Consider the following 57,081-nt stretch of genomic DNA (forward strand, 5'->3'; position numbering starts at 1 on the left):
TGGTCACCGCCGACGCGCTGCATTGCCGCGCCGACACGGCCAAAGCGATCCTGGCGACCGGCGCCGATTATGCGCTGGCGCTGAAGAGCAACCAGCCGGGACTGCTCAAGCAGGCCGGACATCTCATGGAGGCGGCTGACGATCCCGACCGTGCCGAAACCACGGATCCCAGGCTGCATGACCGGACCGAAACCCGCCGTGCAAGCATCGTCGAGGCGGACGGCATGGACTTCCCCGGCATCAAGGCGGTGGCCCGGCTGGAAAGCATCAGGATCGAGCCGGATGGCCGGCAAACCAGTCATATCCGGCACTTCCTGCTCTCCAGGCAGGTCTCCGCCACAGCCTTCCTGAAGATCGCCAGGGCGCACTGGACGATCGAGAACCAACTGCATTGGGTCCTCGATGTGGCCTTCTGCGAGGATGCGGCGCGAAACCGCAAGGACCATGGGCCGCAAAACCTCTCCACACTCAGAAAACTCGCCCTCAACCTGATCCGCCAACATCCCGACAAGGCATCCATAAGGCGCAAGATCAAGAAGGCCGGATGGGACGATGACTTCCTCATCTCCATGATCGCTCATATGCGATAGCCCTGCATCTTGCGGGGTGTCTAAGATGTTCCATGCCGGGGAAGGGTGAATGGGTGCACGCTGCCGAACTGCTCGACCGGAAACCACGCAACACGCCGCCAACGCCATCATCCCGGTGGTCAGCCTGGCAGCAGTGCAGCTCGGCTTCATGTTCGGCGGTTCTGTCGTGGTGGACACCATTTTTGCGCTGCATGGAGCCGGCTACCTCGCCTGGGAATCGATTGCCCGCAACGATCTGCTGACAATGCAGGCACTCATCCCTGATCTTCGCGATGTTTTATATCACCTTCACCCTCCTGGCCGATGTCTTGAACGCATGACTCGATCCCCGCTTGAGGACTGCCTGACATGACCAACACGTTCCTAACTGTCAGCCCGGGACTTCCCGCGGCCTTGCCCTCTCCATCCCGTCTGCTGGCTCGCAGGGCTCTGAAACATCGCGGCTTCATGATCAGCTTCCTGATGCTGCTGATTGTCGGCCTTGTCGCGTTGTTCGCGCCGCTGCTCGCTCCTTACGACCCGAACAAGCAGGATTTGCTATCGCGGCTTTCACCTCCTGTCGTTCTGGGCGGCGACTGGAAACATCTGCTCGGTACCGATGCCCTGGGACGGGACTACCTGTCGCGACTGATCTATGGGGCTCGTGTCTCCTTGCTGATTGGCTTTACCGCGGCTGTCATCTCCGCCGTGATTGGCACGGTGCTCGGTGTTCTCGGCGGCTATTTCGGTGGCAAAGTCGATACGGTGGTGATGTTCATCGTTTCAGTACGGCTGGCCTTGCCGGCAACGCTGGTGGCGCTGGCTGTGGTGGCGCTGTTCGGAGGATCGTTGACTGTGGTCGTGGCTGTGCTCGGCCTGCTGCTATGGGATCGCTTCGCCATTGTGCTGCGCAGCGCCACCATGCAGGTGCGGCAGATGGACTATATCGCCGCCGCCGAAGTCCTGGATGCCGGTCTGCCGCGCATTCTCGTCAAGGATGTTCTGCCGAATGTGATGAACCAGCTGATCGTCATCATCACGCTCGAAATGGCTCATGCCATCATTCTAAATGTTTAGTCCCGGCATTTGATGGATTGGATTGATCGTGAATCTTTCCGGCTCTGTTGTCCAGATTTTGCATATGAATTCGTATGGTGTGAGACCCCGAAGCGTCTTCAGTCTACGACCGAAATTGTAGGCATCGATAAAGTCGGTCAAATGCCAGGTCGTCGTAATGGAAGCGTTTGACGGTCGCCTCTTTGATGATGCGGTTCATCCGCTCGACCTGACCGTTGATCCAGGGATCACGGGGTTTGGTCAAACGATGGTCGATATCTAGATCAGCGCAAGCTATCTCGAAAGAATGGCAACGAAAGGGGACGTTGTCCTTGCGCATGGCTTTGATGTCATCAGGCGTCCAGCCATCGCCAGTTGGATCGGTGAAATGAGTGCCGTTGTCGGTCAGCACGGTGTGGATTTTGAACGGCACAGCTATAGCCAGCGCACGAAGGAAGTTCCCGGCGAGCCGTCGGGTTGCTTTCTCAACCAATTGGGCGAAGGTGAATTTGGACGTCCGATCAATGGCCACGAAGAGATAAAGCCTGCCTTCCGCCGTATGCACCTCCGCAATGTCAACATGGAAGTAGCCGATCGGATAGCTCTTGAACTTCTTCTTCGGCTCCTTATCGCCTTGGACATCCGGCAGCCGTGAAATGCCAAAATCTCTCGCGTGTTCCATAACACTGATTATCATGCATTTGGGTGTAGTGGCTATTTAGTAGTGCGACAGTTGGGCCAGTTAGAGATGCGACAGCCTCGCCTCTTGATGCACTGGTCAATGTCAACGTCGGGAGCAAGGATGACGACTTCGAGCTTGGTCGAGACCATGAGCGGTCGGAGTCGTCATGTCCTTGTTGATCACCATGTCGCAGAAAGAATTGCATCGCCTCGAAGTCATTCAAAAGATCCGTGACAAGAGGCTTGGCGTTGTCCAGGCAGCCGAGTTGCTCGACCTCAGTCGAAGTCAGGTGCATCGGCTGCTGCGGTCTTACGACCTTGATGGTCCAGCCGGCCTTGTGTCGAAGAAGCGATCTCGACCAAGTAATCGCCGCCACAGTGAGGAATTTCGCAATGCGGCGCTAGACCTGATCCGCGCACGCTATCTGGATTTTGGTCCGACGCTTGCACGCGAGAAGCTGATTGAGCTGCATCGGATCTCGGTATCCAAGGAGACGCTGCGGCAATGGATGACCGAGGCCGACATCTGGGTCTCTCGCCGGGAACGCAAGAAGCGTGTTTTTCAGCCTCGTGGCCGGCGCGACTGCTTTGGTGAGCTGGTTCAGATCGATGGATCGCATCACTGGTGGTTCGAGAACCGCGGCCCCAAATGCGCCCTCCTCGTCTATATCGATGACGCTACAGGAAAGCTTCTACATCTAAGATTTGCTGGGTCGGAGAACACGTTTGACTACCTGCATGCGACGAAGGCTTATCTGCAGCAATGGGGTAAGCCGCTTGCATTCTACAGCGACAAGCATGGTGTTTTCCGGTCGACCAATGCTTCGAAGACGGACAGGACGACCGGTCTGACACAATTCGGTCGCGCGCTTTATGAACTGAACATCGACATCATCTGCGCCAACACGCCTCAGGCTAAAGGCCGGGTCGAGCGAGCCAATCAGACGCTGCAGGACCGCCTGGTGAAAGAGATGCGGCTTCGGGGCATCAGCACAATCGATGTGGCCAATGCCTATGCACCTGAGTTCATTGAAGGCTTCAATAAACGTTTTGGCAAGTTGCCGCGCAATCCGAAGGACATGCATCGGCCTCTCGCTGATCATGAGAACCTGGACGGTGCTATGTGCCGCAAGGAAGTCCGCACCCTGTCGCAGGCTTTGACGCTACGTTACGACAAAGTGCTGTTCATTCTCGATCCGACCGAGATCTCGCGGCCATTGGCCGGGCAGAAGGTCGTCGACTGTGATTACCCGGATGGCAGGCTGGAGATCATGCATCAGAGCTATTCCCTGCCCTACAGAACTTTCGACAAATTACGGTCTGTGCATCGAGCGGAGGTCGTCGACAACAAGCGGCTGGATGGCATGCTGTCGATCGTTGCTGAGATGCAGGCCGGACGCGAACTTGAGCGCAACAAGAGCGGCCCATCCCGGACGGGTCAGAAAGATCATATGTTTGGCATTCGCGACGGTAGCATTGGAAACGCTTATCAGAAGCGCGGCCGCAAGCCCGACCGTCGGACGGATTTCACGAATGATCCGGAAGTTATCGCCAAAAGGCAGAAGGCTATGGCGCGCATGGAGGCCGCAGAATGACGTTAGCCAGCCTCAAAGCTAAAGCCGAAACGGTGCGTCCCACCCGCCCCGATCTGATCTTGCAAGCGGGTCTGCCGCTCAGATCGGGCTGATCGGCAGCGCCAGTGTCGCGTTTCTAACTGGCTGGTGAGCATGTAGGGGCCATTTAGTAATGCGACGTTTGGGCCAGTTAGAGATGCGGCGGCCCCCGCCGCCGGCTCTGATGCTCGACCTGGGTCTAAATATTTTATTCTAAAATTTTCCAATGTTAGGAATTGAAAATTCCTTAATCCTTTGCCACAGTGATCTCTGAGGGTCAGGTGCAGCGCGTTGATCGTTGCGGAGCGGGTTTGATCCTGCGGAGGGCATGGATGGTTCAGCGGCAGCGGAAGTGCAGCGACAGACTGATGGTCTTCGATGTCGGTGGCGTCTTCATCGCGCTTGATGCCGAGAAGCGGCGTGTGGCGCTGGAAGCCGGTGGCCGCTGGCGTGCCGATGCCGCCCCGTGTCAGGACCTTTTGGAGATCAACCGGAAATTCCGTCTCGGTCAAATTGCCGAAGACCCGTATCTGAACGCCGTCTGTGCAATCTATGGCCTGCCGGTCGAGCCTGTGCTGGCGGCGGAAACAGCGCTTCTTGCGGGTGTCCTGGACGAGATGGTGGCCTATGTCCGGGAGCTCCGGTCCCGGTATCGGGTCGTTTGCCTGTCGAACACCCAGGCCCTGCACTGGCGCCATGTCATCGATGAGATGCTGGGGCAGGATCTCTTCGATGCGACCTATCTCTCGCACGAAATGGGCATGGAGAAGCCATCCGATGACATCTACCTGGCCCTGCAACGCCGGGAGGACGTCAGGCCGGAGCAGATCCTCTTCGTCGATGACACGCTGGAGAATGTGAACACCGCCCGTCGTCTCGGTTGGCATGCTATCCACCATGACGACGCAAGGCGAACGATTGCGACCATCGAACACTGGCTGGCGGGGGATGTGCCGCGCCGCGGTTTATCCTGATTGAAAAACGGAGTCTGACGCACTTGGCTCGACTGTCCCTGCGCGGAATCAAGAAACGCTTTAAAACCGTGGATGTGCTGCATGGCATAGACCTGGACGTGAACGACCGCGAACTCATCGTGTTCGTCGGGCCGTCCGGTTGCGGCAAGTCCACCCTGCTCCGCCTGATCGCCGGGCTCGACCCGATCACCGAGGGTGAGTTTCTCTTAAACGATGCGCGGATGAACGACGTGGCTCCCTCGCGGCGCGGCATTGCCATGGTCTTTCAGTCCTACGCGCTTTATCCGCACATGAATGTCTATGAGAACATGGCATTCGGCGCGCGGCTGATGGGCTTGAGCAAGCCGGAAGTCGAGGCGCGCATTGCCGAGGCGACACGCATGCTGCGGTTGGAGGCTCTCCTGGAGCGGAAGCCGCGCGAACTGTCCGGCGGCCAGAGGCAGCGTGTAGCGATCGGCCGGGCTCTGGTCCGGAAACCGCAACTTTTGTTGCTGGACGAACCGCTGTCCAATCTCGACGCAGCACTTCGTTCCGACGTGCGGCTGGAGATCGCTCGCCTGCACCGCGAAATCGGCGGCACGACGATCTACGTGACGCATGACCAGGTCGAAGCGATGACGCTGGCAGACCGCATCGTCGTGATGAATGGCGGGCGGATCGAACAGTTCGGCTCGCCGCGCGAACTCTACGAGACCCCGGCCAATGTCTTCGTCGCCAACTTCATCGGCTCGCCGCGCATGGCGATGCTGAGCGTCGAGCGCGAGGGAAATCGGTTAATGGCGCCGGGCATTGGCGAGGTGTCGCTCACCCGCCTGCCCTCCTCGCCGGAACGCGCGCTGTTGATCGGCGTCAGACCGGATGCCATGGTCATCTCGCCGGATATGGCAGGCGAAGGTTTTGCCGCCGAGGTGGTCTACACCGAGTATCTGGGCGACAGCGCCTATGTCTATGTTCGCCTCGGCGATGGCGCGCCCGTCTCCGTGCGGTGTTCGCCCGATACGCAGTTTGCGCCGGATACGCCGGTGAAGATCGGCATCCATCCGGACAAGATACACTATTTCAGCCCTCAGACATCACAACGGCTTGCCGTGTGATGGGAAATGCCCGTGCATGAAAAACCAAAGAGAGAGGAACACATGAAACGATTTCTATTGGGAGCGGCGTTCGCCTGCGGAGCCCTGATGTCCGCTACTGCCACCTATGCAGCCGAGCTGACCTTCTGGACCTGGCGTCAGGAAGACAAGGCTGAATACGAAAAATTCTTTGCCGATTTTGCCAAGGCGAACCCGGGGATTACCGTCAAGTTCGAAGCCTTCGAGGCGACGAGCTACAACACGGTTCTCTCCACCGCACTGGCCGGCGGCAAGGGGCCTGACCTCATGATGACCCGCACCTATGGCGGCATCGAAAGCCTGGCCGGCGCCGGTTACCTGATGCCGCTCGATGACAAGAAGATCCCGGCGCTCAAAGGTTTTTCCGAAGCAGCCTTGGCCTCCGAGACGATGCGCTCGGACAAGACGCTGTATGCGGTTCCGGCCGCCAGCCAGACCATGCTGGTGATCTACAACACGGAAATCTTCGAGAAGAACGGCATTTCCGAGCCAAAAAGCTGGGACGAGTTCATCGCCGCCTGCGAAAAACTGAAGGCTGCCGGCGTCATGCCGTTTGCCAACGGAACCGCAACGGGCTGGCAGAACGAGACCATCGTGTCGGCGCTGACCTCCTCCATCATGGGCAAGGGTTTCTACGCCGATCTGATGGCCGGCAAGACCGACTTCAACGACAAGCGTTATGTCGAGGCGCTGACACGGCTGAAGGAAATCTCCAAATACTTCCCTGATGGTTTTGTCGGTCTCGATTACGCCTCTGCGCAGCAGCTGTTCACCTCCGGCATGGCTGGAATGTTTGCCGGCGGATCGTTCGAACTTGCCAATTTCGCCAAGCAGAACCCGGCGTTGAAGCTCGGTGTCTTCGCCGCCCCCGGCCTGAAGGCCGAGGATGAGAAGCTGGTCGGCCTGTTCTTCGATTCCGGGTTTGGCGCCAATGCCAAGCCGAAGGATCCGGAGGCAGTGGTCAAATTCCTCAACTACGTGGCCAGCAAGGATTTTGCCCAGGCGTTTGCCAACAAGCTGAACAACGTCTCTGCCGTTCCCGGCGTGACGTTTGAGAGCCCGCTCTTGGCCAAGGTGGCCGAACTCAACAAGAACTCGATCGCCTACATGACGCTCGTGAACTTCCGTTACGGCGAGCCGACCGGCTCCAACCTGATCCAGGCAGGCGTTTCCAAGATGCTGAACGGCCAGGCGACCCCTGCCGAGGTCGGCAAGTCGATGACCGATGGTCTGGCCGCCTGGTACGCGCCGTTCAAGAAGTGATATCGACGGGCCGCTCAAAAAGTTGAGCGGCCCTCCCCCACCGATCGATTGCCGCCAGGGTCGCCTCGATGATAACTGCCAAGCTGACAGGTCGAAGACTGTGGATCGCCGCCCTCGTGGTGCCGCCGCTTGCCTTCATGTGCCTGTTTCTCGTTTATCCGATCCTGTCGGCCTTCGCCTACGCCTTCTATGAATGGCGCGGGCTGGCGCGCGGCGAATTCGTCTGGTTCGCAAATTTCCACCGCGTGCTGTTCGAGTTTCCCTTCTCGGAGCGGACCGTCAACGCGTTCAAGCACAATATCTTCGTGTTCTTCGCCCTGATGGTGCTGCAGAACGGCCTCGGTTTCATCCTCGCCTATTGCCTGTGGCGCGAACTCTGGGGTGCGCGCTTTCACCGAATTGCCGTCTTCCTGCCGGTCGTATTGTCGACCGTCATCGTCGGCCTGCTCTGGAAGCTGTTTTACCATCCGCTGTTCGGCGCGGTAAACGCCACGCTGCGCGGGCTTGGTCTCGGCAGCCTGGCCCAGCCCTGGCTCGGTCAGGATTCCACGGCGCTGACCGCCATCGTCGTCGCCAATGCCTGGCACATGGTCGGCTTTCCGACGCTGGTGTTCCTCGCCGGCATGCAGCGAATCCCGTCCGAGATCCTCGACGCCGTGCGCATGGAAACCGAAAGCGAGTGGGTGAAGATGACCAAGATCGTCTGGCCGCTGGTCGCCCCCTCCGCAACGGTCGTCTTCACGCTTCTGTTCGTCGGTGCCTTCAACTGGTTCGAATTGCCCTTCATCATGGCCGGCGTCGATGGCGCGCCGCATGGCGCAACCGATGTGCTCGGCCTCTATTTCTACCGCACAGCCTTTGGCAGCATGTCGGCATCCGCGGAGAATTTTGGCCCGGGAAGCGCGCTTGCCGTGCTGATCTTCCTGTTCATCGCGGTCGTTTCCAGCGTCATCACCGTCAGGCTGCGCAAGCGGGAGATCCAGCTGTGAGGAAAACAAGCGATACCGGCGGCCTGCGCACGCTGGGCTGGGACGGCCTGATCCAGATCCTTCTGATCGGCAACAGCGTCGTCATGCTGGCGCCCATCGTCATCATGGTCTTCTCCGCCTTTAAGACGAATGCGCAGATCTTTCAGTCGCCGTTTTCGATACCCGATTTCACCCATGTGGCGAGCATTCTGCGGGTCTGGAACGAAACAGATTTCCTGCTCTACATGGGCAATTCGCTGATCGTCACCGCGACGTCCATCGCGCTGATCCTGATCCTCGGCACCATGGCCGCCTATGCCATCGCGCGTTACGAGTTCCGCGGCTCCGGCTTCATTCTTCTCTTCTTCCTGGCAGGGCTCACCCTGCCGCTGAAACTCGCCATCATTCCGCTCTTCATCCAGATGCGGGATTTCGGGCTGATCGACTCGCGCCTGTCGCTGATCTTCATCTACGTGGCAACCGGTCTCCCGACCGCCGTCTTCATCATGACGGGTTTCATCCGCAGCCTGCCGAACGAGCTGGAGGATGCCGCGCGCATGGACGGCGCCAGCGAAGCGCGGATCATGTGGTCGATCATGCTGCCGCTGGTGCGCCCCGCTATGGTGATCGCAGCCATCCAGAACGTCGTCCCCATCTGGAACGACTTCTTTTTCCCGCTGATCTTCATCCAGAACAATGACCTGAAAACCCTGCCACAGGGGCTCACCACCTTCATGGGCGAGTTCGGTACGGATTGGGGCGTGCTGTTTTCCGGGCTGACGCTGTCGGCACTGCCGATCATCATTCTCTATATCGCGCTGTCGCGACAGTTCATCAACGGCATGACGGCCGGTGCGATCAAGTAAGCCGCATCCGGCTCACGACTTGAGGATGGCGACCGCTGCCTCGCTGGCGTGAATGGCATCGTTGGCGCCAGGAAGTTTTGCGATCAAGAGCAGAAAGACCAGATCGCAGATCGCGAGCTGCGCATCGCGCGAGGTGATCGCGGAGGAGCGCACCCGCTCCTCGTCGGCCACCGTATGCAGCTGGATATCGGCGAGCAGGCTGAGGCGGCTGCCATGCAGGCCGGTGAGCGTGATGACCGTCGCGCCGCAGCTGCGGGCCAGTTCCGCAAGCCGGATCGTCTCGTTGTTGCCGCCGGATTGCGAGATCGCGAACAGGACATCACGGCTCTCCAGCGACGCGGCATTGGCCATTTGGACATGCGGGTCACGGTCCATCAGCACCATCAGGCCAAGCTTCAGCAGCTTGTAGGAGAAATCCCGCGCAACGAGAGAGGAGGCGCCGATGCCGGCGAGGTGAATCCGCCGTGCCGAGGCCAATGCCGTCACGGCCTGCATCACCGCCTCTTCCGCGTTCACCTGCATGGTCTGCTGCATGGCAGAGACCTTGCTCGCAACGAGCTTCTGCTGGATGGTGACGAAATTGTCGCCAGCCTCGATCGTGCCGTGGATCATGCCCGAAGGCACGCGCCATTCCTGCGCCTTGGCCTTGGTAACGGCCAGTTTCAGCTGCTGGTATCCGTCATAGCCGATCTTCTGGGAAAACTTGACGACGCTGGACTGGCTGCGGCCGGTCGCCGCCGCAAGTTCGGCAGACGACAGTTCCACCATGCGGTCCGGGTCATCGATGATGAACTGACCGATCTGGCGTTCGGCATCCGTCATGGAATCCAGCTTCGCCTGGATGACCTTCAGAACGGACATGATCCCTCCATGGCTGGAATAAGATATTCGAAATCTAAAAATTATCTGGAATATTATAGCGCCCATTCTATCATTGGTCACCCCCGATTCCTGCTCCGGCAGGCGAGACCCGGAAGGCTTTCCATGGATGAACTGCATATCACCGGCGGCAACAGACTGGATGGCGCAGTCCCGATTGCCGGCGCCAAGAATGCCGCCCTGCCGCAGATCGCCGCCGCTTTGTTGTCACCTCATCCGCTGGAACTGACGAACCTGCCGAAGGTCTCGGATGTCGACAACATGCTGCGGATCATCTCGCTTTACGGTGCGACGGTCGAGAGCCACGCCGGCGGCACGACGATCAATGCCGCGCACGTGGCCCCGGGAGAGGTCGATTACGAAACCGTGCGGAAGATGCGCGCCTCGATCCTGGTGCTCGGGCCTCTGCTCGCACGGTTCGGCTCGGCGCGCGTCTCGCTCCCAGGCGGCTGTGCGATCGGCGCGCGGCCTGTCGACATGCACCTGAAGGTCCTGAGCGCGCTCGGTGCGACCGTCGATGTCGAACGCGGTTATATCGTCGCCTCCACCAATGGTGGTCTGCGCGGCACGCGGATCGTCTTGTCCGGACCGTCCGTCGGTGCCAGCGAGACGGCGCTGATGGCAGCCTGTTACGCCAAGGGAGAAACCGAGATCCTGAACGCTGCCCGCGAGCCGGAGGTGGTCGATCTCGCCGCCTGCCTGACGGCCATGGGCGCAGAGATCGAAGGCGCCGGCACCCACCGACTGCTCGTCAAGGGTAACACCACCTGGCGCGCCGCCAGCCATCACGCCATTCCGGATCGTGTGGAGGCGGGCACCTATGCCGCCGCCGCGATGATCACCGGCGGGCGCATCGAACTCGTCAATGCGCGCATGGAGCATCTCTCTTCGGTGCTGCAGGTCCTGGAAACCATGGGCGCGACGGTCTGGCCCGGCGACCGCGGCGTGGTGATCAATGGCCGCGAGCGGATCAGGCCCGCCGATATCACCACCGAACCCTATCCGGGTTTCCCGACTGACCTGCAGGCGCAGTTCATGGCCATGGCCTGCCTTGCCGATGGCGCCAGCGTGATCCGCGAAACCATCTTCGAAAACCGTTTCATGCATGTTCCGGAACTGTCGCGTCTGGGGGCGGATATCGCGCTGAACGGCGCCGTCGCCCTCGTGCGTGGCAAGCCGGAACTCCGCGGCGCACCGGTGATGGCAACCGATCTGCGGGCCTCCGTCTGCCTGGTGCTGGCCGCGCTTGCCGCCGAAGGCGAAAGCGTCATCAAACGCGTCTATCATCTTGATCGCGGTTATGAGCAGCTGGACCGCAAGCTCGCCCAATGCGGCGCCGACATCCGGCGGGTCTCTGTATGACAATGCCCTCACCTGATAACACGCTCTATCTCGGCATCGATGGCGGCGGAACCGGCTGCCGCGCCCGCATCGTCGATGACGCGGGCAACATTCTCGGACAGGGCTTGTCCGGCCCCGCAACGACCCGGCTGGGCGTCCCCGGTGCCTGGGCCTCCGTTCTGCGCGCCTGGACCGGTGCGGCCGAAGAGGCGGGGCTCGACCCGCTGAACGCGCCGAACGTGATGGCCGGCATCGGCATTGCCGGGCTGACCCGCGCCGGCTCGCGCGAGGAACTGGAAGCCCTGCCCCACCCGTTCGGGCAGATCTGCTTCACCTCGGATGGTGCGGCGGCCTGCCTCGGCGCCCATTCCGGACACGATGGCGGTATCGTCATTGCCGGCACGGGGTCGATCGGCCTTGCGATCGTCGCCGGCCAGGAACTGCGGGCCGGCGGCTACGGTTTCCCGATCTCCGATGAAGGCAGCGGTGCCGATCTGGGCCTCAAGGCCATCCAGGCATCGCTCCGGGCTTTCGACGGGCGGCGGGAGAAGACCGCCCTGCTCAACGAAGTCCTCACGCGTTTCGACCACACGCCGGCGAACATGGTCGGCTGGATGGATCGGGCGACGGCAACGGATTATGCGACCTTCGCACCGCTCGTCCTGCGCCACGCCGACCAGGGAGACTCCGCGGCACGGCAGATCGTCCAATCGGGCGCCGAGCAGATCGATGGGCTCGTGCGCCGCCTGATCGAATACGGTGCCCCGCTGGTCACCCTGCTGGGGGGGCTTTCAGGACCGTTGGAGCCCTGGCTCTCGCCGGACGTCCGTCGGCGACTGAAGCCTGCGGATGGTGATGCAGTCTCCGGCGCGATCATTCTCGCCAGGCGTCTTTCGGCGAGGAGCTGAGTTTGCCATGCCTGCCTCATGTGCTTGCCTTGATTGGAATAATAAATTCCTAATATCGTTGACATCCGGAATATACGATCATAACCTGCCACCACAACCAAGCGAGGATCCATGTCGCACCAGCACCTGATGGCGGAACTTGAGCAGCTGGTTTCGGAGGCCCGCAATCCGAATTCCATGTCGATCGACCTGCTTCCGACGGAAGAAATCCTGAGGGTGATGAACCGCGAGGACGCGCTTGTCCCGGATGCGGTCGCACGGGTCATTCCGCAGATCGCCAAGGCGGTGGACGAGATCGTTCGTGCCTTCCGCAAGGGGGGACGGCTGATCTATATCGGCGCCGGCACCAGCGCGCGGCTCGGCGTTCTCGACGCGTCTGAATGCCCGCCGACCTTTTCCGTGCCGGAAGGCATGGTGGTCGGCCTCATTGCCGGCGGGCCGCGAGCGATCCTGCACGCCGTCGAAGGCGCGGAAGACGATGTCGAGGAAGGCAAACGCAATCTCGAGGAGATCGGGTTGACCGCCAGCGATGTGGTGGTCGGCATCGCGGTCAGCGGCAGGACGCCTTACGTCGTCGGTGCCTTGACCTATGCCCATGCGATCGGCGCGAAGACGGTCTCCCTCACCTGCAACCCGTCCTCGACTTTGGCGGAGATCGCCGACATCGCGATTTCGCCCGTCGTCGGTCCCGAAGTCGTCACAGGCTCGACGCGGCTCAAATCCGGCACGGCGCAGAAGCTGGTGCTGAACATGCTGACGACGGCGAGCATGATCCGCATCGGCAAGACCTACGAGAACCTGATGGTGGATCTGACCATCAGCAACCAGAAACTTCAGGCGCGCGCCGTGCGCATCATCGCCGAGGCCACGGGATGCTCCGCAGACATCGCGGAAAGGCACCTGTCGCTGAGCGGGAACAATGTCAAACTGGCCATCCTGATGATCCTGACCGGTCTCGGCGCCGAGGATGCGGAAGCAGCCCTCGTGCGCCACGACGGGTTCCTCAGAAAGGCGCTCGCCGAGAAAACGCATGTGACGCAAGATAGCTGAGTGCCCGGCCTGCAGAAGCCAAAGGGACCAGCCAACCAGAGGGAGAATGCGCATGAAACCGAAATTTGCCTACAGATGGCTCGCCTGCGCCGCCATTGCCGGAAGTCTGCTGACCGCAACAGCGGCTCCCGGTCTTGCCGCGACCTTGAAGATGGCCTGGGCCCAGGATGCGACGGGCCTTGATCCGCACAAGCAGACCGCCTTCTCGTCCATCCGTCTGCTCGAACTGATCTACGAGCCGCTGGTTCGTCTGGACGGCGACCTGAAGATCGTTCCGGCGCTCGCCAAGGAATGGACCTTCTCCGCGGATGCCAAGACGCTGACCTTCAAGCTGGACCCGGCGGCCAAGTTCCACAATGGCGCCGCCGTCACCTCTGCCGATGTGAAGGCCTCGTTCACACGTATTCTCGACCAGGCCACCGGTGCCGCCGCACGCGCCAACTACGTCTCTATCGCCAGCGTCGACACCCCCGATGACAAGACGGTCGTCTTCAACCTGTCGCAGCCGGATGTGCCGCTCCTGACGGCGATGGGCAGCATCAATGCCGCCATCGTTCCGGCCTCCGAAATTGCCGCCGGCAAGATCGGCACGGCCGCGGTCGGAACGGGTCCGTTCAAGCTGGAATCCTGGGAGCCGAACCAGAAAGAAGTGCTGAAAGCGAATGCCGAGTGGGCAGGCGGCAAGGTGGGTGTCGATGGCATCAACATCAGCGTTCTGCCGGATGAGAACGCGATCCTCGCGGCATTGCGGGCGAAGCAGGTGGATTTCGCCCTGCTGAACGATCCACTCGTCGCAACGCTGGTGCCCAAAGTGGCGGGCCTCACGCTGAACCGCAAGCCGGTTCTTTCCTACCATGTGCTGCAGCTCAATCCGTCGCGCAAGCCGATGACGGAACTCGCTGTGCGCCAGGCGATCTCCTGCGCGATCGACCGGCAGGATATTCTCGATACCGCGCTCCTCGGCGAAGGCCAGATCACCGGCCCGCTGACGATGCCGCTCTACCGCTCGGATCCGAATTCGCTGTTCTGCTACAAGCAGGATCTCGACAAAGCGAAGAAGCTGATGGCCGATGCCGGCTACAAGGACGGGTTTTCCGCGACCGTGATCGCCGCAACCGGCGAGCCGCCAACCGCGGCCTCCGAGGCGCAGGTCATCCAGTCGCAGCTGAAGGAAATCGGCATCAAGCTCGACATCAAGCTGATGGAACTCAACGTCTATGTCGATACCTGGCTGAAGGGTGACTTCGACATGGCCGTTGCGCTGAACGGCGGCCGCGCCGATCCCTACACCATGTACAACCGCTACTGGACCAAGGCCGGCAATCTGCAGAAGGTGTCCAACTTCGCCGACGACACGCTGGACGAACTGATGCAGAAGGGCCGCGTCGAGACCGATGTCGCCAAGCGCAAGGAGATCTTTGCGGCCTTCGACAAGCGTCTCACCGAAATGTCGCCATGGATCTGGCTCTACACCGGCTATTCCTACACGGCACAGCAGCAGAACGTGCAGAACTTCGTGGCGACACCGGATGGCTCCCTCTTTGGCCTCTCGAAAGTCACCCTGAAGTAATGAAGGCGTAAGGCGGATGATCCGATGAATTACCTGCTCCGGCGTCTCATCACATTTCCTCTTGTGATGCTCGGCGTCTCCATCCTGGTGTTCGTCGCCATCCGCCTGGTGCCCGGCGATTCCATCACCGCCATGCTGGGCACCGAAGCCGGTCTGCTGACACCGGACCAGCGGCAGGCCCTGGCGGCCTATTTCGGCCTCGACCAGAGCTGGCTCGTCCAGTACGGTCGCTGGCTGACCGGCGTCGTTTCAGGCGATCTCGGACTGTCCGTTACCTACGGCAAGCCGGTGCTCGAGGTCATCCTGCAGCGGTTTCCCCTGACGCTCGAGCTCGCCTGCCTGTCGGTGGCGATCGCCATTGGATTCGGGCTGCCGCTCGGTGTCTTCGCAGCGACCCGCAACGGCCGCGGTTCCGATCTCGGCGTGCGCATCTTCGCGATGATGGGACAATCCACGCCGAGCTTCGTGGTCGGCCTCGGCATGATCTACATCCTGTCGGCGGGGTTCGGCATCCTTCCCGCCATGGGACAATACGTCTCCTTCAGCCAGGACCCGATCGGCAATATCGGCCAGCTTCTCCTGCCGGCGCTGACACTCGGCCTTTCCTTCACCGCCTCGGTCACCCGGATCGCCCGCTCGGCCATGCTGGATGTGTTGAGCGACGATTATGTGCGCACCGCGCGCAGCAAGGGCGTGCCCGCACGCAAGGTCATCTGGCGCCACGCGCTGCCGAATGCACTCATTCCGGTCGTCACGCTCTGCGGCGTGGAATTCGGCTATCTGCTGGGCGGCGCGGTCCTGGTCGAGCAGATCTTCGCCCTGCCCGGCGTCGGTCGCATGACGCTGGAGGCCATCCAGCAGCGCGATTATGCGCTTGTGCAGGGTGCCGTTCTGTTCGTCGCGCTGAACTTCATGATCGTCAATCTTGTCGTGGATCTCGCCTACGTGTTGCTGGACCCGCGCATCCGCCTGGGAAGTCGATCATGAATTCGGTGTTTCGAGGGCTCCTGCGCCATCTGAGCGGCAGGATCGGTGCCTTTATCGTGCTCGCTTATATTCTCATTGCCATTGCCGCCTGGCTGGGGCTCACGCCTTACGACCCGCTTCAGCAGTTTCGGATCGAACGACTTCAGGGACCGAGCGCCACCCACTGGATGGGGACCGACATGTTCGGTCGCGACGTGTTGAGCCGGTTGATGATCGGGATCGGCCAGTCCTTCTTCGTTGCGTTTCTGTCCGTCGGCATCGCTACCGTCGCCGGCACGATCCTTGGTCTCACGGCGGCCTGGGTGGGCCGCCTGTGGGACGGGTTCGTGATGCGGCTGATGGATGTGCTGCTGGCCTTTCCGGCGATCCTGCTCGCGCTTCTGTTCATCACGGTCGTCGGCCCCGGCACCTCAACCAGCATCCTCGCGATCGCCTTCGTCTACACGCCCATCTTCACGCGTGTCGTGCGCGGACCGGCGCTGTCGATCAAGGCCCGGGATTTCGTCGATGCGGCCCGCACCTTCGGCAGCTCGACATCCTACATCCTGTCGCGCCACCTTATGCTCAATCTCGTGGCACCGCTGACGGTACAGATCACGCTGGCGCTGGCCTGGTCGCTGCTGACGGAATCCGGCCTCAGTTTCTTGGGCCTTGGCACCCAGCCGCCCGATTCCTCGCTCGGCCTGATGCTCTCCGACAGCATCAACCTGATGGAGATGGCGCCCTGGCTGCTGATCTTCCCGGGCCTGACCGTCATGCTCGGTATCCTCGGCTTCAACCTCTTGGGAGACGCCATGCGCGATCTGCTCGATCCCCGCATGCAGAGGACGGTTGCATGACACGGCTGCTCTCCGTTCAAAACCTCAGCGTCGGCTTCGGACGTGGACAGGCGATCAAGCCAGTCGTGCACGGTGTCAGCTTCGAGCTCGCCGCCGGCGAAACCCTGGCGATTGTCGGCGAAAGCGGTTCTGGCAAATCCGTCACCGCTCTATCGATCAACCGGCTGATCGATTACGGTGGCGGTCGGATCACCGGTGGCCGCATTGATTTTTCGTTGCCGGATGGCCGGACGGTGGATCTGGCCGCTCTCGACGCGCCGGAGATGGAGCGCATCCGGGGGCCGGAAATCGGCATGATCTTCCAGGAGCCGATGACCTCGCTTAATCCGGTGGTCACGATCGGCAAACAGATCGAGGAAGTGTTTCGCCTGCAGGGCAAGGATGGAGCCCAGGCCCGCGCGGAAACCCTGCGCGCGCTCGACCGGATCCGCATTCCCGATGCGGCGCGGCGCCTTGGTTATTACCCGCATCAACTCTCGGGCGGCATGCTGCAGCGGGTGATGATCGCCATGGCGCTGGCCGCCTCGCCTCGCCTTCTCATTGCCGACGAACCGACCACGGCGCTGGATGTCAGCGTGCAGGCGCAGATCATGGCGCTGTTGACCGAGCTTCAGCGGGAGACGGGCACGGGGCTCATCTTCATCACCCACGATCTCGGCCTCGTTGCCGGCATTGCCGACCGCATGCTGGTGATGCAGTCCGGGCAGGTGGTCGAACAGAGCACGGCCAACCAGATCCTGGACCGCCCAACGCATGCCTACACCCAGCATCTGCTGAAGGCCGTGCCGCACTTCGCCAACGGTCGCGCCGTGCGCGACGACAGCCCGCGGACACAGACGGACGGTGACGCCGCCTGCCTCACGGTCGAGGGGCTGACCGTGCGCTTTCCCGCGACCGCCGGGCTGATGCGTCGCTCCATCGGCGCGATTCATGCGGTCGAGTCCGTCAATTTCGACATTCGTCCGGGTGAAACGCTCGCTGTCGTCGGCGAAAGCGGGTCGGGCAAATCGACTACGGCCCGGGCACTGCTCGGCCTGGTCAGACCCGCACGCGGCACGTTCCAGGCGCACACTGGCGACGGTACGGAAACACAAAAGCCGATGCAGATGGTGTTCCAGAACCCCTATGCCTCGCTCAATCCGCGGCTGAATGTGGAAAGCCTGCTGGCTGAACCGGTGTTGGCTGCGGGCAGACGCCTGGACCGTGAGATCCGCGCGCGCATGACATCGCTTCTCACGCGGGTCGGCCTGCCGGCGGAAAGCCTCACCCGCTATCCGCACGAGTTTTCCGGCGGTCAGCGCCAACGGCTCTGCATTGCCCGGGCTTTGATGCTGGATCCCACTATTCTCGTCCTGGATGAAGCCGTGTCCGCGCTCGATGTCTCCGTGCAGGCCCGTGTGCTCGACCTGCTGATTGACCTGCAGCGAGAACACCATCTCGCCTATCTCTTCGTGTCGCATGATATGGCGGTGGTGGAGAGGATCGCCCATCGTGTTGCGGTGCTTTACGCTGGCCAGATCGTCGAGATCGGTAACGCGGGCTCCGTCTTGTCGAATCCCCAGCACCCTTATACGAAAAAGCTGATCGCGGCGGTGCCGACGATGGAGCGCCGGCAGCAGAGTTTCGCACTCAACACCGACGCAGTGCCAACCCTTCTGCGGCCGAACGGTTTCGAGCCGCCGCCATCGCTGTGGACGGATGTCGGCGAGGATCATCGTGTGAGGATTGACGCCGTTGCCACATGCTGAAACCCCGGAAATCATGATGGCCCAACCTGCTCCGACAATCGCGCCCCCGTTCGAACGGGCGTTTCTGCTGCTGAAACGAAGCGTCGATGAGGGCCGTATTCCGGGCGGCGTTCTCGGCATGGTGGATCGGGACGGCAACCGCCGCACACGAGCTATCGGGCTGGCACAGAAGGTCGGCGGCGAACGGTCCATGACGCTCGACACATGGTTCGATTTTGCCTCCTTGACCAAGCCCATCTTCACCGCGCGCAAAATTCTGGAACTCGCCGCTGCGGGAACCCTCGACCTCGATGCGCCCGTGACAACGCTGATCCCGGACTTCCGGCAATATGCGCCAAACTGCTGGGAACGGGCGGTGACCTTCCGGCAGTGTCTCGGACACCAGACGCCCTTTCCCGCCGTCGAGCCGATCTACACCTATGGCGACGATCCGGACCGCCTGCGCGCCTTCGTGCTGCAGCGCGAGTGGCGGCATGGCGAGCCTGTCTATTCCGACATCAATTATATCCTGCTCGGCATTGCGCTCGAGCGGCTGGAGGGGCGGCGCATCCGTGAGATGGACGCCGGGCCGGGCTTTGCCTTCGCCGGTGATCCCACAAATACCGCGGCGACCGAATTCTGCGCCTGGCGCGGCCGTATTCTCTGCGGTGAGGTGCATGACGAGAACTGTTACGCGCTGCAGGGCTCCGGCCACGCAGGACTGTTCGGAACCGTCGGCGCCGTTCTCGATCATGCGCAATCTCTGCTTGCCGGCGACGGTGCGGATGACCCGGTCGTGCGTTTGATGCGCCAGCCGCTTTCCGACCGGCGTACGCACGGGTGGGAGCGTCCCTATCCCGGCTGGTCCGGCGGCTCTTCATGCAATGACAGCGTCATCGGCCATACCGGCTTTACCGGAACCGGATTGTGGATCGATTTCGAGACGGGGCGGGCCTGGACGCTGCTTACCAATCGCGTGCATCCGAGCCGGCATTTCGACAGCGGGATTTTTGCCCTGAGAGCCGCCATCGGCGATACGATCAACGCAGACTGAGGAGAAGACAGATGCAACCGATCTGGGCCGTCGGGCTGATGACAGGAACCGTCCTCGACGGCAATATCGATGTGGCACTCCTGAAGACCGATGGCGAGGCGATTGAGGCTTTTGGCCCCTATACGCTGGCACCTTACGACCAGGCGACCCGTACGCTTCTGGAAGAGACCCTGGCCGAAGCCCGCAAATGGAACTTCGAAGGCCCGGAACCTGCAATCTTTGCCAGAGCCGAGGACGCGTTGACGCGAGCGCAATCGGCCGCCGTTCGCAATCTGGTGAAGGAGGCCGGGTTGTCGATGGCCGACATCGGCGTCGTCGGTTTCCATGGCCAGACGGTCCTGCACCGCGCTCCGCAGCAGGGCCGGCTCGGCGCGACACGCCAACTGGGCGACGGCGCGCTGATGGCAGAGCTTCTCGGCACCAGGGTGGCCTATGATTTCCGCAGTGCCGATGTGCGGGCGGGTGGACAGGGCGCGCCATTGGCGGCGGCCTATCATTCGGCCCTCCTGAAGGGCGTTTCGCAGGATGGTTCTGCGGCGATCCTCAATCTCGGTGGGGTAGCCAACATCACCTGGAGCGATGGCAAGGGCCATGTGGTTGCCTTCGACACCGGTCCGGCCAATGCACCGATCAACGACTGGGTGAAGATGCATGGCCGCGGCGACATGGATCGCGATGGGCTGATCGCCGCCTCGGGTCAGGTGAACGAGGAGCGCCTCGCGCACCTGCTGCAACACCCCTACCTGTCGGCAAAATTCCCGAAATCGCTCGATCGCTTCGATTTCGGCGCGGCCATGGCAGAGGGCCTGCCCCTTGAAGACGGCGCGGCGACGTTGACCGCCTTCACAGCGTCGGCCGTGGGCAGGGCACTCGACATGCTGCCGCAGCGGCCGGAAAAACTGTTCGTCAGTGGCGGCGGGCGGCATAATCCGACCTTGATGACCCTGCTGGCGGACCGCGCCAAGGTCGAGGTTCAGCCGGCCGAGACGCTCGGCTGGCGGGGCGATGCGGTCGAGGCGGAGTGTTTTGCTTTCCTGGCGGTGCGCGTGGTGCGTGACCTGCCCATCAGCTTCCCGACAACCACAGGGGCACCGGAACCGATGACCGGCGGGCGGCTGGCCGGTTGAGCCCTTCGGGGATCATGGACTTACGAGGCTTTTCTGGAGGAATTTGCGGGTGCGGCCCACGGGGAAATCCGGGAGTTCACCGAAGACCTCGTAGCCCTGGCGTCGGTAGGCCTTTTCCGCCACCGGATTGAAGGTGTCGATCCAGGCGGAATGGCAGCCGCGCGTGCGTGCCTCGTCTTCCGCCGCCGTCAGCATGCGGTTTGCCATCTTCTGGCCGCGCAGGCTCTCATCGACAAAGAGCCACTGGATATAGAGCCAGCCCCAGGCCGTGTAACCGCTGATGCCGGCCAGCAACTGGCCGTTCTCGCCCCGGACGAACACGGCCAGAGGTGTGCGTTCCGATCTTCCGACGTCGGCGTCATTGAAGGCGGAAAGACGCGCCCCGATGATGGCGAGTTCATCCGGTTCGGGGTTGGACGTAACGATCAGTTGCGGGTTCATGACGGCTTTCCATGACTGAAAACACAGAACATACCAGGAGCTGCGCAACATCAAGTGGCTGATGCGGGTTTCCGCAAGGATTACCGTACTTTGGCGTGCATCTTCATCGCCTGGATACCGGCGACCAAATCGCTGAAGCGATCGCCCTGGACGATGATGTGACTGCGCAGTTCAGACCGTGCCTCTTCGGCGTTGCCGGCGAGAATGGCCTCAACGATGCTCCCATGTTCGCGCACCGAAATCTGCATGCGATTGCGCACCCGAAGCTGTAGGCGGCGGTAAGGACGCAGCCGTCGATGCAGCATGACGCACTGGTCCTTCAGGAACGCGCTGTGGCTTGCCGTGTAGATCGCGTGGTGAAACACCTCGTTGTCGTAATAATAGGCATCCGTATCACCGCTGGCGGCAGACGCAAGGCAGCGTTCATGCGAGGCGGATAGTGCCAGCCTGTCGGCATCGGTATGCCGGCGGGCAGCCAGCGCGCCGGCCATCGCTTCCAGCTCTCCCATCACCTCGAACATCTCAAAGACATATTGGGGCGGGTGATCGATGACGCAGGCGCCACGGCGCGGTCGAATCTCCACAAGGCCGATGGCACTCAACTGCATCAGAGCCTCACGGATGGGTGTCCTCGACACGCCGAAACGGGCTGCCAACTGCGTTTCGTCCAGCCGGTCACCCGGCTCGAACTCTCCCGTGACGATGCCGTTCTCGATCTCGTCGCGCAGTTTGTAGAAGGTGTTCTCGGACATGATGGACCCGCGTATATTCCCTGATCTTTTCTGTATACAGGAACATTGACATCGTACGCAATAAGGGCTCAACTTCTTGCACGCCGGTTGGGAGGCCGGCACAAAGGGAGGAATATCATGAAACGTTACGCCCGCATGCTTGCGTTGGGCGCGGCTCTTGCCGTGGCCGGCATCTCGTCTTCGATTGCTCACGCCGATACCGTGCTCAAGGCTTCGCACCAGTTCCCCGGCGGCAAGGGGGATATTCGCGATGAAATGGTCCAGATGATCGCCCGTGAGGTCGCCGCCGCGAAGGTTGGCCTCACCATCCAGGTTTTCCCCGGCTCCTCGCTGTTCAAGCCGAACGACCAGTGGAACGCGGTGACCCGCGGCCTTCTCGACCTCACCTCGTTTCCGCTCGACTATGCATCCGGTCGCCATCCAGAGTTCTCGGCAACGCTGATGCCGGGGCTGGTCGGCAATTTTGACCGCGCCATGCGGCTGAACGATTCCCCCTTCATGAAGGATATCAAGGGGATCGTCGAAAAGCAGGGCGCCATCGTCATTGCCGATGCCTGGCTCTCCGGCGCCTTTGCCTCCAAGAAGGGCTGCATCACCTCGCCGGACACGATGAAGGGGCAGGTCATCCGGGCCGCTGGCCCGGCGTTTGAGGAAATGCTGGCCGCGGCCGGCGCCTCCATCGCCTCCATGCCGTCTTCGGAAATCTATTCCGGCATGCAGACCGGGGTTCTGGACGCCGCCAACACCTCATCGGCAAGCTTTGTGTCCTACCGGCTGTTCGAGCAGGTCAAGTGCCTGACAGCGCCTGGCGAAAACGCGCTCTGGTTCATGTACGAGCCCGTGCTGATGTCGAAGCGTGTCTTCGACGGGCTGAACGCGGACCAGCAGAAAGCCATCCTGGCGGCGGGCGAGAAGGCCGAGGCCTATTTTAACGAAGAAGTCCGCAAGGGCGACCAGCTGATGATCGATACCTTCAAGAAGGCCGGCGTCGAGGTGGTTGAAATGTCGAAGGCCGATTACGACGCCTGGCTCGCGATTGCCAAGGAGTCCGCCTACAAGAATTTCGCCGCCAAGGTTCCGGGCGGTGAAAAGCTGATCGAAGAGGCGTTGGCCGTCAAGTAACGGCTCCACCTCACAAGGCGAGCCGGCGACCGGCTCGTCTTTCCACCGTCCGATCGGGGATTTCTTCCATGGTGAAAGCCTATATCTGGGCCATCGGTCAGCTGTCACGCGCCTTTGCCGTGGTCGCGACACTTCTCATCATTGCCTCCATGCTGGTCGTCTGCCAGATGATCTTCCTGCGCTACGTCTTTGCTCTGCCGACCATATGGCAGACCGATTTCGTCGTGTTTTCCGCGACCGTCGCGATGTTCCTCGGCGCGCCTTACGTCCTCCTGAAGAACGGCCATGTCGGCGTCGATGTGGTCGAGATGATGGTCGGCGATCGTGCGCGCCTGTGGCTCCAGACCATCGGAAGCGTATGCGGACTGATCTTCTGTCTTGCCATGCTCGCGGCCAGCTGGATCCAGTTTCACGATGCCTGGGCCGGTGACTGGCGCCATTCCAGCATGTGGGCGCCGCCTTTGTGGATTCCGCTCTCGGCCCTGCCGCTCAGCTTCGCGCTTCTGTGCCTGCAATACAGCGCGAGATTGCTGGGGCTTGTCCAGGCTCTGGCCGGAAACCGGGCAGCGCTTGATGCCACCCCAGAAACCCACGCCATTCCCGTCAAGGAGACCACTCGATGAGCACCCTGTCCGCCGGTCTGCTTCTCATTGTCTCGCTGTTCGTCCTGCTGGGCACCGGCATGCCGATTGCCTTTGCGCTCGGCCTGTCGGCGGTTGCCGCGCTGGTGCTGCAAAACGGCCTGCCGATCTTCTACATCCTTGGCGACACGATGTTTTCCGGCATTGCCAACCTTGCCTATGTCTCCATCCCAATGTTCGTGCTGATGGGGGCTGCCGTGGCATCGTCTCCGGCAGGGGCAGACCTCTATACGGCACTGGATCGATGGCTGAACCGCGTTCCTGGCGGGCTTGTGTTGTCGAACATCGGCGCCTGCGCCATCTTTTCCGGCATGACCGGCTCCTCGCCGGCCACCTGTGCCGCGATCGGCAAGATGGGCATTCCGGAAATGCTGAACCGCGGCTACCCGAACTCGGTCGCGACGGGGTCGATTGCGGCCGGGGGAACGCTCGGCATTCTCATCCCGCCCTCGGTGACCCTCATTGTCTACGGCATTGCGACGGAAACATCGATCGGCCGCCTGTTCATGGCGGGCGTCCTTCCAGGCATCATGCTGACGGTGATGTTCATGATCTGGGCGGTGATCGACTGCAAACGCAAGGGGTATAATTTCGACGCTCGTGCTGTCCGCTATACCCTGAAGGAACGATTGGTCGGCCTGCCGCGCATCCTGCCGTTCCTGCTGATCATCGCCGGCACGCTTTATGTTCTCTATGGCGGCGTGGCGACCCCTTCGGAAGCCGCCGGCGCCGGTGCCTTCCTCACGCTGCTGGTCGTGATCCTGGCTTATCGCCTGTTTCGCTTCCGCTCGGTGTCGACCATTTTCAGCTCCGCCATGCGCGAAAGCGTGATGATCATGATGATCATGGCCGCCGCCGAGCTTTTCGCCTTTGCGCTGTCTTCGCTCTACATCACGCAGTCCATCGCCGAGACGATTGCCGCGCTCGATGTGAACCGCTGGGTCCTGATGGGCATCATCAACGTCTTCCTGCTGGTTTGCGGCATGTTCCTGCCGCCGATCGCGGTCATCGTGATGACAGCTCCGATGCTGTTTCCCATCGTGACGCAGGCAGGGTTCGATCCCTACTGGTTCGCCATCATCCTGACGATCAACATGGAGGTCGGCCTCATCACCCCGCCGATCGGTCTCAACCTCTTCGTCATCAACGCCATTGCCCCGACCGTGCCGACCAAGGACGTGCTCTGGGGTGCCCTGCCCTATGTGCTGGTGATGTTCCTGGCCATCCTGATCCTCTGCATCTTTCCGGGCATCGCCACTTGGCTGCCCAACCACATGATGGGAGCGGTCTGATGAACACCACTTCCTTTTTTGGGGATATGCTGCAGACGATTACCGATCGTGGCAAGCGACTGCTGTTCTCCAACCCGAAGGTGAGCGCCGCCGATCCGCTGACGGTGATGGAGCAGTTGTGCCAGTCTCTCTTGTCCAGCCGCGGTGAAGCCTCTGGCATGGCCTTGGCACGGGACGTGCTGGGGAACTGGCAGATGCTGCCGGCAGAGGGAAAACGCGATTTTCTGCATCTGCTTGTCACTCGTTTCGGCCCGGATACAGAACGACTGGAAAAGGCCATTGCGGGGTATCAGCAGAACCCGACGGCAAAGACGCTGCTGGAACTGCATGTGTCTGCCGAACCCTTGCGGCAGGAGCTGATCCGGCGTCTCAACCTGGCACCGAACGGCACGGCAGCGCTGGTGCGGATGCGCGAAACGCTGCTTGGCCTGAAGCGGGAAAGCCCGGACCTTGAGGCACTGGATGCCGATTTCAGCCACCTCTTCGCCTCCTGGTTCAACCGCGGTTTCCTGATGCTAAAGCAGGTCAACTGGTCGACGCCCGCCGACATCCTGGAGAAGATCATCCGTTATGAGGCTGTCCACCACATCGGCAGCTGGGAAGAATTGCGGATGCGGCTCGCGCCGGAGGATCGTCGCTGCTTCGCCTTCTTTCATCCGCAGCTCGCCGATGACCCGCTGATTTTCGTCGAAGTGGCTTTGACGCGGCATACCCCGGCAGCCATCAGCGAGGTTCTGACGGAGGGCCGCGAGACCGTGCCCGCGGGCGAAGCGACAACCGCTGTCTTCTATTCGATTTCCAACTGCCAGGAGGGGCTGCGCGGCATCTCCTTCGGCAATTTCCTGATCAAGCAGGTCGTGGAAGACTTGCGGCGGGAGTTTCCGAAACTATCGACCTTCGTCACGCTGTCGCCAGTGCCCGGTTTCGCCGCGTGGCTGGCCCATGAGCGCAAGGCGGAGACGAGCGACATCCTGACCCGCCAGGACCAGGAGCGGCTTGCCATCCTCGACAGCGAGGACTGGGCCGATGATGATGAGCGTGTTCAAGCGCTGCAGCCTCTGCTCGCCAACGCCGCGGCCTGGTATTTCCTCAAGGCGCGGGATCGCAATGGTCGCGTGCTCGATCCTGTCGCCCGCTTCCATCTCGGCAACGGTGCCCGTCTCGAACAGTTAAACCTGTTCGGCGACCGATCTCGTCGCGCCATGCGCCAGTCACACGGGCTGATGGTCAACTATCTCTACAAACTTGACGACATCGAAGTGAATCACGAAGCGTTTGCCGCGCGTGGCGAAGTGGTTGCGGCCCCCTCGGTGCGCAGGCATCTACCGACGGATCGCGGCGTGCGCGCACTGGCGCCGCTGGACGGTGCACAGTCAAACAGTCAAAAGGATCACCAGGTCCTCAACAGCAACAGGGAGTTTCGTGCATGAGCAACCATCTTTTCGACGCGATCCGGAAAGGGTTGCAACCCGAAGCGCCGTTCATCGAAACGAAGGCGGGACGGATCTGGTCCTATGGCGACATGCTGTCTCTGTCCGGCCGGCTGGCCAACACGTTGATCGCGCTTGGCGTCACACCCGGCGATCGCGTCGCCGTGCAGGTGGAGAAGAGTCCGGAAGCGCTGATGCTCTATCTCGCCTGCGTGCGGGCCGGTGCCGTGTACCTGCCGCTCAACACCGCCTATACGCTCACGGAGCTCGACTATTTCATCGGCGACGCAGAGCCGCGCCTCGTTGTCTGCAGCCCGAAATCCCGCGAAGGACTTGGGCCGATCGCAGCCGCCCACGGCGCGCGTGTCGAAACGCTGGATGATCAGGGCGGCGGTTCGATGATCGAGGCAGCAGCCGGGGCTTCCGACGTATTTTCCGATATTGCACGTGGCCCGGACGACCTTGCGGCGATCCTCTATACCTCCGGAACGACCGGCCGATCGAAGGGCGCCATGCTGACGCATGACAATCTCCTGTCGAATGCACTGACACTTCGCGAATACTGGCGCTTCACCAGCGCGGACCGCCTCATCCATGCCCTGCCGATCTTCCACACGCATGGCCTGTTCGTCGCCTCGAACGTGACGCTGATTTCCGGCGCCTCAATGTATTTCCTGCCGAAGTTCGATGCGGACGAGGCCTTGTCCCTGATGGCCAGCTCGACGGTGATGATGGGCGTGCCGACTTTCTATGTCCGCCTCGTCCAGTCGCCGCGCCTGACTCGCGAGGCGACGGTCGGAATGCGGCTCTTCATCTCCGGTTCCGCGCCGCTGCTGGCCGAGACCCATCGCCAGTTTCAGGCCATGACGGGCAAGGCCATTCTGGAACGCTACGGCATGACCGAGACCAACATGAACACCTCAAACCCCTATGACGGCGAACGCATCGCCGGGACGGTCGGGTTTCCGCTGCCCGGCGTTTCTCTTCGTGTGACCGACCCCGAGACGGGCGCAGCCGTCGCCGATGGCGAGACCGGCATGATCGAGGTGAAGGGGCCGAACGTCTTCAAGGGCTATTGGCGCATGCCGGAAAAGACCGCGGCGGAATTCCGTACCGACGGTTTCTTCATCACCGGTGATCTCGGCAAGGTGGATGAGCGCGGCTATGTTCATATTGTCGGCCGGGGCAAGGACCTGGTGATTTCCGGCGGCTACAATGTCTACCCCAAGGAGGTCGAGACGGAGATCGATCAGATCGAGGGCGTCGAGGAAAGCGCCGTCATCGGCGTGCCGCATCCGGATCTTGGAGAAGGCGTCACCGCTGTCGTCGTCAAAAAGCCTGAGGCGGCTGTCGATGAGCGGGCGATCCTCATGCATCTCGAGCCGCGGCTGGCGCGCTACAAGCAGCCGAAACGCATCCTCTTCCAGGACGAACTTCCCCGCAACACCATGGGCAAGGTTCAGAAGAATATCCTGCGCCAGACCTACGAAAACCTCTACGGACGTTAGCCCGTCCGCCTGAAGAACCCTGGCGGTCGGCAACGACCATGAGATCAGACCCTGCCCTGCGATACCTCGCGCGGCAGGGTTTCGATAAGACGTTGATGAGGTCGGTGCGCGGTGGGCGGCCACTCACTGACCCGAGACGACCTTGATCAGGTCTGTCCGCACCGTCGCGATGTGATTGCGAAGCAAATCTGCAGAGCGTTCCCACTGCCCTTCCCGCAGCAGACGGATGAGTTCCGCGTGTTCGGCCATCGCCTTGTCCATCGCCGCGCTGTTGGACAGCTGCAGACGTGTATAACGATCGCTCGTCTGCAACAGCGAGGCAACGATCTGCTGGCTGCGTGGCATCTCGGCACGGTGATACATGGCCATGTGCAGGTCGGCGTTCAGCCGCCCATAGTCATTGACCTGTCCCATGGCGATGGCGCGCACATATTCGGCCTGCTTTTCGTCCAGCGCAACGAAATCCGCCTCCTGCAGACGTGGTGCTGATGCGAGCAGCAGGCGCGGTTCCAAGAGCAGGCGCAGATCGAACACATCGTCGATCTCCGATCTCGACAGCTCCGAGACGATCGCACCCTTCTGCGGCAGGATCTTCACAAGCCCCTCCGCCTCCAGCTGGAAGAGCACCTCGCGCACCGGAATCCGGCTCACGCCATAGGTCTCTGCCAGCGCATCCTGGCGTAGCTGCGTGCCGGCCGCAAAACGGCCGGAGAGGATCGCCTGACGGATCTCGTCCATCAGCGCCCCGGAGAGTGTCTTGTGTTTCAGCTTCAGTGCCATGGCATCCAGCTACACGAAATCCGCAAAAAAGCCAGTTGACTTTCAAAATGTATAAAATCTACATTATACGAAATTCGAGGGAACGATAGCAAAATGAATCACACCTCCACAGGGCCTCGCGGCGGACGCCCCGCCGTTCCCGTCCGCGGACTGATTGCAGTCTCGGAAGGCATTCTCGCTGTCGAGAAAAGGGCGGTCGCCTTTTTCATGGCTCTGGTGATGGGCCTGATCCTGTTGAACGTTGTGACACGCTATGCCGGCGCCCCGCTCTACTGGGTGGATGAGGCCGCCGTTTATGCGGTGGTCTGGCTGACCTTCATCGGGGGATCGGCCCTGACACGTCTCAGGCTCGATTTCGCCGTGACGCTGCTGAGCGAAAAGCTGTCTCCGGCCAATGCCGGGCGGCTACAGGCACTGGCCACGTTCATTGCCCTCCTCTTTGCGATCGGGCTGGTCGCGATGTGCTGGGCGTGGATGGATCCGATCGGCATCGCATCTGCCGGTTTCGATGCCCGCGAATACGCTGCGGAGAGCTTCAACTTTCTCTATACCGAGCATACCCAGACGCTGAACTGGCCGACATGGATCGTCAGCCTGGTCGTTCCCCTGTTTGCCGTGACACTGACGCTTCATACCGCCGCCAACCTGGTGGAGGAGCTCGGGCTTGCGCCGAAGACGGTCCGTTCGGACTTCACCACCGCCGAGGGAGTGAACTGAGATGATCACGACCGCGGCTTTTCTGGTCATAATGCTCGTTGGCGTGCCGATCGGCCTCTGCCTCTGCATTTCCGCCGCCATCTACATCTGGGCGAGCGGCAATACGCTGCTTTTCCAGAGCTTCCCCGTTCAACTGTTCGGTGGTGTCGATAATTACGGCCTGATCTCCATCCCGCTGTTCGTGCTGATCGGAGAGGTGATGAACGGCGGCGGCATTACGCGCCGCATCATCGACATGACGATGGCCATGATCGGCGCGATGAAGGGCGGTCTCGCCTATGTCAACCTGATCGCCAACATGTTCGTCTCCTCGATCCTTGGGTCGGCGACGGCGCAGGTTGCCATCATGGCGCAGATGATGGTGCCGGAGATGGAGAAGAAGGGGTATGACAAGACCTTTGCAGCAGGTTTGACGGCCTATGCCGGCATGCTCGGTCCGATCATTCCTCCGTCGATCATGTTCGTCGTCTATTCCGTGCTGGCCCAGGTGCCGGTGGGCGACATGCTGGCGGCCGGCATGGTCCCGGGCATTCTCCTGACCGTCATCTTCTGCATCATCATCTTCCTGATGGGCTGGCTGGTCTATGACTACCCGCGCGGCGAACGGCGCACCCTTCGCGAACGTTTCAAGATCATCGTCGGGGCGCTTCCGACGCTGTCGATCCCGATCATCATCGTCGGTTCGATCCTGGCCGGCCTTGCCAACCCGACGGAGGCCGCAGCGGTCGGCGTGGTTGCGGCCATTCTCGTCGGACGCTTCTGGATCGGCGAGCTTTCCCTTGCACAACTGCCGAAGATGCTGCTGCGGGCGGGGATCTATTCCTCCGTCGTGCTGCTGCTGGTCGCCGCCGCTGCGGTCTTCTCCTGGGTTCTTGTCTACGGCATGATTCCGCAGCAGGTGGCTGCCTGGGTGCAGACCATTGCGTCCGATCCGATCACCTTCCTGTTGCTCGTCAATGTGATTTTGCTGGTGATCGGGACCGTGATCGACGGCGCTCCAGGCCTGATCATGACGGTGCCGATCCTGCTGCCGATCGCAACCGAGGTCTATGGCATCGATCCCGTGCATTTCGGCGTTGTCGTCGTGATCAACCTCGTCCTCGGTTTTCTCTCCCCGCCGGTCGGACTGTGCTTCTTCGTGGCGGCGGCGGTGACCGGTGCAAAGCCCGGCAAGATGTTCATCGTGACGCTCCCCTTCTTCTTTGCCGCATGCGCACTGCTGGTGCTGCTCTCCATCTTCCCCGCCATCTCGACCTTCTTCGTCAAGTGACTGTCAGGCCAACCACAAAAACCAGAGGATGAACCAATGACGATTTCCCGCAGAAGCTTCCTTCGCAACACCACCCTTGCCGCCGCCGGTGCCTCGACACTTTTCGTGCCGAACGTGCTGCGGGCACAGGACACGCGCACCTTCCGCCTCGGCATCACCACGCCGCCCGGCCACCCGTGGAACAACGCGGCCCTGAAGGTCGGTGAACGTCTGAAGGCGGAAACGAAGGGACGGCTTGATCTCGCCGTTTTTCCGGCCAACCAGCTTGGCACGGAAGCAGCCATGCTGCAGCAGATGCAGGCCGGCTCTCTCGATTTCGGCTGGATCATGACCGCTGAACTCGGTTCACGCATCCCCTCCATCGCGGCCATCAATGCGCCCTATCTCGTCGATTCGACGGCCAAGGTCGCAAAGCTCGTGCGCGATCCGATGGCGATGAAGATGCTGGATGTGCTGCCCAAGGAAACGGGAACGCTTGGCCTTGCCTGGGGCATCACCACCATGCGCGTGGTGTTCACCGCCAAGGAGATCGGCGGTCTTGATGACCTGAACGGCCTGAAGCTGCGTATCAACACCACGCCCGCCTATCGCGACTTCTACCAGATCCTGGGCGCCGCCCCCACGCCGATCCCGACGCCGCAGGTGTTCGATGCGATGTCGAACGGACAGGTGGACGGCCTTGAGGCCGACCTCGATTTCTCCTGGAACCAGCGTTTCGACAAGGTGTCGAAGACGATGCTGAAGATGAATGCGATCTTCATGCCCTGTGTTGCTCTGGCCTCAGGACGTGTCTGGAAGGATGTCTCCGCCTCCGACCGCGAACTGATCACGGCGCTGACCAAGGACGCGCTGGACGCACAGATCGATGCCACCGTTGCAAACGAAGCAAAGCTGTTGGAAGAGTTCAAGAAGGTCATCACCGTCAAGGAAGTCCAGGTCGCGGACGCCGGAAAGGTGATTGCGGAATACGACAAGATCTGGCTGCCAAAGGCCCCTAACCTCGCCGACTTGCGCAAGCTCGGCGCCACCCTCTGAGCCTCCGCTACGACGAGGCCGAACGTCAAGACCCGGCGCGGCGTCCCCTCCGATGAGGGGGCGCCGTCCATGATAACCACTCTCTGCTCGAGGCCGGACCAAACCGCCGGCGCCAAGGAACCAACATGAAAGCTTCGATCTTTTCCGGCGTCGTGCCGGCCCTGATGACCCCCTGCAAGGACGACCGCACGCCGGATTTCGACGCGCTCGTCAGGAAAGCCCGGCAACTGATCGAGGCCGGCATGTCCGCCGTCGTCTACTGCGGTTCCATGGGCGACTGGCCGCTTCTGACGGATGCCCAGAGAATGGAAGGGGTCGAGCGGCTGGTCGAGGCCGGCATTCCCGTCATCGTCGGTACGGGCGCCATCAACTCCGGCTCCGCCGTGGCACTGGCCGCCCATGCACAGAAGGTGGGCGCGAAGGGCCTGATGGTCATCCCCCGTGTCCTGTCGCGCGGATCGGTCATTGCTGCGCAGAAGGCGCATTTCAAGGCCATCCTGTCTGCCGCGCCCGACCTGCCCGCCGTCATCTACAACAGCCCCTATTATGGCTTTGCGACGCGTGCGGACCTCTTCTTCGCCCTGCGCGCCGAACATCCGAACCTCGTCGGCTTCAAGGAGTTCGGCGGGCCTGCCGACATGCGCTATGCGGCCGAAAACATCACCAGCCGCGATGACGACGTCTCGCTGATGATCGGCGTCGATACCGCCGTCTACCATGGTTACGTGAACTGCGGCGCAACCGGCGCGATCACCGGCATCGGCAACGTCCTGCCGAAGGAAGTGCTTCATCTGTGCAACCTCGCTGAGGCCGCCGCCAAGGGTGATGCGGATGCGCGCGTTCGCGCCAAGGAACTCGAAGAAGCCCTCGCCGTGCTTTCGTCGTTCGATGAAGGCCCGGATCTCGTCCTCTACTTCAAGCACATGATGGTGCTGAAGGGCGACGCAGAGTATGCGCTGCATTTCATCGAGACCGACGTCTTGAGCGAGAGCCAGCGCGGTTATGTCGAGGCGCAGTTCGCCCTGTTCAACAGCTGGTATGCCGCGTGGAGCCAATTGCCAGGCGCCGTGCAGGCCTGCAAGGTGTGACACCGTCTCAAGCCCTGCCCGAAACGGCAGGGCTTTTCCGCCACACACGTTTTCCCATCCCGGGGTTAAGCGCTCATAGAACGGCAGCGGCAGGTATGTTCATCCCAGAACGATTGGCGCTCTGCCTTACAGCATCCATCAGAAGCGGAACAACTGGCCTTACGCCGCGAACGGTTTCTCAGGACTCTTCTGTTGAATTGTCCTCTGAAGGACCAATATCGGAAACGGAAGGTGCTTGCGGGTCAGGCAATCAAGGCAATGTATGGTGCTGTATCGGATCGCGGTGTTTATTTCCCCCGGCATGATGACGGCCGAAACCTGCCATGCATGGGAACGCGAGGGCTGCAAGCTCATCGTTCATGATGACTATCCACCGATCGTGGACATCATCGATCATTGCGCCGCCGGGGCGCTTCTCGATATCAAGCTGCGCGCCAGTTACCTGTTCGATCTCTCGGAGATGATGACCCTCAAGAGGGTGCCGCATGTTTTCGTCGTCACGGACGAAGCGCCGGGCTCGCATTATTCTCTGAATGGAACGCCGGAAGGCATTCGGTCCATTCTCGATGAACTTCTCTTTCAGGACGACTGCGGTCAGCGCCATTGACGAAAGGGCGGTCTATGGCGCTTGCGTTTGCGGGGCATCACGATTGAGGCGCGCCTCCCGCAGTCTCGCGGTCTTCGCCCGCAGGCGATCCGCTTCATCGTCGATGCGATGAGCGGCCTCCGCGTTGGCTTCTGCAGGCACCTGGGTTCGCTGGAACGCGATCTCCGCCTGCTGCCGCGATTTCGAGTATGTCTGTACCATCAAGGTCTCCAGATAGGATGAAGATAAACAGAAGGCCGGACTCTCGCCCGGCCTTTTAACCCTTCCGTCTTCCGCCGTGCCAGTACATCCGTGGCGCCGGTGAAGCGAAGGTTGAGCGTGTTAGGCAGCCTGCAGGTTGCAGGCCGACATCTTGCCCGACTTCATGTCGCGCTCCAGATCGTAACCCAGCTTCTGGCCTTCGACGATTTCGCGCATTCCGGCGCGTTCGACAGCCGAGATATGGACGAACGCATCCGCGCCGCCATTGTCAGGCTGGATGAAGCCGAAGCCCTTGGTGGAATTGAACCATTTTACGGTGCCCGTGGTCATGATGAACCCTTTCAAAGCATTGTTGATCGACCGCAGAAGCAAGTGCTCCGCGGATGGTGATTGGCGATGTTTTGAGAGGGAAATTCGTTCAGGACGCGGTGCCAGACGCGCAACAAGCAAAGCTCAGCAAGCAAAAGATCGATAAACCAGAAATAGTGGATCCGGCAGAAAAAGTCAACTTTTAGTTTTTCCGGATATTCGACCCACGAAAGCGGATGATATTTCCCTGTCCATCGATGCCGCTTTTGATGCCCGTCCGTCCCGACGACGCTTGGCCTACGCGAGCCGCATTCAAGGCCGCCCCCGATGCGACGGGCTACCAGTCGGCGAACCCGTCGGTGCCATGGAACAACGGCTTTCGCCGTGCATTCCCCTGCATCCGCCGCAGGATCGTCTGCGGGATAGCGAGTACACTCTATGCTTCCAAGAATTGCCATTATCGGGACCGGCCCAACCGGCCTCTACACGTTCAAGCAGCTCATCACATCGACCGTTCCGCTTTCGATCACACTTTTTGAAGCGGAGAACGAACCGGGCAAGGGCACACCCTATCATCCCGACATGAACGATCCGGCGATGCTCTCCAACATTCCGAGTATCGAATTGCCGGCGTTCAACGAGACATTGGTTGCATGGCTGCACCGACAGGATGACGATACCCTGGCGCGGCACGGCATCCGACGGGAGGCGATCGATGAGCGCGAATTCTATCCGCGCCTCGTTCTTGGTGATTACATGCAGGCACAGTTTGAACGTATGCTCACCTTGGCGGCCGAGCGTGGCCACGATGTTTCTGTGCTTGCCCAACACAAGGTGTTGGACATTGAAGTCCAGACAGACGGAATTCGCCTGCAGGTCGGCGGTCCGGATGGCAACGAGGACACGATGTTCGATCATGTCGTCATGGCCACCGGCCACAACTGGCCCGAGACAACCGAAGTCCGCCCGGGTTATTTCGTGTCCCCCTGGCCGGCAGCCGTCCTTAGATCCATCCGCAATCAGAGCGTTGGGATTCTCGGGACTTCGCTGAGCGGTCTTGATGCGCTGATGACGGTCGCCACGGCACATGGCATGTTCTACGCCGATGCCGCCGGCGACCTGCAATATCAGCCAGCGACGGACACCGAGGAGTTCCGCGCCACTTTGATGTCGCGCAAGGGCATTCTTCCGGAAGCTGATTTTTACTGCCCCCTTCCCTACGTCACGCCGCGCGTGTGCACGCAAGAGGCCGTCGATGCCCTGATCGCCACGGGCCGCCATGACCTGCTTGATGATGTTTTTAATCTGTTCCGGCAGGAAATTCTTGCGGCCGACCCGGACTATGCGGCCAGGATCGGCTTATCCCATCTGACCGTCGAGAGCTTTCCGGGGGCCTATTACGCAGACCGGAGAGATAGCGACCCCTTTGTCTGGGCGGCACAGAATCTCGCGGAAGCCGAAGAAAATCGACACAAGCACTATACGGTACCCTGGCGTTACGCGATCCTGATCACGCACGAAATCGTGGCGCGTGTCATCCCGCACCTCGATACGACAGACCTGAAGCGATTTCACCGGCACTTCAAAAGCATTTTTATCGATGACTATGCCACCGTGCCGCTGACCACGATCCGGCGCGTGCTGGCGCTCGCCCGGGCGGGCAAGCTCTCCATCCTGAAGCTCGGAGAGGACTATGAGATCAGGACGGCCGAAGACGGCTTGGACCGGGGCGCGGAAATTACCGTCGCTGGCACTGTGCATGCGTTCTCGGCTTTCATCGATGCAACCGGCCAGGAAACACTATCGGCGACAGACCTGCCCTTTCCGACATTGGTCGCGCAGGGCAGCGTCAAGGCATCGGCGACACACGAAGCCGACACGCTGCTTCTGTCAAACCGCAATCCTCATATCGTGCGCACAGGGGGAATAGACGTCGACGAGCATTACCGCCCCCGCCTCGACCTCAAGTCGAATGCACGGCTTTACTGTGCGGCAATCGCCTTCTTGCTGCATAAGGAGCCTTTCGTCCAAGGCATCACCAGCGCCCGCGATATCGGCGAGACGGTCGCACAAGCAATTCTGAATGATATTAATTCTGTCTTTGCGGAGCGCCTTTTTCAGGTCTCTGCATAGACATCGTCACCGACGGTCATTGTCGCCGACGCGCACGGCGTGGCGTAAACACCGAGATTGCGCCGGTTGTGACGCATGATCCCCCGCAGTATCTCGGGTTCCTCATCGAGACCAGGCTGAGCGATCAGCGTCATGCCGCAGCGCCGTGTCGCATCGGTGACATCGACATGCAGATCTCCGATGCGGATGCGTTGACCGATCCACGCATTTTCCAGAAACCCTTCTCCGTCTTCCGTATCGATGACGACAGACGGCCTGAAGCGGCGTGGATCGATCGATGAAAGGCCGGCGACATTCTGCAGAGCCTCAAGCGAGGCGGATGTCACCAGGTGAAGCGGAGCAGGCTGGTAGCGATTGGACACGACAGGAAATCTGACATCAGCATCGCCGTAGATCCCGAGTGCGACGGCAAAACCGAAATACGATGCAAGGTGTTCGGCAAGGGCTCGATCATCAAGGGCGTAAGCTGTTGTGTCCGGGAAATGCAGAACGGGCAATCCATCGGGCGGTTGTGATGCTGAGAGAAAAACGGCTGGACGCCAGCGCATCTCACGTTCCGGCGCAGCGGCAAGACCGGTGGACGCATCGAATAAGGCGAACTTCCGGTCGTCGACAATACCGCCGGGCAAAACCTCTACGGTCCGCATGACTTCTCCGCCGACCGAACTGACGGGATACCGTCGGATGTCTCGCACTCGACCGATCTTGCGCATCGTTTCTCCTTTTTCCGGAGATCATACGCACATCACGCGCCATTGTTCCGCGCCGCAGGGTCCATTGGCGGACGGGGCCCCTGGCCCTCAAAAAAAATCTCCCCGGCAGTGCCGAGGAGATTTCGATCTCGCAATCAACGAGAACTTGGACTGGAGTTTTATGGCTCTCCCGAGGGTACGGGGTGGATCAGAGCGACATATAACTACATATCATCTTTAGCTTATTGGCGCCGTTTTGTCTCGGAGAAAAGGTGTGAAGTGAAGATTTTTTTTGATCGTCACTAAAATTGAATCATCATCAAATAATTGATTCAAAAAAGAAAAAGCCCGGATGTCCCGGGCTTTCTCCATCCAATCCGTAGGGATTAGAACGAACGCTGCAGGCGGAAGAAGCCCGAGGTGTAACCGTCGCCGGCGTTGACATCGTCACGCTCGGTGTACTGTACGGAAACCTTGGCAGCAAAGCCCTGGGTGATTGCGTAGTCGAGCGTCACGCCGGCCTTCCAGCCGTCGAGGTTGCTGTTCCAGGCAATGTTGTCCCAGTACTGGAAGCCGGGGGTGATCTTGAACTTGTCAGTCACAGCAGCTTCGTAAGCTACGGCATAGGCCCACTCGGAAGCCGAGTAGTAAGCGTTGTTGCCGGACGAATAGACCACTGCACCTTCGAGCGTGCCCGGGCCGATAGCGGCGCTCAGGATACCACGAACGGCACCTTCTTCACGGTCAACGTCGTAACCGCCGAGCAGGGCAGCCTTGACCGGGCCGAATGCGCCAGAAATCTGGCCTTCGACGCCGAGCGTGTCGTTGTTGGTGAAGGTCGGGCTGCTCAATTCGTCAACGAAGATACCGGCCTTGAAGGCGCCGAGGGTTGCTTCGTAACCGATCTGGTTGATGCGGTTCGAACCGAGTTCATCGGTTTCACCAACGATGCCCAAGTCCCAGTAGTTGTAGCCGTAACCAGCGCGGAAGCCGCCGAGGGTCAGGAAGGCTTCGTCGATTTCAACCTGGCCATCGTTGGCGTTCAGGTTGTTGCTGGAGTCGTCAGCCCATGCACGAACCGTGATGGTGCCGCCGAGCGGACCGTATTCGGTGTCGGACTTCGAAGCGAAGGTAACGAGACCGCGGGTGCGGGCGTTCCAGTTCGGCTGCGAGTCACGCTCGTCTGCGTCCACCTGGAAGCGGACGTAACCGCTGATCTTGAGGCAGGTTTCGGTGCCCGGGATGTAGAAGTAGCCCGTGCCGAAAGCATCGCACACGCGAACGTATTCCATCGGCTCCGGCTCAGCGGCGACGATAGCATCGGCAGCCTGAGCGCCGGATACTGCTGCGAGTGCAGCAGCGGAGCCGAGAAGAAGGCTCTTGATGTTCATAATGACCTCCAGTCAATACTGTTTTACGACGCAAACCTGAGACACTGTCGAATCTCATCCACCTGAATGCGCTGACCTCGTAATGACAGATGTATCGCTTGATGCGCAATAACTGATAGTCACTTAGAAGCGCTCAGGGCGGTTCATAAGCGTCGCCTGTAGTAAATGAGCAACAATCACATTTTCGGCATTCAACGGCTTGTGAACGCATCCTCTCTTGCGGCGGCAACGGGAATCGGGAAGCCGCCTCTCGAGCGGCAACGCCGTTAATTCATATAATTAAGGGTGCGCATCGCGCAGCAGATGTCTTGGGTCGCGCCCTTCATATATATAGAGAGTCGCAACTGACCTTGATGGCCCGGCGTTCCTCGTGAGCATCCGTTTCAAGACCTTGCTGCCCGCCCAAGCGACGACCGCGCAAGCGAGTCATATGATCAATTTGGAATCATTCTGACAAAAGGTTGAACAGCAGCCGAATTCGTCGTACTAATGTGCTGGCGGAGCGCTTCGGTTCTCCCAGGGAGGCAGATGGATTCGGGGTCAGTCAGGTGAAATCTGGTGCAAGAGGCAGTGTATCGCTCGTCGCGCAGGTGCGCGAGCGTCTCAGGAGCGATATCCTGGGCGGGCAATATGCGCCGGGCGACCGACTCCCGAGCGAGATCGAGCTGACCGAAACCCATGGCGTCAGCCGCACCGTGATTCGCGAGGCGGTGACCGGGCTGCGATATGATGGTCTGGTAGAGGTCCGCCAGGGCGCCGGGATCTTCGTCCTCAACGCAAAAATCCCTGCCCCATCGTCGTCTCGACCGGACACGGCACGCATTTCGTCGGACCTTGAGGTTCTGGAGGTTCGCACCCCGCTGGAAATCGAGGCCGCGGGGCTTGCGGCACTGCGCCGTTCGCCGGCCCAGGAAGAGGCGATTTTCGACTGTCATGCGCAGGTGCTCCGCTGCATCGAAGCCAACGAATCCATTCGTGAGGCGGATCTCGCGCTGCATATGGCCATTGCCGCCGCCACCAACAATCCGCTGTTCATCGAGTTTCTGCGGGCCCACAGCGCCTCGGCTATTCCGCAGTCGAAGATCGTGGCGGGCAACGAAGCCGCCGACCAGACCGCCTATCGCCGCCTGATCCACAAGGAACATCAGGCCGTCGTGGTTGCCATCTCGGATGGTGACGAAAAAGGTGCGCGCGCGGCGATGCAGGATCACCTCCGCGGCAGCCAGATCCGCTATCGGGATCTGCTGCGGGACCTGCGTGGTCTGAACGCACACGCCTGAGCGGCGATCCTCACGGGTCCCTGCCCCAGACTTCGATTTGCGAGAGCGCCGGATAGGGCGAGGGATCGTCAGCCTTCACCATGGAATGAAGACGAACCCATTCCACCCTGCGTTCGGGAATGACAAAACGCTGCGCGGCGCCCGACTTCTGGAGCGGAAGCTGCATCGTCTCGCCGTCGGAGAATGTTACGCTTGCGCTTTCCCACCAGGCATCGTGCGGAAAATCTGCGCGCAGATATAGCGCAACCTCGTCCACCAGGACGAGGCGGCCAAACTCCACGGTCAATTCTGCTGCGGGGTCGCGATTGATGCCCCAGCTGGTGAAAGGCCAGGATCCGTGATCGAAGCTCGCCTTCTCGCCGTCGATGGCGTTGCGGGCGGCAAACTGCGCCTCGCCGCGCGTTTCGACATTGGCAATCGCGCGCGGAAACAGCGACTGGTTGCCGTGCTGGTCGAGAGGGTTCAGCGCAAGATTGCGCCGGGCCGCAATCTCACCGGATCTGGCGCTGCGAACATGCAGACGGTGCAGCGAGCCCGAAAAGGCCTGCGGCGGATAGGGCATCCGCTTTTCGGAAAACGGGATGGTGAATTCGAAGGATGTCGTCTTGAGGTAGAGAAGTGCCGGCATTACCGCCACATCCAGCGCCAGACTGACGAAGCCAGGTTCCGAACTCTGGACGATCAATCGATCCCCCTCCTCGTAGACCGCCTGGTGGACCAAAAGCACTTCTTCCATGCCGTGAGCTTGTGCCTTCGTGTTGCCGGTGGCGTCGATGACCGTGAGGGACAGTTGCATGCGTATCTCTTTCTAGATGATCGAAAGCGTCAGGGCGGACCCGCCAAACGGCACCAGCAGGCGATAAATCCGCTCCGGCCAGCTCTGCCGCAATCGGGGATCGACAATATCCAGGGGTTCTACGGATATCGCTCCAGCCCCTTCGACACGGATCTCGGCGAGCTGTCCAAGCCGGATGAGGCTGCCCTCGATCTCCGGTTCGGCCAGTGTCATCAGGGACAGCGTGGCTGGGCGATCTCCGTCATACTGGTCATGAATTTCGACCGCGCGTCCGCGCAGCAGCCGTACCGTGCGCCGATAGTGCCTCAACCCGGCCTCTGCCGGATAGGCGCCGGCGATCTCCAGTGCTACTTCGGCGATCTCCGGTTCGAACCGTACCTCCATGCCTGCCGCACGAAAATGGTCGCCGTCACACTGCATCACCCCGTCAAACGTCGGGAGGTTGTGATAGGCCGATTGCATCGTCCAGATCTCGTAACGACGCGGAGAAAAAGTTTTCGCCGTATAGGTTTCGACCCCGACATCGATGAGCAGCGGCTTTGCATCCTTGTAGAGGATCACGCTGCCGACATCGTTGTGATTGTGGCTGTCGCCGTTATGGCCACCCTTGACGGCAAGCGCGAAATGCTCGTCGCGGGCGATCGCAAGACCGATACCGGGAAAACAATGATCGGATCGAGCCGGCGCGGTGACCTTGCGCTTGAGGATATCCGGCGCCCACAGGACTGCCTGCAGCCGATACCAGAGGTTCCACTCGCTCGGCATCAGCCGATTGGCATCCCGCTCAATGTGCGATGCGGCCAGATCCATCAGTCTTTGCGACTGGACTGCCTGGCCGAAGAGAAATTCGCGGACACCGCAGGGCGGCACGACCGCAGAGGAATCGGCAAAATTGAAGTAGTAATCGCCGCCGACATGCATATGGCAGATGAATTCCGCGATGTTGCGGATCTTCGGCTCCTGCCAGAGCGGCGCAACGAGATCCGGCGCGACCTGATTGAGGATGGTCATCGCGCCGAACAGGCAAAGCCCGGCGTGGCGGTAATAGACGACACCCTCTTCGCAGGCGCCATCCTCCGCATAGTCCTTGAGGAACGCGTCGAGGCTCTGCAACGCCTTCGGCAGGATCGCGCGACGCAGTGGCAGAGAAGTGGGCAGGGTGAAGGCGCTCAACAGGACGTTCTGGGTGATCCAGGCCGTCCAGTTGTTCATGCGTTCATCGCCTTGGCCCATCCACCAGAAATGGCGCACGAGGTAGGGTTTGAAGATCCGACGGTCGATCTCCTGCTCCACCCGCGGCACCACCGCGGGATCGATCGCATCAAGCTTTGCGCGCAACAGATGAAGCGTGGTCGAAAGGATCGCCGCCGTTTCCGCCGCGAACAGATCGATCACCGGATCGTCCGGATCGGGCAGCGAGTGCCGCTTGCCGCCGCGCTCGTAGGCATTGTGGGCGGGCAGTTGCCAGCCGCTTTCCTCGCAGATCAGGATAAGGCCGTCGATGATGGCGTCGAGAAATCGTCCGCTCCCCTCGGCCCATTCGGCGAGCACCAGATCATTCAGCATCAGGCGGCGACGGAAATACAGCGTCTCGAAGCGGGACCGGTTGCCGTTGATTCCATATTCCCGGTAGTCGAAAGCGCGGATCTGCGGCCAGGTGTCCGCAGCGGCCGCTTCGCCAGCCGCCCTCAGTGCATCGGCGATCCAGTCGGGGAGCGGCCGCGACAGGCCAGCCCCATCCGGCATGCTGTCCGGTCGGAAATCTCCCAACGGGCCTTTGAAGTCTGCAATGCGCCCGGCAAACATGCCCTCTCCCTCCGGCGTGACACAATCGGTCCTATCATACCTATTTTGTTTTATCCATCACATTTGTCTGACCGCATGAGAAGTTGTTTGACCAATGATGCGGATGTGCTATGCAGTGCTCAGGAGGCAGGGCGCGTGTTGTAACGCGGCGCCCTGTAAATTGCAGAACTTGCATGGGCTTTGAAACGTCAACGAAGCCGGGAGGAAAGCTGGTGACGCTTGCCAATCCAGCACTGTCAGACAACCGGGCAGACGTGAAGGCCCCGCGGAAGGTGCGGGTCGTCTCGCGGCGCCGCCGGCGAATCGAAAATGCGCTGATCGCCTATTCCTTCATCGCGCCGAACTTCCTGGGGTTTGCCGTCTTTACGCTCGGCCCCATCCTGTTCGCCTTCGCGCTGGCCTTCATGCACTGGGACGGCTCGAACCCGATCGAGTTTGCCGGCCTCGACAACTTCTGGCGTCTGTTCGAAGACCGCGCCTTCATCGACGCCTTCTGGAACACGATCATCTACACGGCGGTCTCGGTGCCGTTGACGCTCGCCTGCGCGCTCGGGCTCGCCATCCTGCTGAATCAGAAGATTTTCGGACGCGATTTTTTCCGCACGGCGATGTTCTTTCCCTATGTCGCCTCGCTGGTGGCCGTCGCCGTGGTCTGGAACATGGTGTTCAACCCCGAGATGGGGCCGGTGAACATGCTGCTCTACACGATCGGCATTCCGCCGGAGGATCTGCCCGGCTGGGCGGCCGACCGGCACTGGGCCATGGTGACCGTCATCCTGTTCGGTATCTGGAAGAGCATGGGTTACTACATGGTGATCTATCTCGCCGGCCTGCAGGGCATCAATTCCGAGCTTTACGAGGCAGCGGGCCTCGACGGTGCCAATGCCTGGCAGAAGTTCATCCACGTGACGCTGCCGCAGCTGGCGCCCACCACCTTCTTTGTGACGGTGATGCTGACCATCCAGTCCTTCAAGGTGTTCGACCAGGTCTACATGATCACGCAGGGCGGGCCCGGCACCTCAACGCTCGTGCTGGTCTATCACATCTACAACGAAGCCTTCATCTCCTGGGATCTCGGTTATTCCAGCATGATCGCGCTCGTTCTGTTCCTTCTGGTTCTGGTCGTGACCGTCGTCCAGTTCCGCCGCCAGCGGGAGGATTGAGCCGATGAGAATTACCGGAAAGAAGATCAAGCCCGCGACGGTCGCTGTCTATCTGACCGTGATCGTCGTCACCATCATCATGCTCCTCCCATTCGCCTGGATGCTGTCGGCCTCGCTGAAGCTCGACCGCGATGTCTTTGCCTTCCCGATCGAGTGGATTCCGTCCCATCCACGCTGGCAAAACTATGTCGATATCTGGACGAAGATCCCGCTGGCCCTCTTCATCTACAACACGTCGAAGCTGACGATCATCGTCACGCTGCTGCAGCTGTTGACCTCGAGCTTTGCGGCCTATGCCTTTGCCAAGTTGCACTTTCCCTACAAGAACACCCTGTTTCTCGGCTATATCGCTACGATTGCCATGCCCTGGCAGGTCTATATGGTGCCGCAATTCCTGCTGATGCGGGAATTTGGCCTCAACAACACGCACCTGGCCCTCATCTGCCTGCAGGCCTTCACCGCCTTCGGCGTGTTCCTGATGCGGCAGTTCTATATGTCGATCCCGACCGAACTCTGCGAGGCGGCGCGCATCGACGGCATGAACGAGTACCAGATCTGGGCAAAGATCATGCTGCCGCTGTCGAAGCCGGCGCTCTCGACGCTCACCATCTTCACCTTCGTCACCACCTGGAACGATTTCCTCGGGCCGATGATCTACCTGACGAAGACGGAGCTCAAGACCATCCAGATCGGGCTTCGCATGTTCATTTCGCAATATTCCGCCGAATACGGGCTGATCATGGCGGCCTCCGTCGTGGCGCTCATTCCCGTCCTCGTCGTCTTCCTGGCGCTGCAACGCTTCTTTGTCGAAGGCGTCGCCTCGTCGGGTCTCAAGGGTTGATGCCATGAATGCCGTTTCGAAACTCGCTCCGCAGCCGATCACCGAGAAAGAGGTGAAAGCCGCCCTCGACATCGCCGTCGCGCAGGTGCGCCGTAATCTTCCCACCTTCACCTATGCGGCGCAGAACCATTCGAGCGTCGGCAATATCTATCCGGCGGTTGCCAACGACCAGTGGACGGCGGGCTTCTGGCCGGGCGAGATCTGGCTGGCTTACGAGCACACCGGCGACAAGCTGTTCCGCTATGCCGCGCAGATCCAGGTGCAGAGCTTTCTCCACCGGATCGAACACCGGATCGAGACGGACCATCACGACATGGGCTTTCTCTATTCGCCCTCCTGCATCGCCGCCTGGAAGCTGGTGGGCGACGAGGACGGTCGCAAGGCCGCACTCTTGGCTGCCGATCAACTGATCGAGCGATACCAGCCGGTCGGCGGTTTCATCCAGGCCTGGGGCCGCAAGGGCAATCCGAACGAATACCGCTACATCATCGACTGCCTCTTGAACCTGCCGCTGCTCTACTGGGCGACACGGGAGACAGGCGACGACAAATACCGCGAGATCGCGCTGACCCATGCGCGAACCACGCTCGCCCATTCGGTCAGGCCTGACGATTCCACCTATCATACCTTCTACATGGACCCCGAAACCGGGGCACCTGTGCGCGGCGCCACCAAGCAGGGCTATAGCGACGACAGTTTCTGGGCGCGCGGCCAGGCCTGGGGCATTGCCGGCATGGCGCTGTCCTACCGCTATGAACGGCTTCCCGCCTATCGCGAGGCCTTCGAACGGTTGCTGGCCTTCTACCTGAACCGGCTGCCCGCCGATCTCGTGCCCTATTGGGATCTGATCTTCACCGAAGGCTCCGATGAACCGCGCGACAGTTCGTCGGCCTCCATCGTCGCCTGCGGGCTTCTGGAAATGGCAGACCTGGTCGAAGAGGCAGATGCCGCCCATTACCGCGATCTCGCCCGCCGGATAATGAAGAGCCTGACCGACCACTACGCCGTGAAGGATCCCGCCCTCTCCAACGGGCTTGTGCTGCACGGCACCTATTCGAAGAAGACCCAGCACAACACCTGCCGCGGCGAAGGCGTCGATGAGTGCGTGTCCTGGGGGGATTATTATTACATGGAAGCACTGACGCGGCTCTCGCGCCGCTGGTCTTCCTATTGGTGATTGCGTGAGGACGTCATGGCCAGCATCTCGCTGAAAAAACTGAACAAGAGCTTCGGCGCGCTGACCGTGGTGCACGATATCGACCTGGAAATCGCCGACAAGGAATTCATCATCCTGGTCGGCCCTTCCGGCTGCGGCAAATCCACGACGCTGCGCATGATCGCCGGCCTGGAGGAAATCTCCGGCGGCGAACTGGTCATTGGCAGCGACCTGATGAACGACGTGCCGTCCAAGGACCGCGACATCGCCATGGTCTTCCAGAACTATGCGCTCTATCCGCATATGACGGTCTACAAGAACATGGCGTTCGGCCTGCAGCTGCGCAAAGCCTCGCGCGAGATCATCGACGCCAAGGTGCAGGAGGCGGCGAAGATCCTCGACATCACCCATCTGTTGAACCGCAAGCCGAAAGCGCTTTCCGGCGGGCAACGCCAGCGCGTCGCGCTCGGCCGCGCCATGGTGCGCAATCCGGCGGTCTTCCTGCTGGACGAACCGCTGTCCAACCTGGATGCCAAGCTGCGCGGCACCATGCGCGCGGAAATCACCAAGCTGCACAAGCGACTGGACGCCACCTTCATCTACGTGACGCATGACCAGGTGGAAGCCATGACCATGGCCGATCGCATCGTCGTGATGAAGGACGGCCATATCCAGCAGGTGGATACGCCGCAGAACCTCTATGACCGTCCGGTCAACATGTTCGTCGCCGGTTTCATCGGCGCGCCGCAAATGAACCTGCTGCCAGCGACGATCCGCCGAGAGAACGGTCGTTTCGTCGCCGATGTCGACGGCCAGGTTCTGCCGCTGCCGCAGAGTTTCGACCAGAGCCGGATTGCGGCTTATGAGGGCCGCCCGGTGATCCTCGGCATCCGTCCGGAAAACTTTCATGAACTGGCACCGGGCGACATCGACCCGGCCAATACCGGCGCCTTCAAGGCTGTGGTGGAACTCGCCGAACCGATGGGCTCGGAAATCCACCTCAACCTGATTGCCGGTGAACGGGCCATGATCGCCCGCGTCTCGCCACGGTTTCGCGCGCGCATCGGCGACGCGGTGACGCTGACCGCCGACATGACCAATGCGCAACTGTTCGATCCGACGACGGAGCGGTCGATCCTCTATTAACCGGCTTGCGGAGACGCGCCATGCAGTGGCTGGAGGCATTCTGGACGAAGGAAGGCAAGGGCATCCCCAAGGATGCACCGGCAAAGACCGGTCTTGCACTGATTGCGGACATCTTGCGCCGGGAATGGTGGGAGCTGGTCAAGCTGAACCTCCTTTTCCTGGCTGCAAGCCTGCCGCTGGTGACACTGCCGGCCGCGCTGTTTGCCATGGCGCATGTCTGCCGCCTGATCGTCGAGGACCGCAATGTCTACCTGCTCAGGGATTTCCTGGAGGCGATGCGCGACCATGCGCTGCGGGCAAGCCTCTGGGCCATCGTGACCGCGGGCGCCGTGTCCGCCGGCACTTATGCGATCATCACCTATGGGACCTATGCCCAGGATGCCCTGATCTACGCCGTGCCGCTGACCGTCAGCCTGGTTGCCAGCGTCTTCGTTGCGCTCACGAGCAGCTATTTCGTGATGGTGAGCGTCACGGGCCGCAGGTCGGTCGGCGTCAGTATACGGCAGTCGGCGCTCGCCGCGCTGCTGCATCCGTTGCCAATGCTCGCGGCACTTGCCGTCATCGCCCTGCTCTGGCTGGCGCATATCCTGTTTTACCCCGTCTCCGTCTTCATGCCGGCGATGGTCAATTTTTCATTCGGAATGTTCGCCGTGGCGTTCGGCGCACAAGGGGCGGTGGCGCAGGTTCTCGCACCGTCCGGGGAGGCTTTTGAGAACCAGTAAATTCGAAGGGCCACGCGGACAGCCGCGCGCGCCGCTCAGAAACGTTCAAGGGAAGGAGAACGGATATGACACTGAACTATATGTCGAAGACCATTTTGGCCGCCGCGGCCGGACTGACCATCACCGCGTCGCTGGGAGGGGCTGCCTTTGCGCAATCCTCCGAGCCGGTGACGCTGAAATGGGCACTCTGGGACTGGGATAAGGTCGCCTATTACAAGCCGCTGATCGAGGCCTATCAGGCCAAGCATCCGAACGTGAAGTTCGAGCATGTGGACCTCGGTTCGCAGGACTATACCCAGATGATCGCCACGCAGCTTACCGGCGGCTCCAAGGATATCGACGTCGTCACGATCAAGGACGTGCCGGGTTATGCAACGTTGGTGAAGGCCGGCAACATTTCCGACCTCACCGATTTCATGAAGACCGACAAGATCGATGCGTCCGCCTATGGCGGGCTGATCGAGGCGATGACAATCGATGGCAAGGTCTATGCCCTGCCCTTCCGGTCGGATTTCTGGGTCGTCTATTACAACAAGGATATCTTCGACAAGGCGGGCGTGCCCTACCCAACCAACGACATGACCTGGAAACAGTTCGACGAGATCGCTGAAAAGCTGAAGGGCGGTTTCGGCTCGAACAAGATCTATGGTGCGCTGCTGCACACCTGGCGCTCCACCGTTCAGCTGCCCGGCATCCAGGATGGCAAGCAGACACTGGTCGATGGCCAGTATGACTTCCTGAAGCCGTGGTACGAGCGGGCGCTCGCGCTGCAGAAGAGCGGCGCCATCCCCTCCTATGCCTCGCTGAAAACCTCCAACACCCATTATTCGGCGCTGTTCTTCAACGGCACGATCGGCATGCTGCCGATGGGCACCTGGTTCATTGGCACACAGATCGCCAAGGTGAAGAGCGGTGAATCGAAGAGCGCCAACTGGGGTATCGTCAGCTTCCCGCATCCGGAAGGTGTCCCCGCCGGCACGACTGCGGCACAGCTTGCCGGTCTTTCGGTCAACGCCAATTCGGCACACAAGGAGGCGGCACTCGACTTCATCAAGTTCGCCGCCGGCCCGGAAGGCGCCAAGATCATCGCCGAAACCGGAACGATCCCGGCGATCCGCTCCGACGACGTCGCAGCCAAGATCGCGGCCCTTCCCGGCTTCCCGCAGGATGAGGCGAGCAAGAAGGGGTTGAAGGCCGGCAAGTCCTACCTCGAAATGGCCGTCAACCCGAATGCGGCGAAGATCGAAGTGGTCCTGAACCGCGCCCATGATGCGATCATGACGGACAATGTCTCGATCGAGCAGGGCCTCAAGGACATGAACGATGGCGTGAAAGCCATCCGCTGACATTAACCTGGCCGGCCGCGCGGTTCGTCTGCGCGGCCGGTTTCATTTCATGACATTCACGAGTTCCGGCCATGTATGATTTCGCCCGCGCCAATCCCCTGAATGGCAATCCGCTGAAGACGAGGGCCGATCTGCAAAAGGCGCTGCTCGATCTCTTCCGCCCGCTGCTGCCCTATTTTTCCGAAGGCGGCGCGCGTGTTCGCCTGAGCGCCGCCGGTGCGATCTTCGACCATGCGGCGGCCGATCTCGAAGGTTTTGCCCGGCCGCTTTGGGGCATCGTACCTTTTGTTGCGGGCGGCGGCCACTTCCCGTACTGGGATCTTTACCGCAAGGGGCTCGCCAACGGCACCAACCCCGATCATCCGGAATATTGGGGTGATGTGGCAGACCGCAACCAGCGCCTCGTTGAACTCGCCGCCATCGGCTTTGCGCTGGCCCTGGTGCCCGACCATCTGTGGGCACCGCTGGATGCGAAGGCCAAGCAGGACGTCGCGCGCTATCTGCTGGCGGCGCGCGAGCGGGACTATGTCGACAACAACTGGAAATTCTTCCGTGTGCTGGTCGATCTCGGGCTCACGCGGATCGGCATCGCGTTCGACCAGACCAAGACCGAAGCCTATCTTGATGAGCTGGAGGCCTTCGATATCGGCGAGGGCTGGTATCGCGACGGACCGGTGAAGCGCGTCGATCACTACATCCCCTTCGCCATGCACTTTTACGGCCTGATCTATGCGGTTCTGGCCAAGGGCGACGAGGCACGTTGTGAGAGAATCCGGGCGCGGGCCAGGCGGTTTGCCCCGGATATCCGCCACTGGTACGGACCGGATGGCACCTCGCTTGCCTTCGGCCGCAGCCAGACCTACCGGTTCGCCGCCGGTGGCTTCTGGGCGGCTCTTGCCTTTGCCGATCTGGAGGCGCTGCCCTGGGGCGAGATCAAGGGCTATTACCTGCGTCACATCCGCTACTGGTCGCAGCTACCGATCGCCGATCGCGATGGCGTACTCTCCGTCGGCTACGGTTACCCCAACCTCTTGATGAGCGAGAGCTACAATTCCGCCGGCTCGCCCTACTGGGCGCTCAAATTCTTCCTGGCGCTGGCGCTGCCGGAGGATCACCCCTTCTGGCGGGCAGAGGAAATGCCTGCGCCCGCCTTTGTAGACCCCGTGCCGCTCGAAAAGCCGGGCATGGTGGCCATGCACACGACCGGCAATATCGTCGTTCTGGCCTCGGGCCAGGAGCACGACAAGATGCGCGGCTCCCATGAAAAATACTCGAAGTTCGCTTATTCGACCCGTTACGGCTTCAACATCGAAGCCAATGACCGGCATTTCGATGCGGCAAGCTTCGACAACATGCTGGGCCTCTCCGACGACGGCGTGCATTTTCGCATGCGCGAGACGCTGGAGGAGGCGCTGATTGCCGATGACATGCTCTATTCCCGCTGGAAACCCTGGGCGGACGTGACCGTCGAAACCTGGCTGATCCCGGCCAATCCCTGGCACCTGCGTGTGCATCGCATCTCGACGCCCCGCCCGCTTGAGAGCATGGAAGGCGGCTTTGCCATTGCGCGTGCGGATTTCAATAAGGACCGCACCGAGGTGACGGCTGAGCGCGCCATCTGGTTCGGCCAGAGCGATACGAGTGCGATCGTTGATCTGTCCGGTCAGCCGATCCGAAAGGGCCATGCGCAATTGGCGATTGCCAATACCAATCTCGTCCATGCCAAAACGCTGGTTCCGCAACTGCGCGGCACCATCCCCGCCGGCGAAACGGTCCTGTCCGCCGCCATCTGCGCCTTGCCGGTCGAGGTCGGGACGGACTTTCTCGATGCCGTGCCCACGGCGCCGGATCTCGCCGCGCTCGATACCCTTTTCCGGCAGTCAGGAAGGCGCGTTGCCGCCTTCGACCTCAGGTGAATCCATGCAGGATGCAGACGACGAGGCCGAAATTGCCGCGCTTCACCGCAGGCGGCTGAACGTTCTCACCTGGGAACGGTCGGCGGCGGACATCGAAGATCCCGCTCATCAGGCGCGCCTTCGGCGCCTGGAAACCTATGCTGGCGCCAGTTTCGGCCCGGACGTCTATATTGCCGAAGAGGCGGAGATCCATACGAGCCGATTGTCCGTCGGCCGCTCATCCTGGATTGCCGGTCATGCGATCGTGCGGGGCGAGATTGATCTCGGCGACAACGTCTCGATCAATCCGTTCGCTTGTCTGTCCGGCAGGGTGCGGATCGGCAGTGGTGTCCGCATCGCCTCGCATGTCAGCATCGTCGGCTTCAACCATGGCTTTGACGATCTGGAGACACCGATCTTCCGCCAGCCTCTGACCTCGAAGGGCATCACCATCGAGGACGACGTCTGGATCGGCGCGAATGCCGTGGTGCTGGATGGGGTAACCATCGGACAGGGCGCGATCATCGCGGCGGGCGCGGTGGTCTCTCAGGACATTCCGGCCTATGCCATTGCCGGGGGCGTGCCGGCACGGGTGCTGAAATCGCGTTTGCCTGCTGCTTCCTCGCAGAGCGCACAAGTGGAAGAGGCGCTGACGAACCTCGATGCCGTGGCAAAGCGCGAGTGGCGGGAGGTCATCGACGGTTACCGCGCGGGCGAAACCTTCGTCTCTCCCGACTCAAGCGGGAAACCCGTCACGTCGCTTCGGCATCTCTGCGATGTCGTCGAACTGGCGGCGGCCTTTGGCGAACCAGAAGCAGCGGGCGACCGTGCAAAACGGATCGCCGACCTCCAGTCCCTGCAGGATGAGGAAACCGGACTCTTTCCTGAACCGGGCGCGCCAACGGTCTCGCCTCTCCAGACGGACGCGACGGCACTCTACAACCTGCTGGCCGTCACTTATGCGCTGGATTGCCTCGGCGCAGCACCGGTTCATCCGGTGCGTGTGGTGGACAATCTGAGTTCAGCTGACATCGAATCCTGGCTGGAAAGTCTGCCCTGGCAAAGCCGTGCCTGGCATTGCGGCGCAACGGTCGATGCGATCGCGACCGGTCTTCATGTGAACCGCCGTTACTTCGGCGGTGGAGAAAGCCGGCATGCCCTGTTCGGCTGGCTGATCAATGCCTGCGATCCGCAGACGGGGCTCTGGGGACAGGCCACCGAAGCGGAAGGCCTTCTGCAGCCGGTCAATGGCTTCTACCGATTGACGCGGGGATCCTTCGCCCAGTTCGATCTGCCGGTTCCCTATCCGCGGCAGGCAATTGACTCGGTCATCCGCAATTACCGGGATCACGACGGCTTCCGCCACGCCACCCTCACCGCCTGCAACCTGCTGGATACGATTCATCCGTTGCTGCTCTGCCTGCAGCAGACCGATCATCGGCGGCGGGAGGCGGAAGAGATTGCCGGGGAGATCATCCTGACGCTTACGCCCCTGTGGCAGACAAAGCGCGGTTTTCCCTTCGCACAAGGACATGCAGCCGGCCTGCAGGGCACCGAAATGGGGCTTTCGCTCCTCTGGCTATCCGCCAAACTTCTGGGGCTGGAGGATCGCCTGTCCTTCCAGCCGAAAGGCATCCATCGGTTCGGAGCCACGGTTTCGGCGCCGCTCCCTGCATCGGCCTGAGTGGCAGGCGGGCAGCACTGACGCCAGTCAGTTGTTGATCACCCGAATATCCGGCTCAGTGCTGCCTTCCATGATCGCGATGCCGTTCGGCAGATCGTTACCGTCCAGCTTTTGAAGAATGGCGGCTTCATCCAGCCCCAAACCTTCCCAGCGCGCACGAAGCCTCCGGCGCAGTTCGGAGATGTCCACCTCCACCAGCACGGTCAGATCGAAGATCGGCTTCAGTCGATCCCACGGGGACTGGCGCATCAGCAGGTAGTTGCCTTCACACACGATGATGCCGGTCTGGCGGGCGATCAACCGTCCGCCGGCACGGGCGATCTCGATCGAACGGTCGAAGACCGGTACGGCCACGACATCGTCCTCGTTGCGCTTCAGGCGCTCCAGCATGTGGCGCAAGCCATGCACATCGAAGGTGTCGATCGCGCCCTTGTTCGCAAGCCGTCCCCTCTCGCGGAGAACGGAGTCGTCGAAATGGAAGCCGTCCATCGGAAACAGGGCCGCCATTCCCGGCTCTCTCCGGTTGATCTCATCGACCACCACTTCGGCCAGCGTCGATTTGCCCGATCCAGGCGGCCCGGCAATGCCCGCCATGCGGCGGGATCCGCATGGAAGCGACAGGAGACGGTCGGCAATCAGGCTGGCATTGCGGCTCAGTGTGGTCATCAGAACGGCTATCCTCAGGGCTGGGTTGCAGGGTGCGAAAGTATCCTGCGAGTCGCGATGAATATGCCGTTTCAGCACGATGTGGATCACAATGCCAGACCATGTCACCGGTCGTGCCAAGACATAAACCTTCAGCATGGCGAGCGCGCAACGGGAACTGACGGCGACGCCCTTTGACGTATTCAGCGCCCATTGCCCTATTTTTACCAATCCCAATAATTGGATCCATTGGTTTAGGTGTTTCTTATATGCAATTGCCCCATTCTTCTCACGACAGATGAGGAAGCACGCTGGCTGTGGCTGGCGGATCAATCCTGCGCTTGTGTTGATCGCAACACATTTGGCGGCTGTAGGGTTCACGGACGTAAGGGGGCACCATGCGTGCTAGCATCAAACTAAAACTGACACTGGCATTCGGCTTCGTCATCGCCATGCTGTCCGCAATCGCGGCCTTGGGCGTGATGGCTTTGGGCGATCTCAGCGCGAGGCTGGAGACCGTGCTGGAAGAGCCGGCGGCACGCCTGCAACTGGCGCAGACAATTGACATCGAGCAACTCGAGCAGGTGCGAAACCAGAAGGTCATGCTGCTATCGACGTCGATTGAAGATGTGCGTCAAGCAATCGCAGCGATCGACCATCATCGCCAGCTGCATGACGATGCGTTTGATAAAGTCCTCGGACTGGCCAATGGTGAAGAGCGGGCGATCTTTGAGAAGCTGCACCAGTTGGAAGAGGTCTACCGCCGCCAGGATGACAAGATCCGTGATCTGATGCTGGGCGGCGATCAGGTTGCAGCCCTCTCATTGTCGACGACCGAAAACAAGGCGACGCTGGGCGAGATCGATGCCGTGATCGATGAGATCGTGAATCTTGAGGGCCGCAGGCTCGAGGACGCAAAACACGCCGCCCATGCGAGTTACGTGGAAACGCGCACCCTGATGCTCACCATCGCCGGTATCGTGATGCTGGCGGCGACGGTTTCGGCGCTTCTGATCGGACGCTCGATCAACCGCGGGATCGGCAGTGCGGTCAGCGCCGTTCAGAACGTCTCCGAGGGAGACCTGACCCGTCTGGCGGAGATCCGAACAAAGGACGAAATCGGCGAGCTTCTGGGTTACGTCAACACGATGATCGAACGCCTGCGTGGTGTCGTGGGAGATGCGCTTACCGCGTCAGACAATGTGTCCTCCGGCAGCCAGGAACTGTCCGCCAGTTCCGAACAGCTGAGCCAGGGTGCCACCGAACAGGCTGCCGCCACGGAGCAGGCCTCTGCCTCGATGGAAGAAATGGCCGCCAATATCAAGTCGACAGCCGAAAACGCGGCACAGACAGAAAAGATTGCCCGTCAATCCTCGCGTGACGCGGAAACCTCTGGCAAGGCGGTGATAAAGGCGGTCACGGCCATGCGCACGATCGCCGAAAAGATTTCGATCGTGCAGGAAATCGCTCGTCAGACCGATCTGCTGGCTTTGAACGCCGCGGTTGAGGCAGCGCGTGCCGGCGAGCACGGCAAGGGGTTTGCGGTCGTGGCCTCCGAAGTGCGAAAGCTGGCCGAGCGCAGCCAGGCGGCGGCAGCCGAGATCTCCGCCCTGTCCGGCACCACCGTCCAGGTCGCGACGGAGGCCGGCGAAATGCTGAATCGCTTGGTGCCGGATATTCAGAAGACGGCCGAGCTGGTGTCCGAGATCACCGCTGCCTGTCGCGAGCAGGATATCGGCGCGAGCCAGATCAACGAGGCAATCCAGCAGCTCGATCAGGTGACGCAGCAGAATGCATCGGCGTCGGAAGAGATGTCGGCGACGTCCGAAGAACTCGCCGCCCAGGCGGAAGAACTGCAGGCCTCCATCGCCTTCTTCCGCGTCGAGCGCACGAAGCCTTCGGCACCCAAGGCCGGCAAGGCACAATCCGCAAAAACGCCCGTCAAGAAGCCGATGCCTGCGAAAATGCAGGCGCCCTCCCGCCCTGCCGCCCGCAGTGTGGCGCAACAACAGGCACGGGCGCAGGGTTTTGTTCTCGACATGTCGATGGGTGGGCCCGACGACGAAGATCAGGACTTCAAACAAAGTGCCTGAAGGCGCTGTGGTAACGTCTACGCACTAAGCAGACGCTCACCGAGCCCCCGCCGGGGGCTCGGTCGATGTCTTTTTCAGATCAGCTTTTCAAGCGTGACAGGCAGATCGCGCACCCGTTTGCCGGTGGCATGAAACACGGCATTGGCAATGGCCGGGGCAACGCCGACAATGCCGACTTCACCAACGCCCTTGCCACCGAGAGCCGAAGCACGAAGATCGGGCACCCCGACGGAGATCACCTGGATGTCCGGAATATCGGCATTGGTCGGCACCAGGTAGTCGCCGAGGTTGTTGTTCATCGTGCGGCCGTTGCGGGGGTCGACGACCCCCTCCTCCAGCAGCGCCTGCCCAATGCCCATGATGATGCCGCCGCGCCATTGGCTTTCGACGAGACGCGGATTGTAGAGCCGCCCGCAATCGAACGCGGAGACCATGCGCGAGACCCGCACCGTGCCGAAATCTTCGTCCACCTCCACCTCGGCGAAATGCGCGCACCAACTGTGCATCGAGTAGTCGCCCATGGTGGGACCCTGCACCCTCGACATGTTGCCCCAGCTCTTCTGCTGGTCCTCGGGCGAGACACCGTCCGGCAGCGTGTTGCGTCGGACCTCGACATGGTCCCGTCCGAGGCTGGCCAGCAATTCAGGCAAACTCATCGTCGGACTGTCATTGCGCGGCAAGGATAGACGACCGTCCTGAATGGTGAGCGTATTGGCACCGGTGTCCCGAAAGGGCGAACCGGAGGCGCCGAGCGCCAGGCCGATCAATTCGTCGCGCGCAGCGAGCGCGGCCTTATGAACGGCCCCCGTGATGGAGCCGGCCAGCATCGAGCCCCCGGCAATCGCAGCGCCTGGCAGCCGTGAATCGCCGAGCACGACATCGACCTGCCCCACGGGCACGCCGAGCGCCTCGGAGGCCGTCTGGGCGAGGATGGTATAGGTCCCCTGCCCCATGTCGATCGAGCCGGACACCACTTCGACGCGGCCGTTCGAGAGAATGCGGATCATCGCCTCGCTCGGCGCCTGGATCACCGGGAATGTCCCGCAGCCGATGCCCCAGCCGACAAGTTTACGCCCCTTGCGCATGGAGCGCGGCGCCGGGCTGCGTTTCGACCAGCCGAAGGCTTCGGCGCCTTCAGTCAAGGCTTCCCGCAACTGGCGCGTCGACCACGGCTTGCCGGACTGGTAGTCGTGATCCGCATAGTTCTTCAGCCTGAGTTCCAGCGGATCCATGTTCAGCTGATAGGCGAGTTCCTCCATCGCACATTCGATGCCGAAGGCGCTGGGATTCTTTCCCGGTCCCCGCAGTGCACCGGGACTGACCGTGTTGACCGGCACCACCCGCGACTCCGATGAGAAGTTTTCCACCTTGTAGAGGATCGGCGTCGCCGCACCCGTCTGCTCCGGAACATCCGCATAGACGGAGGTTTCGCTTGCACCGCGTTGAATGATGGCCTGCAGGATGCCGTCCTGCGTCGCACCAAGCTTGATTGTCTGGCGCGTGGCGGCACGCCCGCCATAACTGGTAAAGTTCTGCGGCCGGGTCACCGCCAGCCGCACCGGGCGGCCGAGCTTGCGGGAAGCGGCAGCCGCCACGGCACCATAGGCCAGCGGTTGTCCCTTGGAGCCGAAACCGCCGCCGATGAAAGGGGAAATGATCCGGACGTTCTCGCTCGGCAGCGAAAACCACTCCGCATACATGCGGGCCATGCCATGCGACCACTGGCTGGGCTCCCAAAGGATCAGTTGATCGTCTTCCCACTTTGCCGTCAGGCCGTGCGGTTCCATGGCGCAGTGATATTCGCGCGGCGTGCGATACTCGGCCTCGATCTGGACGGGTGCTGCGGCAAGAGCTGCCTCGGCATCCCCCCAGCCGACGCTCAAGTGCTGAAGAAGCTTGCCTTCACCGGCTTTCGGATCATCGAGATCGGCAACGCCTGGCTGTTCCTCATAGGTCACGCTGACGAGGCGCGCTGCTTCCGCCGCCTGTTCACGCGTTTCCGCCACCACAGCGGCAATCGACTGGCCGTTGAACTGCACCTCCCGTGGCAGCGGATGGTAGGGCAGGTCTTCCGGCGGGTTGCCGCCCCAGTCACCCGAGAGGCGAAGGCCCAGATCATCCTCCGGCGTCAGCACCATCAGCACGCCCGGCGCGGCCAGTGCGCGTGCGGTATCGACGTTCAACACACGACCGGCTGCAATCGTGCTTTGGACGAGCACCGCGTGCGCCAGCTCGTCCGTTGGGTATTCCAGTGCGTAGGTTGCGCCACCCGTTACCTTCAACTGGCCTTCGATACGGGCAAGGCGCCCGCCGACGGCGCCATCGGCGGAATTGCCGTGTTTGCGGGGTTCCATGATCGTCATGCGGGTTCTCCCAGGTCTTGCGCAAGGTGCGGTGCAAGTGTTGTGGCGACGGTCTGAATGGCGCGCGCCACGACGCGCGGCAGGAGCTCGATCTTGTAGCGATTGCCGCCATGCGCGACGGCGCCGTCTACGGAATGGCCAACCGCCTGCCG

49 protein-coding genes and 4 pseudogenes (2 of these 53 running past the window's edge) are annotated in these 57,081 nt (G+C 61.2%); 39 read left to right on the plus strand and 14 right to left on the minus strand.

The window, feature by feature from the left end; translation table 11 throughout:
- The 3 pseudogenes from G6N78_RS19295 to G6N78_RS19305 all read left to right on the plus strand — a co-directional run.
- Window positions 1–590 (plus strand): annotated as a pseudogene (locus G6N78_RS19295) (ISAs1 family transposase); its annotated part reaches 364 nt to the left of the window's first position; the annotation flags it as partial.
- A 100-nt stretch (window positions 591–690) separates the two neighbouring features.
- Window positions 691–910 (plus strand): annotated as a pseudogene (locus G6N78_RS19300) (ABC transporter permease subunit); the annotation flags it as partial.
- A gap of 28 nt (window positions 911–938) precedes the next feature.
- Window positions 939–1,637 (plus strand): annotated as a pseudogene (locus tag G6N78_RS19305) (ABC transporter permease); the annotation flags it as partial.
- Here the strand turns inward: G6N78_RS19305 and G6N78_RS19310 are convergent.
- Window positions 1,635–2,286 (minus strand): annotated as a pseudogene (locus G6N78_RS19310) (DDE-type integrase/transposase/recombinase); the annotation flags it as partial. The pseudogenes G6N78_RS19305 and G6N78_RS19310 overlap by 3 nt on opposite strands.
- Window positions 2,287–2,473: 187 nt before the next feature.
- Here G6N78_RS19310 and G6N78_RS19315 point away from each other — a divergent pair.
- The 6 genes from G6N78_RS19315 (at window position 2,474) to G6N78_RS19340 (ending at window position 9,102) form a co-directional block, all read left to right on the plus strand.
- Window positions 2,474–3,901, plus strand: a complete 1,428-nt coding sequence (locus G6N78_RS19315; RefSeq protein ID WP_165222657.1) for an ISNCY family transposase — start codon at window positions 2,474–2,476, stop codon at window positions 3,899–3,901.
- 350 nt (window positions 3,902–4,251) lie between these two features.
- Window positions 4,252–4,893 (plus strand): HAD family hydrolase, encoded by a 642-nt coding sequence (locus G6N78_RS19320; protein WP_165222660.1) that lies wholly within the window; start codon window positions 4,252–4,254, stop codon window positions 4,891–4,893.
- Window positions 4,894–4,916: 23 nt separating this feature from the next.
- Window positions 4,917–5,987: an ABC transporter ATP-binding protein gene (locus tag G6N78_RS19325; RefSeq protein ID WP_165222663.1), complete on the plus strand. Its 1,071-nt coding sequence runs from the start codon at window positions 4,917–4,919 to the stop codon at window positions 5,985–5,987.
- 87 nt (window positions 5,988–6,074) lie between these two features.
- Window positions 6,075–7,268: an extracellular solute-binding protein gene (locus G6N78_RS19330; RefSeq protein ID WP_234906044.1), complete on the plus strand. Its 1,194-nt coding sequence runs from the start codon at window positions 6,075–6,077 to the stop codon at window positions 7,266–7,268.
- Window positions 7,269–7,336: 68 nt separating this feature from the next.
- A complete protein-coding gene (locus G6N78_RS19335) occupies window positions 7,337–8,257 on the plus strand; it encodes a carbohydrate ABC transporter permease (RefSeq protein WP_165222669.1) in 921 nt (306 codons plus the stop codon).
- Window positions 8,254–9,102 (plus strand): carbohydrate ABC transporter permease, encoded by an 849-nt coding sequence (locus tag G6N78_RS19340; RefSeq protein ID WP_234906045.1) that lies wholly within the window; start codon window positions 8,254–8,256, stop codon window positions 9,100–9,102. Before G6N78_RS19335 ends, G6N78_RS19340 begins: the two co-directional genes overlap by 4 nt.
- 12 nt (window positions 9,103–9,114) lie before the next feature.
- On the opposite strand, the gene G6N78_RS19345 is transcribed toward G6N78_RS19340, so the two are convergent.
- Window positions 9,115–9,963 (minus strand): MurR/RpiR family transcriptional regulator, encoded by an 849-nt coding sequence (locus tag G6N78_RS19345; protein ID WP_165222672.1) that lies wholly within the window; start codon window positions 9,961–9,963, stop codon window positions 9,115–9,117.
- Window positions 9,964–10,086: 123 nt separating this feature from the next.
- On the opposite strand from G6N78_RS19345, the gene murA reads away from it, so the two are divergent.
- The 9 genes from murA to G6N78_RS19390 all read left to right on the plus strand — a co-directional run bounded on the left by murA (window position 10,087) and on the right by G6N78_RS19390 (window position 20,584).
- Window positions 10,087–11,343, plus strand: a complete 1,257-nt coding sequence (murA, locus tag G6N78_RS19350) for a UDP-N-acetylglucosamine 1-carboxyvinyltransferase (RefSeq protein WP_165222675.1) — start codon at window positions 10,087–10,089, stop codon at window positions 11,341–11,343.
- 2 nt (window positions 11,344–11,345) lie between these two features.
- Window positions 11,346–12,230: a glucosamine kinase nucleotide-binding domain-containing protein gene (locus G6N78_RS19355; protein WP_165222678.1), complete on the plus strand. Its 885-nt coding sequence runs from the start codon at window positions 11,346–11,348 to the stop codon at window positions 12,228–12,230.
- A gap of 111 nt (window positions 12,231–12,341) precedes the next feature.
- Window positions 12,342–13,280, plus strand: a complete 939-nt coding sequence (gene murQ, locus G6N78_RS19360) for an N-acetylmuramic acid 6-phosphate etherase (protein ID WP_165222681.1) — start codon at window positions 12,342–12,344, stop codon at window positions 13,278–13,280.
- 52 nt (window positions 13,281–13,332) lie between these two features.
- Window positions 13,333–14,850, plus strand: coding sequence for an ABC transporter substrate-binding protein (locus tag G6N78_RS19365; RefSeq protein WP_165222684.1), 1,518 nt, complete (start codon window positions 13,333–13,335; stop codon window positions 14,848–14,850).
- Window positions 14,851–14,874: 24 nt separating this feature from the next.
- The gene (locus G6N78_RS19370; RefSeq protein WP_165222687.1) at window positions 14,875–15,837 is read left to right on the plus strand and encodes an ABC transporter permease; all 963 of its coding nucleotides are present in this window, start codon (window positions 14,875–14,877) and stop codon (window positions 15,835–15,837) included.
- Entirely contained in the window at window positions 15,834–16,676 is an 843-nt protein-coding gene (locus tag G6N78_RS19375; protein ID WP_165222690.1) for an ABC transporter permease, read from the plus strand. The genes G6N78_RS19370 and G6N78_RS19375 overlap by 4 nt, the downstream gene beginning before the upstream one ends.
- Window positions 16,673–18,424 carry an ABC transporter ATP-binding protein gene (locus G6N78_RS19380; protein ID WP_165222693.1) on the plus strand — a complete coding sequence of 584 codons (1,752 nt, stop codon included), beginning with the start codon at window positions 16,673–16,675 and terminating at the stop codon, window positions 18,422–18,424. Before G6N78_RS19375 ends, G6N78_RS19380 begins: the two co-directional genes overlap by 4 nt.
- A gap of 13 nt (window positions 18,425–18,437) precedes the next feature.
- Window positions 18,438–19,457 (plus strand): serine hydrolase domain-containing protein, encoded by a 1,020-nt coding sequence (locus tag G6N78_RS19385; protein WP_165225238.1) that lies wholly within the window; start codon window positions 18,438–18,440, stop codon window positions 19,455–19,457.
- An 11-nt stretch (window positions 19,458–19,468) separates the two neighbouring features.
- Window positions 19,469–20,584: an anhydro-N-acetylmuramic acid kinase gene (locus G6N78_RS19390; RefSeq protein WP_165222695.1), complete on the plus strand. Its 1,116-nt coding sequence runs from the start codon at window positions 19,469–19,471 to the stop codon at window positions 20,582–20,584.
- A 12-nt stretch (window positions 20,585–20,596) separates the two neighbouring features.
- Here G6N78_RS19390 and G6N78_RS19395 read toward each other — a convergent pair whose 3' ends face one another.
- Both G6N78_RS19395 and G6N78_RS19400 read right to left on the minus strand, forming a co-directional pair.
- Window positions 20,597–21,025, minus strand: a complete 429-nt coding sequence (locus G6N78_RS19395; protein ID WP_165222698.1) for a GNAT family N-acetyltransferase — start codon at window positions 21,023–21,025, stop codon at window positions 20,597–20,599.
- A gap of 80 nt (window positions 21,026–21,105) precedes the next feature.
- Complete coding sequence (locus tag G6N78_RS19400; RefSeq protein ID WP_165222701.1) at window positions 21,106–21,777, minus strand: GntR family transcriptional regulator; 672 nt, start codon at window positions 21,775–21,777, stop codon at window positions 21,106–21,108.
- A gap of 135 nt (window positions 21,778–21,912) precedes the next feature.
- On the opposite strand from G6N78_RS19400, the gene G6N78_RS19405 reads away from it, so the two are divergent.
- From G6N78_RS19405 to G6N78_RS19425, 5 genes are all read left to right on the plus strand, one after another.
- Window positions 21,913–22,899, plus strand: a complete 987-nt coding sequence (locus G6N78_RS19405; protein ID WP_370691552.1) for a TRAP transporter substrate-binding protein — start codon at window positions 21,913–21,915, stop codon at window positions 22,897–22,899.
- Window positions 22,900–22,967: 68 nt separating this feature from the next.
- Window positions 22,968–23,522 (plus strand): TRAP transporter small permease subunit, encoded by a 555-nt coding sequence (locus G6N78_RS19410; protein ID WP_165222707.1) that lies wholly within the window; start codon window positions 22,968–22,970, stop codon window positions 23,520–23,522.
- Window positions 23,519–24,832, plus strand: coding sequence for a TRAP transporter large permease (locus tag G6N78_RS19415; protein ID WP_165222710.1), 1,314 nt, complete (start codon window positions 23,519–23,521; stop codon window positions 24,830–24,832). Before G6N78_RS19410 ends, G6N78_RS19415 begins: the two co-directional genes overlap by 4 nt.
- Window positions 24,832–26,262, plus strand: a complete 1,431-nt coding sequence (locus G6N78_RS19420) for a malonyl-CoA decarboxylase (protein WP_165222713.1) — start codon at window positions 24,832–24,834, stop codon at window positions 26,260–26,262. The genes G6N78_RS19415 and G6N78_RS19420 overlap by 1 nt, the downstream gene beginning before the upstream one ends.
- A complete protein-coding gene (locus tag G6N78_RS19425) occupies window positions 26,259–27,770 on the plus strand; it encodes a malonate--CoA ligase (RefSeq protein ID WP_165222716.1) in 1,512 nt (503 codons plus the stop codon). Before G6N78_RS19420 ends, G6N78_RS19425 begins: the two co-directional genes overlap by 4 nt.
- A 123-nt stretch (window positions 27,771–27,893) precedes the next feature.
- Here G6N78_RS19425 and G6N78_RS19430 read toward each other — a convergent pair whose 3' ends face one another.
- Window positions 27,894–28,550 (minus strand): GntR family transcriptional regulator, encoded by a 657-nt coding sequence (locus G6N78_RS19430; protein ID WP_165222719.1) that lies wholly within the window; start codon window positions 28,548–28,550, stop codon window positions 27,894–27,896.
- A gap of 93 nt (window positions 28,551–28,643) precedes the next feature.
- On the opposite strand from G6N78_RS19430, the gene G6N78_RS19435 reads away from it, so the two are divergent.
- The 5 genes from G6N78_RS19435 to G6N78_RS19455 all read left to right on the plus strand — a co-directional run bounded on the left by G6N78_RS19435 (window position 28,644) and on the right by G6N78_RS19455 (window position 33,267).
- Window positions 28,644–29,267, plus strand: a complete 624-nt coding sequence (locus G6N78_RS19435) for a TRAP transporter small permease (RefSeq protein ID WP_165222722.1) — start codon at window positions 28,644–28,646, stop codon at window positions 29,265–29,267.
- Between the two features lies 1 nt (window position 29,268).
- A complete protein-coding gene (locus tag G6N78_RS19440; RefSeq protein ID WP_165222725.1) occupies window positions 29,269–30,537 on the plus strand; it encodes a TRAP transporter large permease in 1,269 nt (422 codons plus the stop codon).
- 36 nt (window positions 30,538–30,573) lie between these two features.
- Window positions 30,574–31,572, plus strand: coding sequence for a TRAP transporter substrate-binding protein (locus G6N78_RS19445; RefSeq protein WP_165222728.1), 999 nt, complete (start codon window positions 30,574–30,576; stop codon window positions 31,570–31,572).
- A gap of 125 nt (window positions 31,573–31,697) precedes the next feature.
- A complete protein-coding gene (locus tag G6N78_RS19450) occupies window positions 31,698–32,660 on the plus strand; it encodes a dihydrodipicolinate synthase family protein (protein ID WP_165222731.1) in 963 nt (320 codons plus the stop codon).
- A 235-nt stretch (window positions 32,661–32,895) separates the two neighbouring features.
- Window positions 32,896–33,267, plus strand: a complete 372-nt coding sequence (locus G6N78_RS19455) for a hypothetical protein (RefSeq protein ID WP_165222734.1) — start codon at window positions 32,896–32,898, stop codon at window positions 33,265–33,267.
- Between the two features lie 12 nt (window positions 33,268–33,279).
- Here G6N78_RS19455 and G6N78_RS19460 read toward each other — a convergent pair whose 3' ends face one another.
- Window positions 33,280–33,468, minus strand: a complete 189-nt coding sequence (locus G6N78_RS19460; protein ID WP_165222737.1) for a hypothetical protein — start codon at window positions 33,466–33,468, stop codon at window positions 33,280–33,282.
- A 120-nt stretch (window positions 33,469–33,588) separates the two neighbouring features.
- Window positions 33,589–33,798: a cold-shock protein gene (locus G6N78_RS19465; RefSeq protein ID WP_165222740.1), complete on the minus strand. Its 210-nt coding sequence runs from the start codon at window positions 33,796–33,798 to the stop codon at window positions 33,589–33,591.
- A 417-nt stretch (window positions 33,799–34,215) separates the two neighbouring features.
- Here G6N78_RS19465 and G6N78_RS19470 point away from each other — a divergent pair, with 417 nt between their 5' ends.
- On the plus strand, window positions 34,216–35,910 hold the full coding sequence (locus G6N78_RS19470) for an FAD/NAD(P)-binding protein (protein ID WP_165222743.1): 1,695 nt from the start codon (window positions 34,216–34,218) through the stop codon (window positions 35,908–35,910).
- Here G6N78_RS19470 and G6N78_RS19475 read toward each other — a convergent pair.
- Both G6N78_RS19475 and G6N78_RS19480 read right to left on the minus strand, forming a co-directional pair.
- Window positions 35,895–36,557 carry an MOSC domain-containing protein gene (locus tag G6N78_RS19475; RefSeq protein WP_234906046.1) on the minus strand — a complete coding sequence of 221 codons (663 nt, stop codon included), beginning with the start codon at window positions 36,555–36,557 and terminating at the stop codon, window positions 35,895–35,897. The genes G6N78_RS19470 and G6N78_RS19475 overlap by 16 nt on opposite strands.
- 431 nt (window positions 36,558–36,988) lie before the next feature.
- Window positions 36,989–37,993 (minus strand): porin, encoded by a 1,005-nt coding sequence (locus G6N78_RS19480; RefSeq protein WP_165222749.1) that lies wholly within the window; start codon window positions 37,991–37,993, stop codon window positions 36,989–36,991.
- 494 nt (window positions 37,994–38,487) lie between these two features.
- Here G6N78_RS19480 and G6N78_RS19485 point away from each other — a divergent pair, with 494 nt between their 5' ends.
- Entirely contained in the window at window positions 38,488–39,273 is a 786-nt protein-coding gene (locus tag G6N78_RS19485; protein ID WP_165225241.1) for a FadR/GntR family transcriptional regulator, read from the plus strand.
- Window positions 39,274–39,283: 10 nt separating this feature from the next.
- Here G6N78_RS19485 and G6N78_RS19490 read toward each other — a convergent pair whose 3' ends face one another.
- Window positions 39,284–40,069, minus strand: coding sequence for a discoidin domain-containing protein (locus G6N78_RS19490; protein ID WP_165222752.1), 786 nt, complete (start codon window positions 40,067–40,069; stop codon window positions 39,284–39,286).
- 12 nt (window positions 40,070–40,081) lie between these two features.
- Entirely contained in the window at window positions 40,082–41,875 is a 1,794-nt protein-coding gene (locus G6N78_RS19495) for a heparinase II/III family protein (RefSeq protein ID WP_165222755.1), read from the minus strand.
- Between the two features lie 173 nt (window positions 41,876–42,048).
- Here G6N78_RS19495 and G6N78_RS19500 point away from each other — a divergent pair, with 173 nt between their 5' ends.
- From G6N78_RS19500 to G6N78_RS19535, 8 genes are all read left to right on the plus strand, one after another.
- Complete coding sequence (locus G6N78_RS19500) at window positions 42,049–43,038, plus strand: carbohydrate ABC transporter permease (RefSeq protein ID WP_234906047.1); 990 nt, start codon at window positions 42,049–42,051, stop codon at window positions 43,036–43,038.
- A 4-nt stretch (window positions 43,039–43,042) separates the two neighbouring features.
- The gene (locus G6N78_RS19505) at window positions 43,043–43,879 is read left to right on the plus strand and encodes a carbohydrate ABC transporter permease (RefSeq protein WP_165222758.1); all 837 of its coding nucleotides are present in this window, start codon (window positions 43,043–43,045) and stop codon (window positions 43,877–43,879) included.
- Between the two features lie 4 nt (window positions 43,880–43,883).
- Window positions 43,884–45,056, plus strand: a complete 1,173-nt coding sequence (locus G6N78_RS19510) for a glycoside hydrolase family 88 protein (protein WP_165222761.1) — start codon at window positions 43,884–43,886, stop codon at window positions 45,054–45,056.
- A gap of 15 nt (window positions 45,057–45,071) precedes the next feature.
- The gene (locus tag G6N78_RS19515) at window positions 45,072–46,181 is read left to right on the plus strand and encodes an ABC transporter ATP-binding protein (protein WP_165222764.1); all 1,110 of its coding nucleotides are present in this window, start codon (window positions 45,072–45,074) and stop codon (window positions 46,179–46,181) included.
- A gap of 20 nt (window positions 46,182–46,201) precedes the next feature.
- Complete coding sequence (locus G6N78_RS19520; protein WP_165222767.1) at window positions 46,202–46,903, plus strand: DUF624 domain-containing protein; 702 nt, start codon at window positions 46,202–46,204, stop codon at window positions 46,901–46,903.
- A gap of 65 nt (window positions 46,904–46,968) precedes the next feature.
- On the plus strand, window positions 46,969–48,249 hold the full coding sequence (locus G6N78_RS19525; RefSeq protein ID WP_165222770.1) for an ABC transporter substrate-binding protein: 1,281 nt from the start codon (window positions 46,969–46,971) through the stop codon (window positions 48,247–48,249).
- A gap of 71 nt (window positions 48,250–48,320) precedes the next feature.
- On the plus strand, window positions 48,321–50,165 hold the full coding sequence (locus tag G6N78_RS19530) for a DUF2264 domain-containing protein (protein WP_165222773.1): 1,845 nt from the start codon (window positions 48,321–48,323) through the stop codon (window positions 50,163–50,165).
- Between the two features lie 4 nt (window positions 50,166–50,169).
- The gene (locus G6N78_RS19535; protein ID WP_165222776.1) at window positions 50,170–51,828 is read left to right on the plus strand and encodes an acyltransferase; all 1,659 of its coding nucleotides are present in this window, start codon (window positions 50,170–50,172) and stop codon (window positions 51,826–51,828) included.
- 27 nt (window positions 51,829–51,855) lie between these two features.
- Here the strand turns inward: G6N78_RS19535 and G6N78_RS19540 are convergent, their stop codons facing one another.
- Window positions 51,856–52,494, minus strand: a complete 639-nt coding sequence (locus G6N78_RS19540; RefSeq protein WP_165222779.1) for a nucleoside/nucleotide kinase family protein — start codon at window positions 52,492–52,494, stop codon at window positions 51,856–51,858.
- Window positions 52,495–52,871: 377 nt separating this feature from the next.
- Between G6N78_RS19540 and G6N78_RS19545 the strand changes: the two genes are divergently transcribed.
- The gene (locus G6N78_RS19545; RefSeq protein ID WP_165222782.1) at window positions 52,872–54,566 is read left to right on the plus strand and encodes a methyl-accepting chemotaxis protein; all 1,695 of its coding nucleotides are present in this window, start codon (window positions 52,872–52,874) and stop codon (window positions 54,564–54,566) included.
- Window positions 54,567–54,640: 74 nt separating this feature from the next.
- Here G6N78_RS19545 and G6N78_RS19550 read toward each other — a convergent pair whose 3' ends face one another.
- The gene (locus G6N78_RS19550; protein ID WP_165222785.1) at window positions 54,641–56,929 is read right to left on the minus strand and encodes a xanthine dehydrogenase family protein molybdopterin-binding subunit; all 2,289 of its coding nucleotides are present in this window, start codon (window positions 56,927–56,929) and stop codon (window positions 54,641–54,643) included.
- Window positions 56,926–57,081: the end of an FAD binding domain-containing protein gene (locus tag G6N78_RS19555; protein ID WP_165222788.1), read on the minus strand. The gene runs 864 nt beyond the window's last position; 156 of the gene's 1,020 nt are visible here — the last part of the coding sequence; the start codon falls outside the window, past its right edge; the stop codon is at window positions 56,926–56,928. The genes G6N78_RS19550 and G6N78_RS19555 overlap by 4 nt, the downstream gene beginning before the upstream one ends.

Origin of the sequence: Allorhizobium pseudoryzae, from assembly GCF_011046245.1 — a bacterium.
GTDB lineage: Bacteria > Pseudomonadota > Alphaproteobacteria > Rhizobiales > Rhizobiaceae > Neorhizobium > Neorhizobium pseudoryzae.

What these genes read in the sequence shown, in the direction of transcription:
- G6N78_RS19315 (WP_165222657.1), top strand. Translation starts at nt 2,474, where the DNA reads ATGTCCTTGTTGATCACCATGTCGCAGAAAGAATTGCATCGCCTCGAA.
- G6N78_RS19320 (WP_165222660.1), top strand. Translation starts at nt 4,252, where the DNA reads ATGGTTCAGCGGCAGCGGAAGTGCAGCGACAGACTGATGGTCTTCGAT.
- G6N78_RS19330 (WP_234906044.1), top strand. Translation starts at nt 6,075, where the DNA reads ATGTCCGCTACTGCCACCTATGCAGCCGAGCTGACCTTCTGGACCTGG.
- G6N78_RS19335 (WP_165222669.1), top strand. Translation starts at nt 7,337, where the DNA reads ATGATAACTGCCAAGCTGACAGGTCGAAGACTGTGGATCGCCGCCCTC.
- G6N78_RS19345 (WP_165222672.1), bottom strand. Translation starts at nt 9,963, where the DNA reads ATGTCCGTTCTGAAGGTCATCCAGGCGAAGCTGGATTCCATGACGGAT.
- murA (WP_165222675.1), top strand. Translation starts at nt 10,087, where the DNA reads ATGGATGAACTGCATATCACCGGCGGCAACAGACTGGATGGCGCAGTC.
- G6N78_RS19355 (WP_165222678.1), top strand. Translation starts at nt 11,346, where the DNA reads ATGCCCTCACCTGATAACACGCTCTATCTCGGCATCGATGGCGGCGGA.
- murQ (WP_165222681.1), top strand. Translation starts at nt 12,342, where the DNA reads ATGTCGCACCAGCACCTGATGGCGGAACTTGAGCAGCTGGTTTCGGAG.
- G6N78_RS19365 (WP_165222684.1), top strand. Translation starts at nt 13,333, where the DNA reads ATGAAACCGAAATTTGCCTACAGATGGCTCGCCTGCGCCGCCATTGCC.
- G6N78_RS19370 (WP_165222687.1), top strand. Translation starts at nt 14,875, where the DNA reads ATGAATTACCTGCTCCGGCGTCTCATCACATTTCCTCTTGTGATGCTC.
- G6N78_RS19375 (WP_165222690.1), top strand. Translation starts at nt 15,834, where the DNA reads ATGAATTCGGTGTTTCGAGGGCTCCTGCGCCATCTGAGCGGCAGGATC.
- G6N78_RS19380 (WP_165222693.1), top strand. Translation starts at nt 16,673, where the DNA reads ATGACACGGCTGCTCTCCGTTCAAAACCTCAGCGTCGGCTTCGGACGT.
- G6N78_RS19385 (WP_165225238.1), top strand. Translation starts at nt 18,438, where the DNA reads ATGATGGCCCAACCTGCTCCGACAATCGCGCCCCCGTTCGAACGGGCG.
- G6N78_RS19390 (WP_165222695.1), top strand. Translation starts at nt 19,469, where the DNA reads ATGCAACCGATCTGGGCCGTCGGGCTGATGACAGGAACCGTCCTCGAC.
- G6N78_RS19395 (WP_165222698.1), bottom strand. Translation starts at nt 21,025, where the DNA reads ATGAACCCGCAACTGATCGTTACGTCCAACCCCGAACCGGATGAACTC.
- G6N78_RS19400 (WP_165222701.1), bottom strand. Translation starts at nt 21,777, where the DNA reads ATGTCCGAGAACACCTTCTACAAACTGCGCGACGAGATCGAGAACGGC.
- G6N78_RS19405 (WP_370691552.1), top strand. Translation starts at nt 21,913, where the DNA reads ATGCTTGCGTTGGGCGCGGCTCTTGCCGTGGCCGGCATCTCGTCTTCG.
- G6N78_RS19410 (WP_165222707.1), top strand. Translation starts at nt 22,968, where the DNA reads ATGGTGAAAGCCTATATCTGGGCCATCGGTCAGCTGTCACGCGCCTTT.
- G6N78_RS19415 (WP_165222710.1), top strand. Translation starts at nt 23,519, where the DNA reads ATGAGCACCCTGTCCGCCGGTCTGCTTCTCATTGTCTCGCTGTTCGTC.
- G6N78_RS19420 (WP_165222713.1), top strand. Translation starts at nt 24,832, where the DNA reads ATGAACACCACTTCCTTTTTTGGGGATATGCTGCAGACGATTACCGAT.
- G6N78_RS19425 (WP_165222716.1), top strand. Translation starts at nt 26,259, where the DNA reads ATGAGCAACCATCTTTTCGACGCGATCCGGAAAGGGTTGCAACCCGAA.
- G6N78_RS19430 (WP_165222719.1), bottom strand. Translation starts at nt 28,550, where the DNA reads ATGGCACTGAAGCTGAAACACAAGACACTCTCCGGGGCGCTGATGGAC.
- G6N78_RS19435 (WP_165222722.1), top strand. Translation starts at nt 28,644, where the DNA reads ATGAATCACACCTCCACAGGGCCTCGCGGCGGACGCCCCGCCGTTCCC.
- G6N78_RS19440 (WP_165222725.1), top strand. Translation starts at nt 29,269, where the DNA reads ATGATCACGACCGCGGCTTTTCTGGTCATAATGCTCGTTGGCGTGCCG.
- G6N78_RS19445 (WP_165222728.1), top strand. Translation starts at nt 30,574, where the DNA reads ATGACGATTTCCCGCAGAAGCTTCCTTCGCAACACCACCCTTGCCGCC.
- G6N78_RS19450 (WP_165222731.1), top strand. Translation starts at nt 31,698, where the DNA reads ATGAAAGCTTCGATCTTTTCCGGCGTCGTGCCGGCCCTGATGACCCCC.
- G6N78_RS19460 (WP_165222737.1), bottom strand. Translation starts at nt 33,468, where the DNA reads ATGGTACAGACATACTCGAAATCGCGGCAGCAGGCGGAGATCGCGTTC.
- G6N78_RS19465 (WP_165222740.1), bottom strand. Translation starts at nt 33,798, where the DNA reads ATGACCACGGGCACCGTAAAATGGTTCAATTCCACCAAGGGCTTCGGC.
- G6N78_RS19470 (WP_165222743.1), top strand. Translation starts at nt 34,216, where the DNA reads ATGCTTCCAAGAATTGCCATTATCGGGACCGGCCCAACCGGCCTCTAC.
- G6N78_RS19475 (WP_234906046.1), bottom strand. Translation starts at nt 36,557, where the DNA reads ATGCGGACCGTAGAGGTTTTGCCCGGCGGTATTGTCGACGACCGGAAG.
- G6N78_RS19480 (WP_165222749.1), bottom strand. Translation starts at nt 37,993, where the DNA reads ATGAACATCAAGAGCCTTCTTCTCGGCTCCGCTGCTGCACTCGCAGCA.
- G6N78_RS19490 (WP_165222752.1), bottom strand. Translation starts at nt 40,069, where the DNA reads ATGCAACTGTCCCTCACGGTCATCGACGCCACCGGCAACACGAAGGCA.
- G6N78_RS19495 (WP_165222755.1), bottom strand. Translation starts at nt 41,875, where the DNA reads ATGTTTGCCGGGCGCATTGCAGACTTCAAAGGCCCGTTGGGAGATTTC.
- G6N78_RS19500 (WP_234906047.1), top strand. Translation starts at nt 42,049, where the DNA reads ATGGGCTTTGAAACGTCAACGAAGCCGGGAGGAAAGCTGGTGACGCTT.
- G6N78_RS19505 (WP_165222758.1), top strand. Translation starts at nt 43,043, where the DNA reads ATGAGAATTACCGGAAAGAAGATCAAGCCCGCGACGGTCGCTGTCTAT.
- G6N78_RS19510 (WP_165222761.1), top strand. Translation starts at nt 43,884, where the DNA reads ATGAATGCCGTTTCGAAACTCGCTCCGCAGCCGATCACCGAGAAAGAG.
- G6N78_RS19515 (WP_165222764.1), top strand. Translation starts at nt 45,072, where the DNA reads ATGGCCAGCATCTCGCTGAAAAAACTGAACAAGAGCTTCGGCGCGCTG.
- G6N78_RS19520 (WP_165222767.1), top strand. Translation starts at nt 46,202, where the DNA reads ATGCAGTGGCTGGAGGCATTCTGGACGAAGGAAGGCAAGGGCATCCCC.
- G6N78_RS19525 (WP_165222770.1), top strand. Translation starts at nt 46,969, where the DNA reads ATGACACTGAACTATATGTCGAAGACCATTTTGGCCGCCGCGGCCGGA.
- G6N78_RS19530 (WP_165222773.1), top strand. Translation starts at nt 48,321, where the DNA reads ATGTATGATTTCGCCCGCGCCAATCCCCTGAATGGCAATCCGCTGAAG.
- G6N78_RS19535 (WP_165222776.1), top strand. Translation starts at nt 50,170, where the DNA reads ATGCAGGATGCAGACGACGAGGCCGAAATTGCCGCGCTTCACCGCAGG.
- G6N78_RS19540 (WP_165222779.1), bottom strand. Translation starts at nt 52,494, where the DNA reads ATGACCACACTGAGCCGCAATGCCAGCCTGATTGCCGACCGTCTCCTG.
- G6N78_RS19545 (WP_165222782.1), top strand. Translation starts at nt 52,872, where the DNA reads ATGCGTGCTAGCATCAAACTAAAACTGACACTGGCATTCGGCTTCGTC.
- G6N78_RS19550 (WP_165222785.1), bottom strand. Translation starts at nt 56,929, where the DNA reads ATGACGATCATGGAACCCCGCAAACACGGCAATTCCGCCGATGGCGCC.